Annotated in this window: 54 protein-coding genes, 1 pseudogene and 1 riboswitch (2 of these 56 only partly in view); of the genes and pseudogenes, 27 read left to right on the top strand and 28 right to left on the bottom strand. The window is 60.9% G+C overall.

What is annotated here, in order from left to right; genetic code table 11:
• From KVH01_RS07110 to KVH01_RS07100, 3 genes are all read right to left on the bottom strand, one after another.
• Positions 1-240, bottom strand: the 5' portion of a protein-coding gene (locus KVH01_RS07110; protein ID WP_217880886.1) for a formate/nitrite transporter family protein. 648 nt of this gene lie to the left of the window's left edge; only the first 240 of its 888 coding nucleotides appear in the window; the start codon lies at positions 238-240; its stop codon lies off the left edge, out of view.
• A gap of 71 nt (positions 241-311) precedes the next feature.
• A complete protein-coding gene (locus KVH01_RS07105) occupies positions 312-2,231 on the bottom strand; it encodes a patatin-like phospholipase family protein (RefSeq protein WP_217880885.1) in 1,920 nt (639 codons plus the stop codon).
• 100 nt (positions 2,232-2,331) lie between these two features.
• Complete coding sequence (locus KVH01_RS07100) at positions 2,332-2,736, bottom strand: acyl-CoA thioesterase (protein ID WP_043046224.1); 405 nt, start codon at positions 2,734-2,736, stop codon at positions 2,332-2,334.
• 198 nt (positions 2,737-2,934) lie between these two features.
• Positions 2,935-3,041, top strand: a riboswitch (S-adenosyl-L-homocysteine riboswitch).
• Between the two features lie 21 nt (positions 3,042-3,062).
• On the opposite strand from KVH01_RS07100, the gene ahcY reads away from it, so the two are divergent.
• From ahcY to KVH01_RS07075, 5 genes are all read left to right on the top strand, one after another.
• Complete coding sequence (gene ahcY, locus KVH01_RS07095; RefSeq protein ID WP_217880884.1) at positions 3,063-4,472, top strand: adenosylhomocysteinase; 1,410 nt, start codon at positions 3,063-3,065, stop codon at positions 4,470-4,472.
• A 179-nt stretch (positions 4,473-4,651) separates the two neighbouring features.
• Positions 4,652-5,497: a methylenetetrahydrofolate reductase [NAD(P)H] gene (metF, locus tag KVH01_RS07090; RefSeq protein ID WP_217880883.1), complete on the top strand. Its 846-nt coding sequence runs from the start codon at positions 4,652-4,654 to the stop codon at positions 5,495-5,497.
• Between the two features lie 79 nt (positions 5,498-5,576).
• The gene (locus KVH01_RS07085; protein ID WP_217880882.1) at positions 5,577-6,659 is read left to right on the top strand and encodes a hypothetical protein; all 1,083 of its coding nucleotides are present in this window, start codon (positions 5,577-5,579) and stop codon (positions 6,657-6,659) included.
• A gap of 63 nt (positions 6,660-6,722) precedes the next feature.
• Complete coding sequence (locus tag KVH01_RS07080; RefSeq protein ID WP_217880881.1) at positions 6,723-7,526, top strand: substrate-binding periplasmic protein; 804 nt, start codon at positions 6,723-6,725, stop codon at positions 7,524-7,526.
• Between the two features lie 222 nt (positions 7,527-7,748).
• On the top strand, positions 7,749-9,638 hold the full coding sequence (locus KVH01_RS07075; protein ID WP_124402182.1) for a DEAD/DEAH box helicase: 1,890 nt from the start codon (positions 7,749-7,751) through the stop codon (positions 9,636-9,638).
• A gap of 146 nt (positions 9,639-9,784) precedes the next feature.
• On the opposite strand, the gene KVH01_RS07070 is transcribed toward KVH01_RS07075, so the two are convergent.
• Complete coding sequence (locus KVH01_RS07070; protein WP_057022864.1) at positions 9,785-10,384, bottom strand: YceI family protein; 600 nt, start codon at positions 10,382-10,384, stop codon at positions 9,785-9,787.
• Positions 10,385-10,416: 32 nt separating this feature from the next.
• A complete protein-coding gene (locus KVH01_RS07065) occupies positions 10,417-10,968 on the bottom strand; it encodes a cytochrome b (RefSeq protein ID WP_217880880.1) in 552 nt (183 codons plus the stop codon).
• 271 nt (positions 10,969-11,239) lie between these two features.
• On the opposite strand from KVH01_RS07065, the gene KVH01_RS07060 reads away from it, so the two are divergent.
• Positions 11,240-12,646: an adenosylmethionine--8-amino-7-oxononanoate transaminase gene (locus KVH01_RS07060; protein ID WP_217880879.1), complete on the top strand. Its 1,407-nt coding sequence runs from the start codon at positions 11,240-11,242 to the stop codon at positions 12,644-12,646.
• Positions 12,647-12,677: 31 nt separating this feature from the next.
• Positions 12,678-13,397, top strand: a complete 720-nt coding sequence (locus KVH01_RS07055; protein ID WP_217880878.1) for a 16S rRNA (uracil(1498)-N(3))-methyltransferase — start codon at positions 12,678-12,680, stop codon at positions 13,395-13,397.
• Positions 13,398-13,411: 14 nt separating this feature from the next.
• Here KVH01_RS07055 and KVH01_RS07050 read toward each other — a convergent pair whose 3' ends face one another.
• The gene (locus tag KVH01_RS07050) at positions 13,412-14,329 is read right to left on the bottom strand and encodes a transporter substrate-binding domain-containing protein (RefSeq protein ID WP_217880877.1); all 918 of its coding nucleotides are present in this window, start codon (positions 14,327-14,329) and stop codon (positions 13,412-13,414) included.
• 93 nt (positions 14,330-14,422) lie between these two features.
• Positions 14,423-15,664, bottom strand: coding sequence for a D-amino acid dehydrogenase (locus tag KVH01_RS07045; protein WP_217880876.1), 1,242 nt, complete (start codon positions 15,662-15,664; stop codon positions 14,423-14,425).
• A gap of 106 nt (positions 15,665-15,770) precedes the next feature.
• Here KVH01_RS07045 and KVH01_RS07040 point away from each other — a divergent pair, with 106 nt between their 5' ends.
• Positions 15,771-16,673 carry a LysR family transcriptional regulator gene (locus KVH01_RS07040; protein ID WP_124402188.1) on the top strand — a complete coding sequence of 301 codons (903 nt, stop codon included), beginning with the start codon at positions 15,771-15,773 and terminating at the stop codon, positions 16,671-16,673.
• Positions 16,674-16,688: 15 nt separating this feature from the next.
• On the opposite strand, the gene trhA is transcribed toward KVH01_RS07040, so the two are convergent.
• Positions 16,689-17,306, bottom strand: a complete 618-nt coding sequence (trhA, locus tag KVH01_RS07035; RefSeq protein WP_124402189.1) for a PAQR family membrane homeostasis protein TrhA — start codon at positions 17,304-17,306, stop codon at positions 16,689-16,691.
• A 146-nt stretch (positions 17,307-17,452) separates the two neighbouring features.
• Between trhA and KVH01_RS07030 the strand changes: the two genes are divergently transcribed.
• Positions 17,453-18,367, top strand: coding sequence for a LysR family transcriptional regulator (locus KVH01_RS07030; protein WP_217880875.1), 915 nt, complete (start codon positions 17,453-17,455; stop codon positions 18,365-18,367).
• A 57-nt stretch (positions 18,368-18,424) separates the two neighbouring features.
• Here the strand turns inward: KVH01_RS07030 and madM are convergent, their stop codons facing one another.
• The 11 genes and pseudogenes from madM to KVH01_RS06980 all read right to left on the bottom strand — a co-directional run.
• On the bottom strand, positions 18,425-19,189 hold the full coding sequence (gene madM / locus KVH01_RS07025; RefSeq protein WP_217880874.1) for a malonate transporter subunit MadM: 765 nt from the start codon (positions 19,187-19,189) through the stop codon (positions 18,425-18,427).
• Positions 19,190-19,194: 5 nt separating this feature from the next.
• Positions 19,195-19,587 (bottom strand): malonate transporter subunit MadL, encoded by a 393-nt coding sequence (madL, locus tag KVH01_RS07020; RefSeq protein ID WP_043046248.1) that lies wholly within the window; start codon positions 19,585-19,587, stop codon positions 19,195-19,197.
• A gap of 67 nt (positions 19,588-19,654) precedes the next feature.
• Positions 19,655-20,554, bottom strand: a complete 900-nt coding sequence (gene mdcH, locus KVH01_RS07015; RefSeq protein WP_217880873.1) for a malonate decarboxylase subunit epsilon — start codon at positions 20,552-20,554, stop codon at positions 19,655-19,657.
• Positions 20,551-21,147 carry a malonate decarboxylase holo-ACP synthase gene (locus KVH01_RS07010; RefSeq protein ID WP_217880872.1) on the bottom strand — a complete coding sequence of 199 codons (597 nt, stop codon included), beginning with the start codon at positions 21,145-21,147 and terminating at the stop codon, positions 20,551-20,553. Before KVH01_RS07010 ends, mdcH begins: the two co-directional genes overlap by 4 nt.
• Positions 21,141-21,911 (bottom strand): biotin-independent malonate decarboxylase subunit gamma, encoded by a 771-nt coding sequence (gene mdcE / locus KVH01_RS07005; protein WP_217880871.1) that lies wholly within the window; start codon positions 21,909-21,911, stop codon positions 21,141-21,143. Before mdcE ends, KVH01_RS07010 begins: the two co-directional genes overlap by 7 nt.
• The gene (locus KVH01_RS07000; RefSeq protein ID WP_217880870.1) at positions 21,908-22,750 is read right to left on the bottom strand and encodes a biotin-independent malonate decarboxylase subunit beta; all 843 of its coding nucleotides are present in this window, start codon (positions 22,748-22,750) and stop codon (positions 21,908-21,910) included. The genes mdcE and KVH01_RS07000 overlap by 4 nt, the downstream gene beginning before the upstream one ends.
• Complete coding sequence (locus tag KVH01_RS06995; protein ID WP_217880869.1) at positions 22,743-23,042, bottom strand: malonate decarboxylase subunit delta; 300 nt, start codon at positions 23,040-23,042, stop codon at positions 22,743-22,745. Before KVH01_RS06995 ends, KVH01_RS07000 begins: the two co-directional genes overlap by 8 nt.
• A complete protein-coding gene (locus KVH01_RS06990; protein WP_217880868.1) occupies positions 23,042-23,875 on the bottom strand; it encodes a triphosphoribosyl-dephospho-CoA synthase in 834 nt (277 codons plus the stop codon). Before KVH01_RS06990 ends, KVH01_RS06995 begins: the two co-directional genes overlap by 1 nt.
• Positions 23,876-25,546, bottom strand: coding sequence for a malonate decarboxylase subunit alpha (gene mdcA / locus KVH01_RS06985; protein WP_217880867.1), 1,671 nt, complete (start codon positions 25,544-25,546; stop codon positions 23,876-23,878).
• Between the two features lie 279 nt (positions 25,547-25,825).
• A complete protein-coding gene (locus KVH01_RS29745; protein ID WP_318836567.1) occupies positions 25,826-26,038 on the bottom strand; it encodes a DUF6124 family protein in 213 nt (70 codons plus the stop codon).
• A gap of 328 nt (positions 26,039-26,366) precedes the next feature.
• A pseudogene (locus KVH01_RS06980) lies at positions 26,367-26,762 on the bottom strand (Na+/H+ antiporter NhaA); the annotation flags it as partial.
• A 240-nt stretch (positions 26,763-27,002) separates the two neighbouring features.
• Here KVH01_RS06980 and KVH01_RS06975 point away from each other — a divergent pair.
• Positions 27,003-28,883, top strand: a complete 1,881-nt coding sequence (locus KVH01_RS06975; protein WP_217880866.1) for a DUF294 nucleotidyltransferase-like domain-containing protein — start codon at positions 27,003-27,005, stop codon at positions 28,881-28,883.
• Positions 28,880-29,602 (top strand): 3'-5' exonuclease, encoded by a 723-nt coding sequence (locus KVH01_RS06970; RefSeq protein ID WP_217880865.1) that lies wholly within the window; start codon positions 28,880-28,882, stop codon positions 29,600-29,602. Before KVH01_RS06975 ends, KVH01_RS06970 begins: the two co-directional genes overlap by 4 nt.
• A gap of 164 nt (positions 29,603-29,766) precedes the next feature.
• On the opposite strand, the gene KVH01_RS06965 is transcribed toward KVH01_RS06970, so the two are convergent.
• From KVH01_RS06965 to pilG, 7 genes are all read right to left on the bottom strand, one after another.
• Positions 29,767-31,437: a BCCT family transporter gene (locus KVH01_RS06965; RefSeq protein WP_404822010.1), complete on the bottom strand. Its 1,671-nt coding sequence runs from the start codon at positions 31,435-31,437 to the stop codon at positions 29,767-29,769.
• A gap of 138 nt (positions 31,438-31,575) precedes the next feature.
• Complete coding sequence (locus KVH01_RS06960) at positions 31,576-32,031, bottom strand: chemotaxis protein CheW (RefSeq protein WP_217880864.1); 456 nt, start codon at positions 32,029-32,031, stop codon at positions 31,576-31,578.
• Complete coding sequence (locus tag KVH01_RS06955) at positions 32,024-37,837, bottom strand: Hpt domain-containing protein (RefSeq protein WP_217880863.1); 5,814 nt, start codon at positions 37,835-37,837, stop codon at positions 32,024-32,026. The genes KVH01_RS06960 and KVH01_RS06955 overlap by 8 nt, the downstream gene beginning before the upstream one ends.
• 160 nt (positions 37,838-37,997) lie before the next feature.
• Positions 37,998-40,049 (bottom strand): methyl-accepting chemotaxis protein, encoded by a 2,052-nt coding sequence (locus KVH01_RS06950; protein WP_217880862.1) that lies wholly within the window; start codon positions 40,047-40,049, stop codon positions 37,998-38,000.
• Positions 40,046-40,570, bottom strand: coding sequence for a chemotaxis protein CheW (locus tag KVH01_RS06945; protein WP_124402204.1), 525 nt, complete (start codon positions 40,568-40,570; stop codon positions 40,046-40,048). Before KVH01_RS06945 ends, KVH01_RS06950 begins: the two co-directional genes overlap by 4 nt.
• Before the next feature lie 11 nt (positions 40,571-40,581).
• Complete coding sequence (pilH, locus tag KVH01_RS06940; RefSeq protein WP_014720320.1) at positions 40,582-40,947, bottom strand: twitching motility response regulator PilH; 366 nt, start codon at positions 40,945-40,947, stop codon at positions 40,582-40,584.
• 46 nt (positions 40,948-40,993) lie between these two features.
• Positions 40,994-41,401, bottom strand: a complete 408-nt coding sequence (gene pilG / locus KVH01_RS06935) for a twitching motility response regulator PilG (RefSeq protein WP_043046275.1) — start codon at positions 41,399-41,401, stop codon at positions 40,994-40,996.
• A 239-nt stretch (positions 41,402-41,640) separates the two neighbouring features.
• On the opposite strand from pilG, the gene gshB reads away from it, so the two are divergent.
• From gshB to KVH01_RS06900, 7 genes are all read left to right on the top strand, one after another.
• The gene (gshB, locus tag KVH01_RS06930; protein ID WP_043046278.1) at positions 41,641-42,594 is read left to right on the top strand and encodes a glutathione synthase; all 954 of its coding nucleotides are present in this window, start codon (positions 41,641-41,643) and stop codon (positions 42,592-42,594) included.
• A gap of 77 nt (positions 42,595-42,671) precedes the next feature.
• The gene (locus tag KVH01_RS06925) at positions 42,672-43,577 is read left to right on the top strand and encodes an energy transducer TonB (RefSeq protein WP_043046280.1); all 906 of its coding nucleotides are present in this window, start codon (positions 42,672-42,674) and stop codon (positions 43,575-43,577) included.
• 151 nt (positions 43,578-43,728) lie between these two features.
• Positions 43,729-44,298: a YqgE/AlgH family protein gene (locus KVH01_RS06920; protein WP_017139445.1), complete on the top strand. Its 570-nt coding sequence runs from the start codon at positions 43,729-43,731 to the stop codon at positions 44,296-44,298.
• A complete protein-coding gene (gene ruvX, locus KVH01_RS06915) occupies positions 44,298-44,735 on the top strand; it encodes a Holliday junction resolvase RuvX (RefSeq protein WP_003195067.1) in 438 nt (145 codons plus the stop codon). The genes KVH01_RS06920 and ruvX overlap by 1 nt, the downstream gene beginning before the upstream one ends.
• Positions 44,736-44,883: 148 nt before the next feature.
• Positions 44,884-45,390 (top strand): bifunctional pyr operon transcriptional regulator/uracil phosphoribosyltransferase PyrR, encoded by a 507-nt coding sequence (gene pyrR, locus KVH01_RS06910; RefSeq protein WP_043046285.1) that lies wholly within the window; start codon positions 44,884-44,886, stop codon positions 45,388-45,390.
• Positions 45,391-45,414: 24 nt separating this feature from the next.
• Positions 45,415-46,419, top strand: a complete 1,005-nt coding sequence (locus tag KVH01_RS06905; RefSeq protein ID WP_034116232.1) for an aspartate carbamoyltransferase catalytic subunit — start codon at positions 45,415-45,417, stop codon at positions 46,417-46,419.
• Positions 46,416-47,687 carry a dihydroorotase gene (locus KVH01_RS06900; RefSeq protein WP_217880861.1) on the top strand — a complete coding sequence of 424 codons (1,272 nt, stop codon included), beginning with the start codon at positions 46,416-46,418 and terminating at the stop codon, positions 47,685-47,687. The genes KVH01_RS06905 and KVH01_RS06900 overlap by 4 nt, the downstream gene beginning before the upstream one ends.
• Before the next feature lie 170 nt (positions 47,688-47,857).
• On the opposite strand, the gene KVH01_RS06895 is transcribed toward KVH01_RS06900, so the two are convergent.
• Positions 47,858-48,286 (bottom strand): TM2 domain-containing protein, encoded by a 429-nt coding sequence (locus tag KVH01_RS06895; protein WP_124379799.1) that lies wholly within the window; start codon positions 48,284-48,286, stop codon positions 47,858-47,860.
• A 249-nt stretch (positions 48,287-48,535) separates the two neighbouring features.
• Here KVH01_RS06895 and KVH01_RS06890 point away from each other — a divergent pair, with 249 nt between their 5' ends.
• On the top strand, positions 48,536-49,174 hold the full coding sequence (locus KVH01_RS06890; protein WP_043046291.1) for a C40 family peptidase: 639 nt from the start codon (positions 48,536-48,538) through the stop codon (positions 49,172-49,174).
• A 139-nt stretch (positions 49,175-49,313) separates the two neighbouring features.
• Here the strand turns inward: KVH01_RS06890 and KVH01_RS06885 are convergent, their stop codons facing one another.
• On the bottom strand, positions 49,314-50,348 hold the full coding sequence (locus KVH01_RS06885; RefSeq protein ID WP_217880860.1) for a type IV pilus twitching motility protein PilT: 1,035 nt from the start codon (positions 50,346-50,348) through the stop codon (positions 49,314-49,316).
• A gap of 57 nt (positions 50,349-50,405) precedes the next feature.
• Here KVH01_RS06885 and KVH01_RS06880 point away from each other — a divergent pair, with 57 nt between their 5' ends.
• From KVH01_RS06880 to hemW, 8 genes are all read left to right on the top strand, one after another.
• Entirely contained in the window at positions 50,406-51,092 is a 687-nt protein-coding gene (locus tag KVH01_RS06880; RefSeq protein ID WP_217880859.1) for a YggS family pyridoxal phosphate-dependent enzyme, read from the top strand.
• A gap of 33 nt (positions 51,093-51,125) precedes the next feature.
• On the top strand, positions 51,126-51,944 hold the full coding sequence (gene proC / locus KVH01_RS06875) for a pyrroline-5-carboxylate reductase (RefSeq protein ID WP_217880858.1): 819 nt from the start codon (positions 51,126-51,128) through the stop codon (positions 51,942-51,944).
• A gap of 25 nt (positions 51,945-51,969) precedes the next feature.
• Positions 51,970-52,557, top strand: coding sequence for a YggT family protein (locus KVH01_RS06870; RefSeq protein ID WP_003195087.1), 588 nt, complete (start codon positions 51,970-51,972; stop codon positions 52,555-52,557).
• A gap of 192 nt (positions 52,558-52,749) precedes the next feature.
• Entirely contained in the window at positions 52,750-53,892 is a 1,143-nt protein-coding gene (gene metX, locus KVH01_RS06865; RefSeq protein ID WP_217880857.1) for a homoserine O-succinyltransferase MetX, read from the top strand.
• Positions 53,893-53,917: 25 nt separating this feature from the next.
• Complete coding sequence (gene metW, locus KVH01_RS06860; RefSeq protein ID WP_217880856.1) at positions 53,918-54,538, top strand: methionine biosynthesis protein MetW; 621 nt, start codon at positions 53,918-53,920, stop codon at positions 54,536-54,538.
• Positions 54,539-54,559: 21 nt separating this feature from the next.
• Positions 54,560-54,997, top strand: coding sequence for a DUF4426 domain-containing protein (locus tag KVH01_RS06855; RefSeq protein ID WP_043046296.1), 438 nt, complete (start codon positions 54,560-54,562; stop codon positions 54,995-54,997).
• Entirely contained in the window at positions 54,994-55,587 is a 594-nt protein-coding gene (gene rdgB / locus KVH01_RS06850; RefSeq protein WP_217880855.1) for an RdgB/HAM1 family non-canonical purine NTP pyrophosphatase, read from the top strand. Before KVH01_RS06855 ends, rdgB begins: the two co-directional genes overlap by 4 nt.
• Positions 55,584-56,669: the 5' portion of a radical SAM family heme chaperone HemW gene (hemW, locus tag KVH01_RS06845; protein ID WP_225924066.1), read on the top strand. The gene runs 117 nt beyond the window's last position; only the first 1,086 of its 1,203 coding nucleotides appear in the window; its start codon is at positions 55,584-55,586; its stop codon lies beyond the right edge, outside the window. The genes rdgB and hemW overlap by 4 nt, the downstream gene beginning before the upstream one ends.

The raw sequence follows: 56,669 nt of genomic DNA, 5'->3' as shown, positions 1-56,669 counted from the left end.
GCCCTCACTGTCCGGCAGCCGCGAATTGAGCAACCCCATGGCCATCAATGACAGCCCCATGGTGAGCCCGGCCGCCAGTGCCGACCACCACAAGGCGGCGACACTGCGTTCCAGTTCCTGGTCGCCCTGGGTGCGGATGATTTCGTGCAGAACCGCCGCTCGCGGCGGCTGGTTCTTGTCGACGTCCTGTTGCTCTTCCTGCGACAGGTTGGGGGTCTTGCCGTCTGCTTGAGTGGCCATGATGTTCCAGAGTCCGAGAGGTGCCTGAAACTACGACCTGCCGCAACGATGGCTGTTCAATGGCTCGGCAGCTAAACCGGAATAAGCCAGGCCTTTGCCTGGTCTACCGCAGGGGAACTGACCAGAATGTTCCAGGGCTTATCGTGGGGTTGATAGTATTTGATGATGCCGTTGAGCACGCTGTTGAAGTCAGCCGGTGTGGTTGCGTCGCGCAGATCTCGCGCCGCGCGCTGCAACAACTCAACGTTGGCGGGCGGCTGGCCGGGAAGGTACAACGACGGGTAAATGACCTCCCTGGTAAAATTCTCGCCCTTCACCCCGACATCCCGTCTTTGCATTTCAGTAACGGCGCTGCTCAACACCTTCGACAGGCTCGAAGGATTGCTCGACGCCAGTTTGGCACCCACCTGCAACAACTGCTGGAAATTACGATGGCCCGGCGCATTCAAGCGTTTGCCCAGCCACTCGATATGCTCGGGCCTGCCAGCCAGGGCATCCAGATTGCGTAGCGCCGAGGCGAGCATCGGTGTAATCACCAGCGATGTGCTGGACTGATTGGCTTCGCTGATCGCGGCGTCCAACGCTTGCAGCGCCTGTTGTGCCTGCTGGCGAAACCGCAACGCGTCTGCGCCAGCCGGATCCTTCTGCAGCTCATCCTGCACGCCGGCGAGCATTTGATCATCCATCGCCATCACAGCATCGTCCAGAGAGGCGAACTCATGACGCTCACGCACCAGCTCGCGCTTTTCCAGGTGCCCTGACACTGCCTGGTGAGCCTTGGCCTGCAGGTGCTGCTTCTGCTCAGGGGTCATGGTGAAGTTGACAGTGCCATTAAGCAGGCCGCGAAAATCACCTTTTTCCGAATTCAGCGGCAAGGTTATCGATTGATCCTCGAACGCTTTGAGCCTGTCGTCCTGGTAGGCTTCTGCAGCAGTATGCGATGCCCCCGTGAAGGTGTCGCCCAGAAAACTGAAAAAGCTGCCGCTGTTGGACGAGTCAGCGGTTTTTTCAGACTCGAATTTTACGATCAGCGTTTCGTCCTTGCTCAGGGGACTCTCCGGGAAAGAACGTTCGATAACCCCGGAAGCCGGCGTATTGAGCAACAGTCCACCATCCTGAAAAGCCGTGATTTCAGCTTCGGCCTGGAACCCATGGCCTTGCTCGGATGGACTACTGAACAGGCCCGGCAGCGCACTGGAAATATGGGCCGCACGAGCAATATCCATATCCGGCGTCAAGCTGGCATTGAACACCACCAATTGCGGGCGGCCATCGAACATGCCAGTGCCCGTGATGTTGAGCTGCTTGATCGCCGGGATATGGCGACTCAACACCTCCAGATCGCGAAAGGTAGGCCCTGCTCCCGCGCTGAGCCGGTTGGCGATTTCCGTGACTTCAGTCGGTCGTTTGGCCTCGGGTATGTCCGCGATATGGGCGAGTATCGATTGACGCGACTGGTCGCGGATCAATTCCTCCAGTGGCTGTGCCTCGCTTTGCAGGCGCGGCAACATGGTCAGCAACAGTTGAGAAATATTACCCGCCGGGCCAGGCAGCTTGCCGGCGAGCTTGCCAAGCTGGGAACTGACACCCTGCAGCCAGGCCAGGACCGGGTTTTTGCTGTTGAGCAAGCTGGGCAGATCGAGGTTGTTCGACAACTCGGTGAATGCCTTGGCGTCCATGCCACTGGCGAGCATCGCTGCAGAGATCGCACCGGCAGATGAGCCGGAAACCACCTTGATGTCTTTCAGTTTGTCGGCCTCTTCAAGGGCCTGCACCATCCCCGGGAAGGCGATGCCCTTGGCACCACCACCACTGAGCACCAGGTGTGCCGGGGGCGGCGGAGACAGTGCGACCTCCACACGCCCGTCGCCGTGGCGAAAAACGCTGACCTTGCTTGCGCCCGCGCCTTTGACCAACGGCGTCTTCACCTCTTGATCGAGGTTTTGAGGTAATAGTGGCTGATTCTGTACAACGGAATTGGAGACATTCATACACGAGGCTCTCTCTACAGGGTGTAGGCCTGAGTGATGAGAGAGTCTCGGAAAGATCCATGCGGAAGAATCCGGTAACGCAAATCATGCCGTGCAGTTGTTACTCAGAGAGACCGTCATCCTTGAACTGGTCCTTCACGTACTTGATTTCGGTACGGCCGTGAGGCGCTGGCAAACCGTCTTCGCCGAGATTGACGAAGACCATTTTTTCCACGGTCAGGATGCTTTTGCGGGTGATCTTGTTACGCACTTCGCAGGTCAGGGTGATCGAGGTGCGGCCAAACTCGGTAGCGGTGATGCCCAGTTCGATGATGTCGCCCTGACGCGAGGCGCTGACAAAGTTGATTTCGGAGATGTACTTGGTCACCACGCGCTGGTTGCCGAGCTGGACAATCGCGTAGATGGCCGCTTCTTCGTCGATCCAGCGCAACAGACTGCCGCCGAACAGGGTGCCGTTGGGGTTGAGGTCTTCGGGTTTTACCCATTTGCGGGTGTGGAAGTTCATGGTCACTCCAAAGCGTCTTGCCAAATGATGGGCAACATCATGGCAGAGCGCGGTCCCAAGCTCTATGAACCATTGCCTATCACACCCATGAGCGATCTTCATGCGGCCGACAGAAAGGCTTGGGAAGTGCGCCGTACACGGCTATAATCGCTCCCGCTTCAAAACGGTCATCTTCAGTTGATACCGTTCTCCCGCCACCTGTCCGAGGGGCGCTGCAGCAGGTTCAACCTGTCAGGCTCGGATGGGGCGTTGTCCGGCCTGGTTGCCCTGGCCTGATACTAAACGCACAACGGCGCCCATTCGCACACTACGAATGGAGGCTCTTCATGAGCGCTGTCATCACGCCTGCAGATTTCACCGACTACAAAGTCGCCGACATGTCCCTCGCTGCCTGGGGCCGTCGCGAAACCTTTATCGCCGAATCCGAAATGCCTGCCCTGATGGGCCTGCGTCGCAAGTACGCCGCCGAGCAACCGCTCAAGGGCGCGAAGATCCTCGGCTGCATCCACATGACCATCCAGACCGCCGTGCTGATCGAGACTCTGGTTGCACTGGGTGCCGAAGTGCGTTGGTCGTCCTGCAACATCTTCTCGACCCAGGACCAGGCCGCTGCCGCCATCGCTGCCGCCGGTATCCCGGTATTTGCCTGGAAGGGCGAGACCGAAGAAGAATACGAGTGGTGCCTGGAGCAAACCATTCTCAAGGATGGCGCGCCATGGGATGCCAACATGATCCTCGACGACGGCGGTGACCTGACCGAGCTGCTGCACAAGAAGTACCCGCAGATCCTCGACCGCGTCCACGGCGTGACCGAAGAAACCACCACCGGCGTGCACCGCCTGCTGGACATGCTGGCCAAGGGCGAGTTGAAAATCCCGGCCATCAACGTCAACGACTCGGTGACCAAGAGCAAGAACGACAACAAGTACGGCTGCCGTCACAGCCTGAACGACGCGATCAAGCGCGGCACCGACCACCTGTTGTCGGGCAAGCAAGCCCTGGTGATCGGCTACGGTGACGTGGGCAAGGGTTCCTCCCAGTCCCTGCGCCAGGAAGGCATGATCGTCAAGGTTTCCGAAGTCGACCCGATCTGCGCCATGCAAGCCTGCATGGACGGTTTCGAGGTGGTTTCTCCGTTCATCGACGGCATCAACGACGGCACCGAAGCAAGCATCGACAAAGCCCTGCTGGGCAAGATCGATCTGATCGTCACCACCACCGGTAACGTGAACGTGTGCGATGCGAACATGCTCAAGGCCCTGAAAAAGCGCGCCGTGGTGTGCAACATCGGTCACTTCGACAACGAGATCGACACCGCCTTCATGCGCAAGAACTGGGCATGGGAAGAAGTGAAGCCGCAGGTTCACAAGGTTCACCGTACCGGTTCCGGTCAGTTCGACCCGCAAAACGATGACTACCTGATCCTGCTGGCCGAAGGTCGCCTGGTTAACCTGGGCAACGCCACCGGCCACCCAAGCCGCATCATGGACGGCTCGTTTGCCAACCAGGTACTGGCGCAGATCTTCCTGTTCCAACAGAAGTACGCCGACCTGTCGCCAGCCCAGAAAGCCGAGCGCCTGACCGTGGAAGTACTGCCGAAGAAACTCGACGAAGAAGTGGCCCTGGAAATGGTCCGCGGCTTCGGCGGCGTGGTGACTCAACTGACCAAGACCCAGGCCGACTACATCGGCGTGACGGTTGAAGGTCCGTTCAAGCCGCACGCTTACCGCTACTGATACACCTGTTGCCCACTCTCCCTTTGGGGGAGCGGGCTTTAATGTGGGAGGGGGCTTGCTCCCGATGGCGGTGGGCCAGTCAATATATTTATTAACTGACACTCCGCCATCGGGAGCAAGCCCCCTCCCACATCGACGGTGTACACACTCCGCAATTCTGGGTTTCAAAGGGTATGACCATGTCCCAAGACCGTCGCTACAGCTTCGAGTTCTTCCCGACCAAGACCGATGCTGGGCATGAAAAACTGATGGCGACTGCCAAGCAGTTGGCCAGCTACCACCCCGACTTCTTCTCTTGCACCTACGGTGCCGGTGGTTCGACCCGCGACCGCACGATCAACACCGTGCTGCAGCTGGAAAGCCAAGTCAAAGTTCCCGCCGCTCCGCACTTGTCGTGCGTGGGCGACAGCAAGCACGATCTGCGCGGCCTGCTGACCCATTACCAGCAAGCCGGCATCCAGCGTATTGTTGCCCTGCGTGGCGATCTGCCCTCCGGCATGGGCATGGCCAGCGGCGAGCTGCGCTACGCCAACGAGCTGGTGAGTTTTATCCGTGAAGAAAGCGGCGATCACTTCCATATCGAAGTGGCCGCTTATCCGGAAATGCACCCCCAGGCGCGCAATTTCGAAGACGATTTGCAAAATTTCGTGCGCAAGGCCAATGCCGGCGCCAATAGCGCAATCACTCAGTATTTCTTTAACGCCGACAGCTACTTCTACTTCGTTGAGCGTGTACGGGCGATGGGTGTAGACATCCCGATCGTGCCGGGCATCATGCCAATCACCAACTACAGCAAGCTGGCGCGCTTTTCCGACGCCTGCGGCGCCGAGATCCCACGCTGGGTGCGCAAACAACTGGAAGCCTATGGCGACGATGTCAAAAGCATCCAGGCGTTCGGCGAGCAGGTCATTACCGAGATGTGTGAGCAATTGTTGCAGGGTGGCGCGCCAGGGTTGCACTTCTATACCCTGAATCAGGCTGAACCCAGCCTTGCCATTTGGAACAACCTCAAGCTGCCACGCTAAAGCTTGTACGGTTGTGCCAAGGCCCTCGTCGAGACGAGGGCCTTTGTCGTTTTACGTTACCCACGGAACCCCGTAGTCCATGAATACAGTGTCCTCGCCTTCCCGTCCGCAACTGGTCTACCTGGTCTTCGGTGCCGAGACCTACCATCAGGAGGCGGTATTCAGCATTGCCAGCGCACTTGCGTTCCTGCAGGAAACTCCGGACGCAAACGTAGACATCCAGGTATTCAGCGACAATCCCGAACCTTATCGCCTGCTGCCGGTGCGCGTGCGCCCTCTTGACGAGGCCACCCGCAAACGCTGGAGCGAGCCCCACGGCTATCACTTCCGCACCAAACACGTGGTGCTGCGCCAAGTGTTGCAAGAGTCCCCGGTGGCTCTGCTGATCGACACCGACACCTTCTTCCACCACTCGCCCATGGCACTGTTCGAGCGTGTCCAGCCCGGCACCCTGCTGTGCAATGCCTTCTACACCAAGTACGGCGATAATCACGAAAGCATCCTCTACACGGCTCTGCGCCAGCGCCTGCTGGATATGGGCGTGGCCGACGATGACATGATGACCCTCAATTCCGGCGTCATGGGCCTGACCCAGCAGGATGCGCACATCCTCGATCGCTCCATTGAGTTGATGGATGAGCTGTTCCCCCATGCTCAGGGCGCGTACACCCTGGAAGAGTTCTGCCTGTCCATCGCCGCCTATCGCACCGTCAACGTGCGCGAGTGCCCGGACCTGATCCATCATTACTGGAGCCGTAAGCAGTTGTTCCGGGCCAAGGTCAAGGCGTGGATCGCCAAGCACGCCAGCGCCCCTACCAGTGCCCAAGCCCTGGCCGACACGCGCCAGGTATCCTCGCATCTGCCGCGTCCACCACGCTTGCAGCGCTTGATGTATAAGCTCATCACCCTGTTGCTGCCCAAGCACCAGCAGCAGTTCATCCGCGAAATTCTTTACGGTTGCTACGAACACGAAAACGAGTTCGACCAGGCCTGCGGTCCGGTTTGGTGGGATAAGGCCCGACAAAACCAGGAGGAACGCCAGAAGCGCCCGATCGATGCCCACCAGTTGGAGCACTGGTTCGCCAACCCCTTGGTGCGCCTGATCCTGGGTGAGCGCCGCGCCGCGATCCACGAACACCTGCTCGACGTTCCGGCGAAATAAGTCCGTCCGCCAATGCGCGTGCCAGAGCTTCTCTTTCACCCAGGAGCGTCGTAACCTGAGGGTATGCCCGTCATTTTCAAGCTGTTGACCGCTGCGCTTTTTGCTTGCCTGAGCCTGGCCGCTAATGGCGAGAAATTGCGCATTGTTACCGAGCCCTGGGCCCCCTACGTCTACGATGACCACGGCCGCATGGCTGGCCTGGACTATGAAACCACCGTGATCGTGTTCCAGCGTCTTGGCGTCGAGGTGCAATGGCAGTTCCTGCCCTGGAAGCGCTGCCTGGCGATGCTCGACCAGGGCCACGCCGACGGCGCGCTGGATATTTTCCACAGCCGCGACCGTGACGCCCTGTTGCTCTACCCCGGTGAGCCATTGTCGCAAGTCGAGTTCGTGCTGTTCTACGCCAACGACCGCCCGCATCCCGCCGAAACCCTCGATGACCTGCGTGGCCTGACCGTCGGTACTTCCCCCGGCTACCTCTATGGCGAGGCATTCAGCGAGTCCAGCGCCTTTGAGCGTGAACCCGCACCCAGCCATGAAGCCAATTTCGGCAAGCTCATGCTCGGGCGCATCGATCTGGTAGTAACTGACCGGCGGGTCGGGCAACACGTGATCAAGGCGCTGGACCTTGAGGGCAAGGTCAGCCAGGCGCCGGTGGTGGTCAGCCGCCAGCCGCAATTTCTCGCGGTGCGGCGTGGCGCGGGCATGGACCTGCTGGTACAACGCTTTGCCGCCGAGCTCAAGCGCTTCAAGCAAGAGCCGGCCTATGCCGCCTTGAGCGCCAAATATGGTGGAATGCACACACAAAAGGCGCCTATATCAGCCTCAGGACGCGCCGTTGAGCAGCAGGAAAGCAGCGCGCCGTGATTGCTCTGTTATACTCCGGCCTTTCCGCCAGGCTTACGCCCGGCCGCTCGGGTCTTGAAAAAGGCACCCAACCCAGCTACTGCGCAGCTTTGCAGCCCGCGCGAGCCGGTGGCGTGCCCACCAGACGCAGCAGGACCGGACGAGATTGCGCTCCCCTAAGCGCCATTCACGCCCGGCAAGATTATCCCTTTGGGCCAAGCCCTAACTAAAACAGGATTACTCATGTCCTTTGCTTCCCTCGGTCTCTCCGAGGCTTTAGTCCGCGCCATCGAGGCAGCGGGCTATACCGAGCCTACTCCGGTGCAACAGCGGGCCATTCCCGCCGTGTTGCAAGGTCGCGACCTGATGGTTGCGGCTCAGACAGGTACTGGTAAAACCGGCGGTTTCGCCCTCCCGATCCTGGAGCGGTTGTTTCCCAACGGTCACCCGGACAAATCCCAGCGTCACGGCCCGCGCCAACCGCGTGTACTGGTCCTGACCCCAACCCGCGAACTTGCAGCCCAAGTGCATGACAGCTTCAAGCTGTATGCCCGCGACTTGAAGTTCGTCAGCGCCTGCATCTTCGGCGGCGTCGGTATGAACCCACAGGTTCAGGCCATGTCCCGTGGCGTCGATGTGCTGGTGGCTTGCCCCGGCCGTTTGCTCGACCTGTGCGGCCAGGGCAGCGTCGATTTGTCCCACGTGGAAATCCTCGTGCTGGACGAAGCCGACCGCATGCTCGACATGGGCTTTGTCCATGACGTGAAGAAGGTCCTCGCCCGCCTCCCGGCCAAACGTCAGAACCTGCTGTTCTCGGCAACTTTCTCCCAGGACATCACCGCCCTGGCCGGCAAGCTGCTGCACAACCCGGAACGCATCGAAGTCACGCCGCCGAACACCACGGTCGAGCGTATCGAGCAACGCGTATTCCGCCTGGCCGCCAGCCACAAGCGCTCGCTGTTGGCGCACCTGATCACCCACGGCGCGTGGGAACAGGTGCTGGTGTTCACCCGCACCAAGCACGGCGCCAACCGCCTGGCCGAGTACCTGGACAAACACGGCCTCACCGCCGTCGCCATCCACGGCAACAAGAGCCAGAACGCGCGTACCAAGGCCCTTGCCGATTTCAAGGCTGGCTCCGTACGTATCCTGGTAGCCACCGATATTGCCGCACGCGGCCTGGATATCGACCAGTTGCCACACGTGGTCAACTTCGAGCTGCCCAACGTCGATGAAGACTATGTGCACCGTATCGGCCGTACTGGCCGTGCCGGTCGTTCGGGCGAGGCCATTTCCCTGGTCGCGCCGGACGAAGAAAAACTGCTGAAAAGCATCGAACGCATGACCAAGCAGAAAATCGCCGACGGCGACCTGATGGGCTTCGATGCCAGCGCCGTGGAGGCCGAGAAGCCTGAAGCCCGCGAGCGTCCGGATGTGCGCAACCCACGTAACCCACGCGGTCCGAAGGGCGATGGCCCGAACGGTGGCGGTGGTGGCGGTGGTCGTCGCGACAAGGGCAAGGACAAGGGCAAGGAAAAGTCCGCAACCAGCAGCCGTGGCGAACGCCCGGCCCGCGAGCAGAAGCCACGTGAAGGCACCCCGGCCCGCGAACAGCGTCAGCCGAGCCAGCCACCACGCGCCGCTGCCGACCGCGCCCCGGATGAGTTCCTCGACGATGATGTGGATAACTTCGGTAACCGCGTCGACTACGTGCCCCAGGCCAAGCCCGCCCAGGGCCGTGGTCGTCGTCCAGGCGCCCCGGCACAAGGTGCGGGTGCGGGTGCTCCCCGTAGCGGCCAGCCACAGGGCGGTCGCCAGAACGGTCCGCGCAACAGCAGCGGCGGCACCACCGGTACTCCGCCTGCCAAGCGCAGCGGCCCGCGCAATGGTGCACCACGTGACGGCCAGGCACGTCGTGAAGATTCGCGCAGCAACAATCGCCGCCCGGCCCGTGATGACCAGCCACGCCTGTCTGAGCCAGCGGTGCAAAACCCGCGTGGTGGCCCGGCGCCGAAGATCATCCACAAGGAGTCGAAAGCCGATCGCTTCCCGACACCCGAGCAGTTGGATCAACTGCCAGGCCGTCCTCGGGGTGAGAAACCAGCGCTATTGACCCGCAACCGCGAGGCATAAAAAAAACCCGTATCTCGCGATACGGGTTTTTTTTGCCTGTAGGAACGGGCTTGCTTGCTAAGGTCGTCAACGATAACGCGGGCAGCCTGGTTTAACGCGGTGTCCTTGCGGCCTTCGCGAGCAAGCTCGCTCCTACATACAAAGCATTACTTCGCTTTCACACCTTCAAAGGTGATGTACAGCTGAACCACGTCGGACTGTGGACCTACGTCCATGCCCTTCGGAACGAACTCTTTACGGCTGATCGAGGTGGTGCCTTCAAAGCCTGCACGGTAACCGCCCCATGGATCCTTGCCTTCGCCCAGGAACGTAGCCTTGACCACGATAGGCTTGGTTACGCCATGGAAGGTCAGGTCGCCAGTGACATCAGCAGTCTGCTTGCCATCAGCGTTCTTGCCGGTTGGCTTGACGCTGGTGGAGACGAACTTGGCGTCAGGGAATTTGCCCGATTCCAGGAAGTCTGCGCTGTTGACGTGCTTGTCGCGCTCGGCGTGGTTGGAGAACACGCTGGCGGTGCGGACATTCATTTCAATCTTGGCGTCTTCTGGCTTGGCAGCGTCAAAGCTGAACTTGCCGTCCAGGTCCTTGAAGGTACCGGTGATGTAGCTGTAGCCCAGGTGGCTGATCTTGAAATCAACGAAGGCGTGCTGGCCTTCCTTGTCGATCACGTAATCAGCGGCCATCGCCGAGCCAGCGGACAACAGAGCAGAACCGATTGCCAGAGCAGCGAGTGTTTTTTTCAACATGCTTTCTATTCCTTGTGAGTCGAGGTTGAACATCAGGCTTTGCGCCCCAGCATTCGTGTCAGGGTCGCATCACGATCGATAAAGTGGTGTTTCAACGCAGCCACGCCATGCAAGCCGGCGAAGACCACCAACACCCAGGCCAGGTACAGATGCACCCAACCGGCGGTATCTGCCTGGTCCGGTAGACCGGAAACCAGGGCAGGAATTTCAAACAGGCCAAACACCGGGATACCGACACCGTCGGCGGTGGAAATCAGGTAACCGGCAATCATCACGGCAAACAGCCCCAGATACAGGAATGCGTGCCCAAATGCAGCACCGATCCGCGTCATACGGCTATAGCTCGCCAGCGGCGATGGCGGCGGGCTGATCAGGCGCCAGACGATACGTACCAGCATGATGGCGAATAGCGTGATGCCAATGCTCTTGTGCAAGTCAGGTGCATCTTTGCGCCAGGCGCTGTAATAGTCGAGGCCGACCATCCACAGGCCCAATGCGAATAAACCGAACACCACCAAGGCAACTCCCCAGTGGAGAACCATGCTGACCCAACCGTAGCGGGCGGGCGAATTGCGTAGCTGCATGTACTTAATCCCGTAAGAACTGTGCCCAAGACTAGCGTTTTACCTATCGAATTAAAGCGGAAAATTTCGCTTTGAAATATCGAGAAATACGATGAAGAGGCTAGGTATCATAAATTAACAAGGGATTAAGACTATTCCCAAGAAACGTGACAGACCGTCCTGCATTTACCGCGAATTTGCCCGTAATGGCTTGTGACCCAAGCCACCATTGCATAGGCTTGCCCGATTGTTTCACCTGCGCAGGCGCAGGACCGCTTCGAGGAGATCACCGATGGGCTTGAATAACCAGTGGATGCAACGCGACCTCGCGGTGCTGTGGCATCCCTGCACCCAGATGAAAGACCACCAGCAACTGCCGCTGATCCCCATCAAGCGCGGTGAAGGCGTATGGCTGGAGGACTTCGAAGGCAAGCGCTACCTCGATGCTGTCAGTTCCTGGTGGGTCAATGTGTTCGGCCACGCCAACCCGCGTATCAACCAGCGCATCAAGGATCAGGTCGATCAGCTGGAACACGTGATCCTCGCCGGCTTCAGTCACCAGCCGGTGATCGAGCTGTCTGAACGCCTGGTGCAGATGACGCCTGAGGGCCTGACGCGCTGCTTCTATGCCGATAACGGTTCATCCTGTATCGAAGTCGCCTTGAAGATGAGCTTTCACTACTGGCTCAACCGCGGCCTGCCAAACAAGAAGCGCTTCGTCACCCTGACCAACAGCTACCATGGCGAAACCATCGCCGCGATGTCGGTGGGCGACGTGCCGCTGTTTACCGAAACCTACAAGGCGCTGCTGCTCGACACCATCAAGGTGCCGAGCCCGGACTGCTACCTGCGCCCCGACGGCATGAGCTGGGAAGAACATTCGCGCAACATGTTCCTGGCCATGGAGCAGACCCTGGCCGACAACCATGACACCGTCGCGGCGGTCATCGTCGAGCCACTGATCCAGGGCGCCGGCGGCATGCGCATGTACCACCCGGTATACCTCAAGCTGCTGCGCGAAGCCTGCGACCGCTATGGCGTACACCTGATCCACGATGAAATCGCCGTGGGCTTCGGTCGCACCGGCAGCATGTTCGCCTGTGAACAGGCCGGCATCCGCCCTGACTTCCTGTGTCTCTCCAAGGCCCTCACTGGCGGTTACCTGCCACTGGCCGCCGTGGTCACCACCGACGATGTCTACGACGCGTTCTACGACGACTACCCGACCCTGCGCGCCTTCCTGCACTCCCACAGTTACACCGGCAATCCCTTGGCATGCGCGGCGGCCTTGGCAACCCTGGATATTTTCGAAGAAGACAACATCATCGAAAACAACAAAGCCCTGGCCCAGCGCATGGCCACCGCCACCGCGCACCTGGTCGACCATCCCCATGTCGCGGAAGTCCGCCAGACCGGCATGGTGCTGGCCATCGAGATGGTGCAGGACAAAGCCACCAAGACCGCTTACCCATGGCAGGAACGCCGTGGCCTGAAGGTCTTCGAGCATGCCCTGGAACGCGGCGCGCTGTTGCGGCCATTGGGCAGCGTAGTGTACTTCCTGCCGCCCTATGTGATTACACCTGAGCAGATCGACTTCCTGGCCGAGGTGGCCAGCGAGGGGATTGATATCGCCACTAACAACAAAGTCAGTGTGGCAGTGCCGAAAGATTTTCACCCAGGCTTCCGTGATCCGGGTTGATTGCCTACATACACCTTTTCAGAGAACAGAAATGAGACTGTCCCGCTTTTTCACCGACGCCCCGCTGAGCCTCGGCGACCATGAACTGCCCGAAGCCCAGGCACATTACATCAGCCGTGTATTGCGCATGAGCGAAGGTGATGCCGTGCAACTGTTCGACGGTTCTGGCCAGGAGTTCCGAGGCATGTTGCTGGAAGTCGGTAAAAAACGCGTCACCGTACAACTGACGGAGTGCTTTGCCGGCCAAGCCGAATCACCGTTGCACGTTCACCTCGGTCAGGGCCTGTCTCGGGGCGAACGCATGGATTGGGCTATCCAAAAAGCCACGGAACTGGGCGTCAACGCGATTACGCCGATCTTCAGCGAGCGTTGCGAAGTGCGCCTTAAGGACGAGCGCGCCGACAAGCGTCTGCTGCACTGGCGCCAGGTGGCAATCAGCGCGTGCGAGCAATGTGGGCGTTCGACGGTGCCGGTGATTCATGCGCCATTGCTGCTGGCGGACTGGCTCAAGCAGGTCGAGGCCGACCTGAAACTGGTGCTGCACCCTGTAGCCGAGCCGATGATCAGCCATGCCAAGCCATCGCGCCTGGCGTTCCTGATCGGGCCAGAAGGTGGCTTGACGGATGGAGAAGTCGAAACTGCCCAGGGCGTTGGCTTCCATGCTGCGCGGTTGGGGCCGCGAGTATTACGTACCGAAACCGCGCCGGTGGTGGCGCTGGCCGTTGCCCAGCAACTCTGGGGCGACTTCTAAAGGTGATGGGGTGATCACTCCACCGGATCACTGACCGGGCTGGCGATGATCGCCTTTAACTCGCTGGTCATCGGAAACTCCAGGTTCAAGCCGTTCGGTGGAATCGGCTGCTCGAACCAGCGCTGGTAAATCCCGTTGATTTCCCCCGAGCGGTAAAGGTCGCCCAGGGCCTGGTTAACCACCGCGAGAAACTGTGGGTCATTCTTGCGCACCATGCAGCTGTAGATCTCCCGCGATTGCTCCTTGCCTACGACCACCCAATGGTGCGGGTCCCTGGCCTTGGCACGTTCACCGTAGAGCAGGGCATCGTCCATATAGAACGCCACCGCACGACCGGTCTCCAGCATCTTGAACGCTTCGCCGTGGTCCTTGGCGCTGATCACGAACATATTGCTCTGATGCTCGGCGTTGTAGCGTTTGAGGAAGCGCTCGTTGGTGGTGCCGGCGGTGGTCACCACGTTCTTGCCCTTGAGGTCGGAAAGCCCGCGGATACCGCTGCTCCTGGCCGTCAACAACTGCCCCTTCACATAGATAAACCCATAGGAAAACGCCACCTGCTTCTGCCGTTCGGCGGTCACTCCGGTGGAGCCACACTCCAGGTCAACGGTGCCGTTCTGTACCAATGGGATTCGGGTCTGGGACGTCACCAGGCGATAATTCACACGCAGGTTTTTCAGGCCGGCCTGTTCCCGGACGCGCTCGACGATCCTGTGGGTGAGGTCCACCGAATACCCCATCGGCCTGCCGCTCTGATCGCCTATATATGAGAACGGCACTGACGCATCACGATAGCCAACGGAAATTTGCTGGCTGACAGTGATTTTCTTCAAGGTTGCGCTGGATTCGCTCGCTGACGCCAGGGGTAGTCCCAGCGTCAGCGAAGCGAAAATGCAGGCCTTGAAAATGCAACGGTTTACCGCTGTTTTTTGCATAGGGTAGTCTCGCTGGCTATAGCTATAGTTCGAGCCGGCAGCCGGCCTATCCAGGCATCGCTATTCATCTCTTTACACTCCAATAACCAAAGGTCAGGCCGCCGTGGGAAGAAACACATGCGCGTCAATCGAAGTCGACCGCTCTGCGATCATTTCGGCCAGCAACTGGCCGCTGGCACACGCGAGCGTGAAGCCAAGAGTGCCATGCCCGAGGTTGAGCCACAGATTGCGATAGGAACTGGCACCAATCAGTGGCAGGCCGGTGGGCGTCGCTGGCCGCATCCCTGCCCATTCAACTGCAGCGTCATAGTTGCCGCCCATCGGAAACGTCTGGCGAGCCAAGCGTTTTATCACCGCCAGGCGCTTGGGCTCCGGGGCGCTGTTGAAACCCACCATGTCGACCATGGCGGCGACACGTAACTGTTCGCCGATCCGGGCATAAACAGTCCTGCGGTCGTAATCGGTCACATTGACCGTCGGGGCATTGTGCTGCTCGCCGATGGGCACACTGAGGCTGTAGCCCTTGAGGGGGTAAAGCGGTAGACGCATGCCTGGCAGACCCAGGCTTGAACTGTTGTAACCTGCTGCCAGGATCAAGTTCTCCACCGGTATGACTTCGTCCTCAAGCTCCACGGCCACAGCCGTATTAAACGCCTCATGGACACGCAGTACTTTGCGCCCGTAGACAATGCGGCAGCGTCCCGATGCCTCCAAATGCCCGCCAAGCTGCTGGCAAAATGCATGGCAATCGGCAACCTCTTCATTGGGGTTGTAAATACCGCCGACAAAGGTCCCCTCCATCAGGGACGGTTCAAGCTTGCGACAGTCCTCAGCCGATAGCACCTCCTGCTGGAGGGGGTCCGTCATTTTGCGCCGCCCCTGCGCGAAGCTGTCAGCGGAGCGGAAGGTCAGCAGTTTTCCATTGCGCTTCCAATTGAACCCCTCCAGATGGTCCTCTACCCGCCAGCGGTTCAAGACGTCCTGGCTCATCGCTGCCAGGCGAAGCAAGTGTGCGGAGTTTGTACGGTTGACTGAGGAGCGGCAGGCGCCGATGAAAGAAGCGAGCCAGCGCCATTGTGAAAGGTCCAGCCGGGGCCTGAGTTTCAGGGGCGACTCCGAGCGCAGCAGAAAACCAAGCGCCTTGAGCGGCACACCAGCATCGGCAAGTGGGGTGACATAGCGATAGGACAGTTGGCCACCATTCGCAAAACTGGTGACGGTTCCCAACTTCTTTTGCGCTTCGACCAAGGTGACTTCCATGCCTGCACGCACACATGCATAGGCACTCGCCAACCCGATGACACCGCCGCCGATAATACATACTCGCCTTGCCATATTGAAACCTCACATGGATTGAAACGAAATCCAGAGTAGGTTCAAGTGACAAAAGTTGAACAATGAATAAAGGTAAGCCACCTATAAGTTAAGGTTATGAAGTCCTATGCGTTTGCGACATATCGAAATCTTCCAGGCCATCCGCCAGACCGGCTCCGTCAGCGCCGCCGCGCAGTTGCTGCACGTCTCGCAACCAGCGGTGACCAAGGTGCTGCAGCACGCCGAACTGCAGCTGGGCTTCCCGTTGTTTCTAAGGGTGCGCGGCAAATTACAGCCCACACCGGAAGCCCTGGCCCTGGAAACCGAAGTCGAGAAAGTCACGACGAGCCTGCAAGGGGTGCAACGGCTTGCCAAAAGCTTGCGCCATACGCCTGAGCAAAGCGTGCGCATCGGCGCCATTCCCGCGCTGGCGCAGTCGCTGCTGCCGCCGTCGATCCTTGAGTGGAAGCGCAGCTACCCGGACATGGTGTGCGAGCTGTCCAGCGACCATAGCCGTGAGCTGGTTCAACAGTTATTGATGCGCGAGATCGACCTGGCATTGACCCTCAATTTCTCCGGCCACCCGGGGCTCACCAGCCAGATACTGGCGAACGGGGCGCTGGTAGCGTTGGCCTCCAAGGCGTACTGGCCTGAGGCTGAATCAAGCAAGCCATTGCCTTTGGCCGAACTGGCGAATACGTCGCTGATTGGTCTTTCCAGCGCTGATCCATTGGCGGCAAAGCTCGACAGTTACCTGGAAAATATTGACCCACCGCCACAAATAAGCATTTCCGTACAAACCTATTCCCTGGCCCGGGCCATGGTTGAGTCCGGTGCGGGAATAACGGTGATTGATCCCTTCACGGCCCTCGGTGCGTCCACGACGACGATGTGCATTCGCACGCTTGTCCCGCAGTTGCCGATCACTCTGTACGCCCTGACGCGCGCCAACGAACCGCCTCCGCATATGTTGGCCGACCTGTTGCAGATCTTTGGCAACCGGGCACGCGAGTTGCTCGATCGCCTTTAAGAATGTCTCCTTCATTCAGAGCACATAATGCATGATCGCCACGAAATGCAGCAGGCTGCCGCCGATGACAAACAGATGCCAGATCCCATGGGAATGGCGCAGGCGATCCTCGAGGGCAAAAAAGATAATGCCGACGGTGTACAACACACCGCCCGACGCTAACCAGATGAATCCCGCCGTACCCAGCGCCGCCATCAGCGGCTTGACCGCCACCAGCACGATCCAGCCCATCACCGCGTAAATGATGATGGAGAGAATCCGCGCCTCCGAGCGCGGCTTGATCTCTTGCAGGATGCCGATCACCGCCAGCCCCCAAACGATGCCGAACAGCGTCCAGCCCCACGGCCCGCGCAGGGTCACCAGGCAAAACGGCGTGTAGCTGCCGGCGATCAACAGGTAGATGGAAAAGTGATCGACCTTCTGCATAATCGCTTTTCGCCGCCCCTGCACGCTGTGGTACACCGTCGACGCGCTGTACAGCACCATCAGGGTAAAGCCATAGATCGCCACGCTGACGATCTTCCAGGGGCTGCCGTCCAGGCTTGCCACCACCAACATCCACACGGCGCCAATACACGCCGCGACTGCACCGAGCAAATGGCTCCAGGCGTTGAATCGTTCCCCGTGGTACATCTGTCACCGACCTCCCCATAACCTTCAAGTACAGGCTGGCAAGCGTCCAGCCTTGCGCATAAGAGTGCAAGCAGCTTGTGACGTTCCGAGGACGGCGCGCGCGTTTGCGGGCACAATCGCAGGCAATCGAACAAGAGCCCACGGCCATGCTGATCGACGAAGAATTCACCCTCAAGAAACTGGAAATCTTCCTGGCGTTCATGCGCACCGGCAACCTGGCCCGCGCCGCCGCCGAGTTGCAAACCAGCAACGTCAGTGTGCACCGCGCTATCCACTCCCTGGAAAATGCCCTGCGCTGCCCGCTGTTCAAGCACGAAGGCCGCAACCTCACACCACTGGAAAGTGCCTATGTGCTCGAAGAACGCGCGCAGAAACTGGTGGCCGATGTGGTCGACAGCGTGCGCCTGACCCGCGAAGCCGCCGGGTTCTCAGCCGAACGCTTCAAGCTCGGCTCGCTGTATTCGCTGACGGTAAAAACCGTACCGCAACTGATCATGGGCCTGAAGATCCGCCGCAGCGAACTCAACATCGACCTGATCCTCGGCTCCAATTTCGACCTGCTCTACAAACTCAAGAACATGGAAGTCGACGCGATCCTCATCTCCCTCGACGAACACGCCAACGACCCCGACTGTGAGCAGATTGCCCTGTTCAGCGATGACATTTTCCTGGCCACGCCGGCCGATTCGCCTCTGGACCGCCATCAGGAAATCGACCTGGCCGATGTGCGCGACGCCACCTTCATTACCCTCACCCAAGGCTTCGCCACCCATCAGGACGGCAACCGGGTGTTCAAGCAGGCCGGGTTCGAACCGAAGGTGGCGATGCAGGTGAACGATATCTTTACCTTGCTGAGCATGGTCAGCTCGGGGGTGGGTTATGCGCTGCTGCCTGGGCGGATTGCGGCGGTGTATGAGAACCGCGTGAAGCTGATACCGCTGCAACCCAGGTATCGGTTGCAGCAGCAGATCGGCGTAGTGTTCTTGAAGGCCAAGGAGCGTGATCCGAACTTGCTGGCGTTGCTGGCGGAGTGTCGGATGTATGCCAATCGCCAGGCTTGAGAACGCCATCGGGGGCCTGCCCCCGATAGTGTCAGACCAAACAGCGAAAATCCCAAGTCAGCCCACCAACCCCCTCATCACCAAAAACAACAACGACGGCCCCAACAAACACCCCAGCGCTGTATAAAACGCCGCGGTCAAACAGCCATAAGGCACCAACTTCGGATCAGTCGCCGCCAACCCGCCCGCCACACCGCTGGAAGTGCCCATCAAACCGCCGAAGATCACCGCACTGCGCGGGTTGTTCAGCCCGATCAGCGGCGCCACGAACGGTGTCATCACCATCACCAGAATCGCCTTGATCAACCCGGCGGCAATCGACAGCGCCATCACCTCGGAACTGGCACCGATCGCCGCGCCGGTCACCGGGCCGACAATATAAGTCACGGCTCCGGCGCCGATGGTGGTGAGGCTCACCGCATCGGTATAACCGAACGCCATCGCCACTCCGACCCCGGCAATAAACGACGAACCCACGCCGACAAACAACGCCAGTACGCCAACATACCCAGCGCGCTTGAGCTCATCGACACTCACGCCAAACGCCGTGGCGACAATGGCAAAGTCCCGCAGCATGGCACCGCCCAACAGGCCGATACCTGACAACAGCGGAATATCCACCACGCCCTTCGAGCCGCCGGTAAAGGCTCCGCCCACATACGACAGCGCCAAGCCCAGCAGAATGGCGATCGCCGAGCCATGCAGGCGGCCTTTGGTAAAGGTGTCGGAAATCCAGTAGGAGACCCACATGGTCAGGCCGATCACAGCAAAACCACTGATCAAGCCGTAGCCGGTGATCACTTTCATCATCGATTCGTACATGGCGGTCACCCGGCTTCTTTGGTGGGAACAACCGCAGCGGGCTCGCGGTTGCCGATGCGTACCAGCACCGGCACCAAGGCAAAGCCCAGCACCACCGCAACGGTCCCGGCCAGAATCGCCATGGGCCCGCCGCTGATGGCGCCATATACGTTTTGCTGGGCCGCCATCGCCACCACAATCGGGATATAGATCGCGGCCCAGAAGCTCACGCCCTGCTCCGACTTGCCGGTAAACAAGCCGCGCTTACCGAGGTAACTGCCCAGCCCGATCAACAGCAACATGGCGATACCTACCCCGCCGACGTTGGCCGGGATACCCATCCATTTGCCCAGCAGCTCACCGACAAACAGGCCAGCCAAGGTACACAGCGCCAGAAACGCCACACCGTAGATAATCATTATTGTTGTCCTCAAAGTGCTCGTTCGAAATTGTTGTTGTTGTGCTTCGAAAGCTTTGGGTACTGCTTTATCGGTGGCGGCGTTCCTCCTCTTGCAGCAGGGCCTGCAAGGTGTCCAGGCGTGCGCCTTCGCAGGCGATCACCGTGCCTTGTTCGAAAACGGGGCGTGACAGACCGGTGAGCACCGCGCCCGGGGGCAGTTCGATTTGCAGGCGTACGCCACGCTCGTAGGCGCTTTGCACGGTGCCGCGCCAGTCGACGACGCGGCACATGTTGAAGGCCAGGTCGTCGCGCAGTTGCTCGGGGTTGTGGATGGGTCGTGCGCGGGTGCTGCTCAGATAGGTGATGCACGGCGCCTTGAGTGGGACGAACGCTTGGGCAAGCACCTTGGCCGGCGCTTCCAGCAGCGCACAGTGGGACGGCACGCTCACTGCCAGACGCTTGGCGATGCCGTTGCCTTTGATGCGCTCGGCGACACGCTGCATCGCTTCATTGCTGCCGGCGATCACGGACTGGTTGTCGGCGTTGATATTGGCCAGATACACCGGAGTTGCGTCGCTATGGATATCTGCCAGCAAGGCTTCAACCGTGGATAAGTCGGGTCCGATCAGGGCGGTCATGCCGTAGCCCTGTGGATAAGCCTGCTGCATCAGCTCGCCACGCAAGCTCACCAGCTTTACCGCGTCGGCGAAGTCCAGGGCACCGGCGATGACAGCGGCTGGGTAGGCGCCGATGGACAGGCCCGCCACGTAGTCAGGCGTAGGGTGCAACTGGCGGGCATGGGCGACGCCGACGATCAGCAGGCACAGTTGTACCGCACGCGTGCTCGCCAAGGCTTGCGCCGAATCGAGCTGACGAACATCTTCACCCAAGGCATCACTGGCTTCTTCCAGAACCTCGGCCGACAGCGCCTGAAGCATACCCACGCGTTGTGCGCCCTGCCCCGGAAACACCAAGAGGCTGCTCATGCCACAGCCTGCCAAGGGTCGGGTACAAGGTGCGCGCCACTGCTGGTTTTGAGCAGCACACGACGAGATCCGCCGGCCCATTCGCGCAAGGCCACGGCGCCAAACGGGGTTTGCAGTTGCAGGTCCACGGCGCACGGTGCGGTGTCGAATTTCGCCAGCAATGCACGCGCCGCGTTGCGATCAAGCGGTTCGGGGGTGCGCAGGATCAAATCCAGGTCACTCATGGCATGCAACGCTTCGACGCCGCTCGCCAATTCAAACCCGGCGCTGCCGCTGACGCCCCAGTGATACTGCGCCAACACTGGCCGCAGTTGATGGAGCGCCCGCAGCGCCGGTAAATCCCGTGGCGAGATCACCTGGCGCAAGTCTTCGGGCACCACGCGCCGTTGCACCGCAGCAACAGGCATCAGCGCTCCATAACGCTGCTCACGTAGACGCCCACGTACGCCAACCGCCACTTGACCCGCTTCGGTAATGGCGCGCCGCACCACTACTGGATGACCGGCGCTCAGCGCGTCCCGCGCCCAGGCCGGAGCGCCAGCCGGGAGATGTGCGGGGGTCATGCCCCAGAGCAAATCGTGGGCGTTCACCATTGTTCCCGCAGCAGTTGGCGTACGTGGCTTGAGGCGGCGCGATTAGTCGCACCAAGACGTCCTTTTAAATCAGGCTGCGCGACATCTTTGATCGCATGCACCAAGCAATCGCTGACCCGTACCACATCGTCCGGCGTCGGCTGTTCAATCTGGCTCACCGACAAGGTCTCCCAGAGCAAACCCAGGCTGGCATAGCTGTCGATGTCATAGGCCATCGGCGGCACGCTGGCGGCCAGGGCTTCGAGCTCTTCGACGCTACGCAGCGTTACCCGTGCGGCCGAAGCCTTGCCCATGGCGTGCACCATCACCCCAGGATCGCGCAGGGCGATCAAGCGATTGGCCTGGTAACCGTGGGCCAGAAACGCACCGGACATGGCCTTGCCCACCAGCAATGCGATCACCGGGTGGCCGGCCAGGCGTGCGCGGGCGTAGCTGTCGGCGGCGGCGGCCAGGGCCTGGTGGATGCCGAGGGCTTCTTCACGACGGCCGTAGGCTTGGCTAGGCACATCGACAATGGCGATCAGCGGGCGTTTGTCCCCCTTTTCGATGGCTTCATCGACGGCCTTGGCCAGCCCCCAACCTTCCAGCAAACCCACTTCGCCATTGCGCGCACGCGGGAAGCGGTTATTGGCATCGGTGACCACGGCGATAAAGCGCACCGCCTGTTCACCCAATACGCCGTCTGCGACTTTCAACGAGTCCGGCAAACCCTCTACGGGTGTCGCGCCAGCGCTCAAAGCGTTGAACCACTGCAACCCTCTCATGGGCATTCTCCCTGATACAGAGCGCGCACCGTAGCCGGCTCGATTTGTACGGTGGCGTCCAATTCAGCCAGGCGCGCCAGATAGAAATCAGCGCGGCGGCTGCGTTGCTCGTGGGGCGCACCTTGCTGTAACAGCGCGCTGACAGTCTGCTGGATCTGCGCCACATCATCCGCCACGTAACGGTCGGCCAAGTTACTGTTAAAACGTTGCTCGCCGCCGGTAAGGCTCCAGATGAAAGGCCGGTCGCGGGAGTCGTATTCTTCCAGGCCGGCCTCCTGTTCGATCACCTGCGGGCCGTTCAAACCCAGGCGTGCTTCGCGGGTGACGACCAGGTAACTGCACAGGCCGGCCGCGATGGACATGCCGCCAAAACAACCGACACTGCCCGCCACCACGCCGACCACCGGCTGGTACTGGCGCAGGTCGACAATCGCCGCGTGAATATCGGCAATCGCCGCAAGACCCAGGTTGGCTTCCTGCAAACGCACGCCGCCGGTTTCCAGCAGCAGCACAGCGCGGGTCGGGATGCCGCTGCGGTTATCTTCGGCCGCCAGTTCCAGGGCGCCTGCTATCTTCGCGCCGCCGACTTCACCGAGGCTGCCACCTTGGAAGTTACCCTCGATAGCCGCGATCACTACGGGCAGGCCGGCGATGCTGCCCTTGGCGATCACCACACCGTCGTCGGCCTGGGGCACCACGCCCTGGCGGCTGAGCCACGGCGACATGACCCGTTGAAACGGGTCGATCAATTCACGGTAAGTGCCGGCATCCAGCAACGCCTTGGCGCGCTGCCGTGCACCGAGTTCGACAAAGCTGTGCTTGTTGAGCAAGTCAGTCATGGCCGACCTCCTCGAAACCTTGCTCCAGGCGCAAGCGCACCACGCCGGGGGTGGCGCCGAAATCGTGGATATCGATATTCAACGCAGGCGGCGCCTGCTCTTGAAAAATGCGTTCGAACAGATGCCGCCAGCGTTGCTCGGCGCCGTTGACCGAGGTCTGCACCTGGATCGTCAGCGTGCCGGGAGTGCCCGGCTCCAGCAACACTTCAAGGTCGCCCGAGCCGACGCAACCCACCAGCGCACGACCTTTGGGCGGCTGCCCGGCAGGGAATTCAAAGGATAAGGTTTCCATCACAACGCTCCGTCGAGGCGGTCGATAAACAGGCAGGCGGCCAACAGATCGGCGGCGCCACCGGGGGAGGCATTCAGGGCCAGGAGTTGCTGGTCCAGGGCGTGCAGTTGGCGACGGCCGGCGAGGGTTGCACTGCCGCCGGCGTCGAGCACGGCCTGGGCGCCTTGCTGCATGGCTTGAAGGCCTTCAGTGCCGGCGCGGTAAAGCACGCAGGTATCGGCCAGCTCGGTCATGATCGCCAGCAAAGCGTCCAGGCGCGCATTCTGTTCACCGGCGTTTTGTCCGCGGCTTTTATGCAATTGCGGCAGGCCGCGTTGCATCACGGCGGGAAAACCCAATTGCGCTTCTTCGCGGGCACCGCGGGCGCCGTAGCGCTGGGCGACCTGGGCGCCGTGGCTCATGGGTTGAGGGGCGTGACGATCATTGAGCAAGGCCAGCTTGGCTGCGTTCAGCGTGACGGCACGGGGTTCCAGGGCCGCTGCGGCGGTGAGCAAACCGAGGGCCCAGATCGCACCGCGGTGGGTGTTCACACCGTTGGTAGTGGCGAGCATCGCTTGTTCACCGTCGCGGCCAATACGGCCAAGGGCTTCACGCAGGGGCAGGCCAACTTCGCCGATTTCAAACGCAGCCTCGGCCATTTCCTTGAACATCGGCCACAGCGACAGCGCCGACGCGTGCATCAGGCCCAGATGCAAATCGCTGTGGGCACCGTTGCCGCGCCGGTCTACCAGAGCGGGTTTGGGCGACAAATCCGCTTCATCGATCAGCGCATCGACGGCCATATCCGCCAGGCGATCAGCGAGACTGATTTCATGCAGTTTGAGGGCACGCATTTACCAGCTCCTGAATTTGGCGGGCGGGTTGTACAAGCCACCGGACCATTCCACCAGGTCGGCTACGCTCTTGGCAGCGAGCAACTCGCGGGTGGCGTCGGTGCGGCGGATACCCAAGTCTTCGGGCAAGGCGATCAAGCCTTCGCGGCGCATACGGGCGGTGTCCTTGGGGTTATGGCGCATACCGATGGCCGTCACCCCGGCGACGGCGGCGATCATTGCCTGACGTTCTTCCAGGGAGCGCGCTTTGTAGAGGTAGGCAATGCCTTCTTCGGTGAGCAAGTGGGTAACGTCGTCGCCGTAGATCATGATCGGCGCCAGCGGCATGCCGCTTTTGCGTGCCACTTCCACCGCGTCAAGGGTGTCGACAAAGGTGGGTTTGCCGCCTTCCTGGAAGGTTTCGACCATTTGCACCACGAGTTTTTTGCCGCGTTCCAGCAGGGCTTCGGGCGCATCGTCGTGGCGCATGTCCAGCCAGGCCGGTGTGCCGTGCCGACGACCACGCGGGTCGTGGCCCATGTTCGGCGCACCACCGAAACCAGCGAGGCGGCCACGGGTCACCGTGCTGGAATGCCCGTCGCCATCCACTTGCAGGGTGGCGCCGATAAACAGGTCTACCGCGTACTGGCCGGCCAATTGGCAGAACATGCGGTTGGAGCGCATCGAGCCATCGCGACCGGTGAAGAACACATCCGGTCGGGCGGCGATGTAGTTTTCCATGCCCAGCTCGGTGCCGAAGCAGTGCACGCTCTCGACCCAACCGCTTTCAATCGCCGGGATCAACGTGGGGTGTGGGTTGAGGGTCCAATTGCGGCAGATCTTGCCCTTCAGACCCAGGGATTCGCCGTAGGTGGGCAGGATCAACTCAATGGCGGCAGTGTTGAAGCCAATGCCATGGTTGAGCGACTGCACATTGTGTTTTTCGTAAATGCCACGGATCGCCATCATCGCCATCAACACATGCACCGGCTTGATATGGCGCGGGTCGCGGGTGAACAGCGGCTCGATGTAGAACGGCTTGTCGGCCACCACCACGAAATCGACCCAGCTTGCGGGGATGTCCACACGAGGCAAGTCGGTGACGTCATCCACCAACTGGTTGACCTGCACAATGACAATGCCATCGCTGAACGCCGCGGGTTCGATCAGCGCCGGGGTGTCTTCGGTGCTGGCGCCGGTGTAGATGTTGCCGGCCCGGTCAGCCATGAAACCGGCCGAGAGCACTACGTTGGGGATCAGGTCCACCACCAGGCGCGCATAGAGCTCGATGTAGGTATGGATCGCGCCGATTTCCAGCAGGCCGTCTTCCAGCAACTGGCTGATACGCAGGGATTGAGTGCCGGCAAAAGAGAAATCCAGCTTGCGGGCGATGCCCTTTTCAAACAGGTCCAGGTGCTCGGCACGCCCGACACTGGGCATGATCATGTGCAAATCGTGGAGCTTGGCCGGGTCGGTCTTGGCCAGGGAGCGCGAGAGGAAGTCGGCCTGCTTCTGGTTGTTGCCTTCCAGCACCACGCGGTCGCCGGGGAGGATCAGCGCTTGCAGGGCCTCGACGATCTTGTCACTGGGCAACACCGCCCCATCTGCAATTTTTTTGACCAGCCCGAGCCGCCGCTGCTTCTCGTCGCGCCGCCGCGTCCAGCGCGAGTCGGGGGTGATGGTTGTTGTCATGGTCGCTCCACGGGGGGTTGCTGTCGTGGGCTGTACCTTAGGAGTGAATCCGGGAGCCATCAATCAAGCTCAGCAACAGACCGTTACGCCTGGAGTAATGAAGATCAAAATGTGGGAGGGGGCTTGCTCCCGATTGCGGTTGGTCAGCAATAAGTTTGTCAACTGACACACCGCAATCGGGAGCAAGCCCCCTCCCACATTTGCTCAGTGTTGTTTGTTAGATATCGGTCCCAAACAAGGACCGATCAGTCCCTATTTGGGACCGTTTGAAAATTCCGGCTAAGGGCTGATTTGCTCAAGTGCCCTATCGACCAACAACTGAGCAAACTCTGCCATTTGCTGAATCCCGAGCATGATGGCGCCCTGGGAAGTGTCCAGGTCAAAGGCCAGGTTGCAGGTGAGTGCGTTGAGGGAGGACAGGGTTTCGCTGGTGTTGACCAGCAGGGTTTCGGTGGATTGGGGGTAGGTTTGATAATGATTTACAGCTCCGATATGTGATGGAAGCTGCCCTCTTCCGCTTGCACGCGAATCAAGGTGGCAGCTGTGCGCAGGTGTGCAAGACCGGGCATATCGGACCCCGGCAGACTCCGAAGAGTCTCCCACGCACAGCCGCCATAACGAGTACAGCAGGCATAAAAAACGCCCGTTGAATGGCTATGGGCGTTGGTGCGCCGACATGTAACCGGACTTGCACGTCCGTGTCACCGTTTTTTGCGATGACGGGACGAAGACTAGGCGTGCGGACCTCTCACCACAAGTTCATGCACGGCCCAAAATCTTGCAGGAAAAATCCGAAGCCTTTTATATCGAAGGGCGTGAGGTAAATGAGGGCCGGTACCACCACGCCCCCCAAGGCCGTGCCCAGCGGCAAGATGGCCATTTTGAAGCTGGCCAAGGCACCGTCGTGGATTTCCTGGCGTATCTCGGCGCCCACCACCAGAAAGAAAATCGTCATCAGACCGTCGTTCACTAAAAAGTGCAGCGACCTGGACACACCCCACTCGCCAAAGCCCAACGTTATCTGGGTATGCCAAAGGTGTTCATAGCTGGCGGCATAAGGGCTGTTGGCCCAGGTAAGGGCGATCAGGGCCGCCACCAGCAGCGCGATGCCGCTGACCGCTTCGATATGGGAAAACCGCTCCAGCGCGGACAGGGCACGCTCGGCTAAGACTTGCGGACGGGGAATAGCGGACGAGAGCGGTGCTTTTCCAGGCACTGGCTGTGACTCCGATGGCGGCCCGACCAACGCTTGAATTTAACCTGCAATGCGCGACACGCGACACAGCACCCGCGGCGATGATATGAAGCCGAGGCAGCGGATGCAAAACCTATGCGGCGACTTTAATCCCCTCTGGCGTCTGCGCCGCTTCATCCACCACGGATCGCAGATGGTAAGGTTGGGCAGCGACGGCCATTGATGGCGGCTTTTTCCCTTACTTTTCATCTCCGAGGTTCCATGCAGATCGAGTTACAGGAGATTCGCGACCACCTTCACCGTTTCCCGCCTTTCGATGCGCTGCCGCTCGAATCGCTTGAGGCTATCGCCCGGCGCATTGAGGTCAGTTACTTCAAGGCGGGTTCCGACATTCTTGAAGCGGGTGCGGTTGTCCAGCATCTGCATTACGTGCGCAGCGGCGCAGTGGAAATTTACCGCCGCAACGGCGAGCTCTATAACCGCCTGGTCGAGGGCGATATCTTCGGCCAGGCCGGTTTGTTGCGCAGCAATAAGGTGCGCTTTCCGGCCAAGGCGCTGGAAGACAGCCTGATCTACTTTATCCCCGCCGAGCTGTTCGCCGAGTTGTGCGCCCAACACGACACCTTTGCCGACTTCGTCGAAGCCGAAGGGCACTCCCGGCTTAAGAGCGCAGTGGAGTCCCAGGGTCGGGCAAGCGAGCTGATCCAGCTGAAAAGTCGTGCGCTGATCTCGCGCTCGCTGGTGTGGGTGAGCGCCGACACGTCCGTGCACGAAGCCGCCAAGGTGATGACCGAACAGAGCGTTTCATGCGTGGTCGTCATGGCACCCAACGACGGGTCGCATGCCAAGATGGTCGGCCTTGTGACCGACCGCGACCTGCGCACCCGCGTGGTCGCAGCGGCGCGCAGCGACACCGCCACCGCGATCAGCGAGATCATGACCGTCGACCCTGCGGCGATACAGGCTGACGACTCGGTGTTCGAAGCCATGCTGGTGATGCTGCGCCGCAATATCCATCACCTGCCGGTGGTGCACAAGGGCCGCACCCTGGGTTTGATCAACTTGTCGGACATCATCCGCTACGAGTCCCAGAGCAGCCTGTACCTGGTCAATCGCATCTCCAACCAAACCTCGGTCGAAGGCCTGCGCGTGCTGCTGCGTGATTTGCGCGGTACGTATATCCGCATGGTGCGCGATGGCGCCACCGCGCACATGATCGGCAGTGCCATTTCCGGTATTGGCCGAGCGTTCACCCAGCGCCTGCTGGAGCTTGCCGAAAAGAAACTGGGCCCGCCGCCGGTGCCCTACTGCTTCATGGTGCTGGGCTCGATGGCACGCGATGAGCAGTTGCTGGTCACCGACCAGGACAACGCCCTGGTACTCGACGACAGCTTCGACCCCGCGTTGCACGACGGGTATTTTCGCAGCCTCGCCGCCTTTGTCAGCGACGGCCTCGCCGCGTGCGGTTACAGCTATTGCAAGGGTGCAATCATGGCGACCAACGATCAGTGGCGCCAGCCGCTGCATGTGTGGCGCGCCTACTTTGAACAATGGATAGAAAAACCCAACCCCGCAACGCTGCTCAACAGCTGCATTTTCTTCGATCTCGATGGCGTGTATGGCCAGCTTGAACTGGTGCAGACGCTCAAAACCCTGTGTGCGCAAAAATCCAGCCGCCACCCGGCCTTCCTGCATGCCATGGCGCGCATCGCTCTGAACCGCACGCCGCCCTTGGGATTTTTCCGCACGTTCGTGGTGGAAACGGATGGGCGGCAAAAACGCATCATCAACCTCAAGGGGCGCGGCACCGCACCGCTTACCGACCTGATTCGCATTCATGCCCTGGCCTGTGCCAGCACCGCACAGAACTCGTTTGACCGGCTTGAGGTGATCAGCGGCACCCAACTGATGCAACCCGAGGCGGTCGAGCATCTCCGTTACGCCCTGGAGTTTCTGTCCATGGTGCGCATCCGCCACCAGGCTGAAGCCATGGAGCAAGGCGAAACGCCCGACAACTACATCGAGCCGGAGCGTTTTTCCACCAGCGAGCGGCATAACCTCAAGGAGGCCTTCCAAGTGTTGAACAATGCGCAGAATTTCCTGCGGTTCCGCTACCCGGCAAAAGGACGGCCAAACCCGTGAAACACTCTTCAAAACCTGAGCCTTGCGCACCGCTGGATTGGGCGGCCCGGTTTCAGGTTCTGGCGCAGGAAGCACGCCACCCGAGCCTGCAAAAGTTCTATCGCGCCGGGACGGTTGCACCGCAGACGCCGATCGAGCAGGTGCAGTTAATGGCCATGGACGTCGAAACCACCGGGCTCAACCCCGGCGCCCACAGTATCGTCAGCATCGGTCTGATCCCGTTTACGCTCAAGCGCATACGCTGTGGCCAGGCGTTTTACTGGGTGATCAAACCGCCGTCGGAGTTGAACGAGCACTCGGTGACGTTCCATCACATTACTCATTCGGACATATTGCATGCGCCGCCCTTGTCCGAGGTGCTGGACGCGTTGCTTGAAGCCATGGCCGGCAATGTGATGGTGGTGCATTACCGGAATATCGAACGCGGTTTTCTGGACCAGGCACTGCGCCGCCAATTAGGCGAAGGCCTGCAATTTCCGGTCATTGACACCATGCAGCTGGAAGCGCGCATGCACCGGGGCAACCGAAGCTGGCTTGACCGGCTGCTGCGCCGTGCGCAACCCTCGATCAGGCTCGCCGATAGCCGCGAACGCTATCACCTGCCGAGCTACCACGCCCACCACGCGCTCACGGATGCGCTGGCCGCGGCGGAATTGTTCCAGGCGCAGATCGCTCATCACTACGTGCCGGGCACGCCGATTCAAGCATTGTGGGATTGATGCACCGAGCGCAAAAAAGTGCGCCCTGGAGCGCTGATGCCGATCAGGTAAAAGCTGGCGCGGACAGCGAGTAACCCGTGGCCAGGGAGCTTGCTCCCTGGCCGCAGTTGAGCGCGTGTTATTGACTGACGGGCATTGGCGCCCTGGGCGCGGCTTTTTTACATTCAGGATCGCGGTTCCGACATCAGCCCCTTGACCAGGGAAATGCACCCCAACATCAGCACGATGGCGAACGGCAAGCCGGTGGAAACCGCCATGGCTTGCAGCGCGACCAGTCCGCCGCCAAGCAACAGGGCAATGGCAATCACGCCTTCGATGACCGCCCAAAACACTCGCTGCGGTACCGGCGCGTCGACCTTGCCGCCGGCCGTGATGGTGTCAATCACCAACGACCCCGAATCCGAAGAGGTAATGAAGAACACGATGACCAGGATAATCCCCAGGAACGAGGTGATTTCCTTGAGCGGCAAATGTCCCAGCATGGCGAACAACTTGAGCTCCAGCACGGCATCCTTGACGCCCATGAATCCTTGCAGCGTGGTCTGGTCGATGGCGGTGCCGCCGAAGGTGGTCATCCACAACACCGAAACCAGCGACGGCACCAGCAGCACCGAGATCAGGAATTCGCGCACGGTGCGGCCACGACTCACGCGGGCGATGAACATGCCGACAAACGGCGACCAACTGATCCACCAGGCCCAGTAGAACGCAGTCCAGCCTTGGGTGAACTGCGCGTCGGTGCGGCCGAAGGGGTTGGACAGCGCGGGCAAGTACTCGACGTAGGTCACCAGGTTCTTAAAGAACCCGGTGAAGATAGCCAGGGTGGGGCCCACGACAATGATAAACAGCAACAGCAGCAAGGCCAGCCCCATGTTGATCTGGGACAGCATCTTGACGCCCTTGTCGAGGCCGGACAGCACCGACCACAGGGCGATCAGCGTGATGACGACAATCAGCACCACCTTGCTCAGGTTCGTCGACTGAATGCCGAACAGGTATTCGATACCCGCAGCCGCCTGTTCCGCGCCGATCCCCAAGGAGGTCGCAAGGCCGAACAAGGTGGCGAACACCGCCAGGATATCGATGATATGCCCCGGCCAGCCCCACACACGTTCACCCAGCAATGGGTAGAAAATCGAGCGTATCGACAGCGGCAGACCTTTGTTATACGAAAACAGCGCCAGGGACAGCGCGACGATCGCATAAATCGCCCACGGGTGCAGGCCCCAGTGGAAAATGGTCGCGGCCATCGCCAGGTCGGCGGACGTTTTCATATCGCCGGCGGCACCGCCCAGCGGCGCCCAATCGGTGCGCACGCCATTGGGATCAAGGGTCACACCACCCATGGACGCCGCATAGTGCGACATGGGTTCAGCGACCCCGTAGAACATCAAGCCAATGCCCATGCCGGCGGCAAACAGCATTGAAAACCAGCCGATGTACGAATGGTCCGGTTTGGCATCGCGGCCGCCGAGGCGAACCTTACCCAGTGGTGAAACGATCAGCACAAGGCACAGCACCACGAAAACGTTGGCCACACTCATGAAGAACCAGGCCAGGTGGCCGGTCAGCCAATTGCGTATCGCGCTGAACAGGGGCTCGACTTCGTTCTGCAAGGCCAGCGTCAGAATGACGAACAGCACGATAGTCGCCGCCGAAATAATGAAGACCTTACCGTGGATATCCAGCGAAAAAGAAAACTCGCCTTTGATGTTGTCTTGTCCGATTACATAATCGGTATCAATCAGGTTGGCGGCCCCGCTTGGAGCAGGAATGCCTTCCTCGCCCGAGGGTTGAGGGGTGGCTGGTAAATCAGCCATAGGTTTTTCAGCCATACAGGCCTCCTTGGAAATGACGTGCGTTCGCGCGCACTGTTATCTGCTCCGCTGTTCCTATGGTTAACGAGAGACGTTAGGCGCACATCCTACAAGTTTGATGGCATCTGTGTGCGAAAACACTGCCCCGCGCGCAGTTCAAGCCAGGCCGGACTCCACCAACAACGCTTCGAGCCCCATCAAATCCGGCACCTTCGCCACCTGCTCCCCCACCTGCACCGCCGCCAGTTCCAGTGAGCACAACGGCACATCCACATAGCTCAATTCGCTGTCGAGCTTGTACGAGCGGGGAATGCCCTGAATCACCAGTGCAATGAATTTCAACGTAGGCCTGCCGCCCAACGCATTCAACACCACGATCCGCGAGCGTTCGCCGGTCACGCTGGCTTCGCCGCACACGGCTTCAAAGCTGATCAAGGGGATTTGCCGATCCCGCCAGGTCACTTGCCGCAGATACCAGGGCGGTGCATCGCTGGCCGGTTCGCCGCGCTGGAAGTCGATCAGCTCGGCGATGGCGACGTTGGGCAGCACCAGGTGGCGGTCGGCCAGGGGCAGCAGCAGGCCGGTGAGTTGGCTGGCGCGATGGTCAAGCATGGGACTTGCTCCAATAGGCGATGCTTTCCAGCAGCACCGACTCCTGGTAGGGCTTGCCGAGGTAGTCGTTGACGCCGATGGCCATGGCGCGGTCGCGGTGTTTCTGGCCGGTGCGCGAGGTGATCATGATAATCGGCAGGCGCATCAGGCGTGGGTCATTGCGTACCTGGATGGCGACTTCGAAGCCGTCCATGCGCGGCATCTCGATGTCGAGCAGCATCAGGTCCGGGGTGTGTTCTTCAAGCACCGCGAGGGCATCAATGCCGTCCTTGGCGGTGAGCACGTTCATGCCGTTGCGCTCGAGCAGGCGGCTGGTGACTTTGCGCACGGTGACCGAGTCGTCCACCACCAACACCAGTAGCGGGCGCTTTTTCAAGGGATCGTTGAGTATCAGCGGCACATCCACCGCCTGGGCCGGCAGGGCCGGTTGGCGGGCGCGGATATGCGCGAGCAGATCGATGATCAACACCACGCGGCCATCGCCAAGAATGGTCGCGCCGGACAAACCTTGCACTCCGGCGAACTGCGGGCCCAACCCCTTGACCACGATCTCCCGAGTTCCGGCCATGGCGTCCACATGCACCGCCACGCGCCGTTCATTGCAGTGCACCAGCAGCACCGGCACCGGCAGGTACTGACCGAGCAGTTTCGGGCGGCTGACGGTGTGCAGCAGATCACCCAGGTAGAACAACTCGTAGCGCTGGCCGGCATATTCATAGTGCGGTGGGTCTTGCTGGTAGTGCCCGGCCAGTTCATGGGGCAACACGCGCACCAGGCCCTCAATGGTGTTGAGCGGAATCGCATATTGGTCGTCCGCGCATTGCACCATCAGCGCACGATTGACCGACACGGTAAACGGCAGGCGAATGCGAAAGTGCACGCCCGCCCCCGGGGTCGAATCGATCACCATCGAGCCGCCGAGTTGGCGCACTTCTTCATGTACCACGTCCATGCCCACGCCGCGCCCGGAGATCTGGGTGATTTTTTCTGCCGTGGAAAAGCCCGGTTGCAGGATGAACTGCAGCACGTCGCGGTCGCTGATGGTTTGATCCGGGCCGAGCAAGCCGCGCTTGATCGCCTTGCGCCGCACCGCCTCAAGGGGCACGCCGGCACCGTCATCGCGCATGTCGAAGACGATGTCGCCGCCTTCATGGGTCAGGTCCAGGGTAATGCGCCCCTTTTCCGGCTTGCCCGCCTGCAACCGCACCTCGCGCGATTCCAGGCCGTGGTCGACGGCATTGCGCAGCATATGTTCCAGTGGCGCCGCCATGCGTTCGAGCACGTTGCGGTCCATCTCGCCTTCGGCGTTGCCGACGATGAACTCCACATCCTTGCCCAGCTCCTGCGCCACTTGGCGCACGATGCGCTTGAGGCGTGGCAGCATCCGCTCGAAAGGCACCATACGCGTGCGCATCAGGCCCTCCTGCAATTCGGTGTTGATGCGCGCCTGTTGCTGGAGCAGTTCATGGGCATCCTGATGGCGCTGCTCCAAGGTGTCCTTGAGGTCGAGCAGGTCGGAGGCCGATTCGGACAGCGCTCGGGACAATTGCTGCAACTGCGAGTGACGATCCATTTCCAGTGGGTCAAACTCTTCGTAGCCCAGACGCTCCGCCTCGGCCTGCTGGCGACTGAGCAGGCGGCCCTGGGTCTCGCTGTCGAGACGGCGCAGTTGGTCGCGCATGCGTTCGATGGTGGTTTGCACTTCATTCAGGGCGGTGCGCGCATCGTTGACTTGTTGCTCGATGCGGCCGCGGAAGATCGAGGTTTCGCCGGCCAGGTTGACCAGATCGTCGAGCAAATCGGCAGAGATTTTCACCATGTCGGCAGCGGGATCGATCGCCGCCTCACCCTTGCCCGCCGGCAACGCCACCGGCATGACCGGCTCATCACTGGGGTGCACCAGGCTCTTGATGCGTTCGATCAGCTTGTCCACCGAGCCGACGGGCAATCCATCCGCTACGGCGTCGATCATCTGCGCCAGGCGGTCATGGCAACCTTGCAACAGCGTAAACAGCTCAGGGGTCGGGGCGAGCAAACCGGCGGACAGCCCTTCGTAGAGGAATTCCAGCTCATGGGCCAAGTCGCCAATCGGCCCGATCTCGACCATACGTGCGCCGCCCTTGAGGGTATGCAGGTCACGCAGCAGGGTTTCGACTTCCTGGCGGCTGCCCGGCTCGGCCTGCCAACGCAGCAGCGCACTGCCTGAGCTGTCGAGGATATCGGCGGCCTCCTCGAGGAAGATATCCAGTAACTCATGGTCGGCACCCGAGGCCGGCGGCGCCGTAACCGGGGCCGCTGGCGTACTGCTCTGGCGCAGCTCGCGCAGCTTGCCGATCAGTTCGGCTGCGTCGCTCAAGGGCTGTTGATGCTGCAGTTCCTCCAGTTGCAATGCCAGCCGTTCATGGCTGGCCATCAGCACCAGGGACAACTCGGCGGAGTAACTGTAACGGCGGTCCACCAAGCCCTCGTACAGGCATTCCAACTCATAGGCCAAATCGCCCACCGAGTCGATTTCGGCCATGCGCGCACCGCCCTTGAGGGTATGCAGGTCCCGTTGCAACGAGGACAACGGCGCCGCACTGTCGGGCTCCAGTAGCCAGCGCTTGAGGGACTGCCCGGCACTGTCGAGGATATCCACGGCTTCTTCGAGGAAGATATCGACAATCTCATCGTCCATCGCTATTTGCTGATCCAATTGCGCAGTGGCGACACCCAGTTCGGAAATACTCAACGCACGGCTGCCGTCACTTTTGATCAAGCCGGTGGCAGACGGGTCCAGTGCGTCATCCAGCAGTTCGCGCAGGGCCAGCACCCGGGCCGGCGCCGGGCTGATTTCCTGGCCGGCAGCCAACTGGTCAAGCATGTTGATCAGCGCTTCATGGGCCAGTTCGGCTTCCTGGAAAAACCGCTCGCTGACCGCCAGGCTGCTTTCTTCCACGGCGCCATACAGGTCGAGCAAGGCTTCGCACAGCGCATCGATGGGGTGCAGGTCGGCGATGTGCGCGCCCTCCCCCAAGGTGGTCAGCTCATCCAGCAATGCGGTGAGTTCCTGGCGTTCGCCGGGGTGTTGCTGCCAACGGCGCAGCAGGCTTTCAGCGTCGAGCAGGATATCCATGCCCTGGGCCAGGAAGTTGGTGATCAGTTGTGGATCGCGCTTGATGCGCAGGCCGGTGCCGGGAGCCTCCAGCAGTGCTGCAAGCTGTTGGTCCAACAGGCTTTGGGTACGACTGATCAGCTCACTCGCACCCTGGATCGGTGCCAGGGGATCGCTGCCAAGGTCGCGTAACCCGCGTTGGAGCAGCTCTTGGGCTTCAAGCAGCAACTCCACTTCGTCCAGGTCCAGCGGCAGACGCTGGGCCTTATATTCGCGGGTCAGGTGATCCAGCGGGCGGGCCAGCTCAGCCATGGGAGACACGCCGGCCATGTAGGCACTGCCCTTGAGGGTGTGCAAGGCGCGTTGCAGTTCATCACTGACCTGCAGCGGCATATGCTCGGCGGCTTGCTGCAGGAAGTGCTCGAGGCTGTCCAGATGGCTCTGGGCTTCGTTGCGAAAGATCTCCAGCAGCATCGGGTCATGGGGTTCGGCTACCGACGCCCGGGCGCCACTGGCCAAGGCATGGGCACGGGCAGCCAAGGCGTCGACTTCATCACGCTGGCGTTGGTTGTGGGTGGCAAAGTCGGCGATCAATTCCGGCAGCAGGGCCACGGCTTCATCCAGCACATGCTGTACCTCTGGGCCGAGGGTCACGCTGCGTTCCAGCACACGGTTGAGCAGGTTTTCCACGGCCCAGGCCAACTCGGCCAGCACCAGGGCACGCACCATGCGGCCACTGCCTTTGAGAGTGTGGAAGGCCCGGCGCATTTCACCCTGGGCGCTTTTGTCCGTGGTGTTGGGCAGGTTGCGATGCAGCACCTCAAGAACTTCTTCGGTTTCCTCGAGGAAGACTTCGCGCAGCTCATCGTCAACCGGCGCTTCATCGGCCGGCGGCGGCAACAAGCTGCCCGGACGTTGCAGGGCCGGAGGGTTGAGGCGTGAAGTGGGGCTGGCCAGTGCATCAAATTGGGACTGACTCGGTGCGATCTCGGTGGGCAGTGCGCCGTCGGGCGCGGCCAGGGCCTGACGCCAGGGTTTTTCCGCCGGCAGGTAACCCAGCGCGCTCAAACCCTGGGTCGCCAGTTCCAGCACTTTCTCACCGGTCGCGTCAGGGTCCTGGAGCATGCGTTCGAGGTAGTATTCCAGGCTGCTGATCACCTCGGCGAAATGCGCCAGTTGCGCCTCGCAAGGCGCAGCGTCATTGACCATCAACTGCTCATCGACGTAGTCGGTGCAACCGCGCATCAGGCTCGCCGCCCGCGGCAGGGGAATCATCGCCAGGGCGCCGCGCACTTGGCTCAACAGCTGCGGCAGGGATTCCAGGCGCTGGCGGTCCCAGTGGGCCTCGATGCAGTCGATCACCAGCTCCTTGGCCTGCTTCAAGCATTGGCAGGACTCACGAATAACCAGTTGGTGAATCTGGGTCAGGTCGGTGGTGGGCAGGCGACTCTCTTCGCGGCTTTGCGGCTCGACCGTGCCGATCATCCCGGCCAACGTCGCTTCGACGTAGAGCAACGCACCGGCCACATCCATCAACACCGAGTCACTGGGTTCGCGCTGGCCCTGGACCAGGCTCAACACCACCGCGAGTTGATCAATGATCACTTTACGCGGCTGACCGAACCCCAGAACCGCAAGGGTATCGGCGATCTGCCGCAGCGGCGCCAGCAGCGCGTCGAGGTCATTGGTGTGTTGGCGGTCACTGCGTACGAACAGGTCGAGGCGCTCCTTGACCCGCACCAGTTCCTCGCACAAGGCGCCAAGCACCGAGCCCATGGCATTGCGATCCGGCCCGGCCAGTCGCGCACGCTCGGCATCGACCACGGCACTGTCGGGCAAGGCTTCGTCCAGCCCATAGCGTTCTTTCAGGCTTTGCATGCGCGGCGTCGGCCGGGTGACTTTGGCGACGTAGAACAACAGGCTCTTGAGCAACTCATCCGGCGCCGGCTGGTTGATTCCGCCGATGCCCTGGGCCAGCAGGCGCTTGAGTTGCTTGTCGCTGGCCTTGAGCAGGCTGCGCAACGCCGGGCTGTTGGCGATCACGCCGGTGAGCATGCCCTCGACCAGCGCCGAGGTGACCTGCCACAACGGCAACAACGGCGCACCCTGGCACAACGCTTCGAGGCGTGCGAACACCCGCGCCATGTCTTCCAGGTTGCTCGGGCCGTGGTCTTCGCGCAATAGCCCGGCGAGGGCTTGTTGCAGCATTTGGTGCCATTGGCGCAATTGCTCATGCAAGTCCGGTGCTGCACGCGGGGCCAGTGCCTCATCAGGCAACGGCGTGATCGACAGCAGTTGCGGGCTGAACAGGCTGGTTTCCGACAACAGGCTTTCACCACGGGCGCTGCGCAGGTCGTTGAGCAGCGGTAGCACCACCAGTGGCAAGTCGCGGCGGGCGCTGTGTACGCGGTCCAGGTACAGCGGCAATTGGCCGAGGGCTTGTTGCAGCAGGCGGATGCTCTCTTCGCGCTGGCTGACAAGACCGGCCTGGAGGGCCAGGGCCAGTTCCTCAATCTCTTCGGCCAGCAGCGCCGCACCGTAGAACTCGACCATTTGCAGCGCACCATGCACCTGGTGGATACCAGCCAGGCATGCGTCGAGGGCTTCTCCGGTTTCAACGTATGTATCCAGCGCCGAACGGGCCTGCTTCAGGGTTTCGGCAATGTCGCCCTTGACCCATTCGAGGGCCACGTAGTCGTGCCGATCAACCATAACTGCTCCGCTTTGAATTCGTGGGTTGCTGGTATCTCACAAACAATGGAGATCCAATGTGGGAGGGGGCTTGCTCCCGATAGCGGTGGTTCAGTAAATACAGCTGCCGGCTGATCCACCGCTATCGGGAGCAAGCCCCCTCCCACAGTTTGATCGTATTTCAATCATCGACCTGTTTGGGTGGCGGCAAGGTGAACCCCGACACCGACCTGCGCAACTGACTGGCCATCTTCGCCAGGTTACCAATGCTTTCGGCGGTGGCGGTGGAACCCGACGACGTCTGGGTGGTGATCTGCTGGATCACGTTCATGGTCAGGGAAATCTGCCCCGCAGACGAGGTCTGTTGCTGCGCCGCGTTGGAGATACTCTGGATCAGCGCCGCGAGGGTTTTCGACACGCCTTCGATCTCTTCCAGCGCCACCCCCGCATCCTGGGCCAGGCGGGCGCCACGCACCACTTCGGTGGTGGTCTGCTCCATGGAGATGACGGCTTCGTTGGTGTCGGCCTGGATCGCCCGCACCAGGGTTTCGATCTGCCGCGTGGCCGCCGACGAGCGTTCGGCCAGGCGCTGCACTTCATCGGCCACCACGGCAAAACCGCGCCCGGCATCCCCGGCCATGCTTGCCTGGATTGCCGCGTTAAGGGCGAGGATGTTGGTCTGCTCGGCGATGTCGTCGATCAGGCTGACGATATCGCCGATTTCCTGGGACGACTCGCCCAGGCGCTTGATGCGCTTGGCGGTGTCCTGGATCTGCTCGCGAATATTGTCCATGCCGTGGATGGTGTTGTGCACCACCTCGTTGCCTTTGTTGGCGATCTCCACCGAGCGCTCTGCCACCGCCGAGGATTCGGCGGCGTTGGCCGATACCTGGTCGATGGACTGGGCCATCTGCTCAATCGCCGTCGAGGCCTCGGCAATCTGCTGGGCCTGATGCTCCGACGCCTGGGCCAGGTGCATGGCGGTGGCCTGGGTGTCCTGCACCGCCCCGGCGACTTGCCCGGCGGTGAGGTTGATGGTGGCGACTAGGTCGCGCAATTGGTCCACGGAGTAGTTGATGGAGTCAGCGATGGTACCGGTGAAATCTTCGGTGACCGAGGCGGTGACGGTGAGGTCACCGTCGGCCAGGTCTTCGATTTCATCCAGCAGGCGCATGATCGCATTCTGGTTGCGCTCATTCTTCTGCGCGGTTTCACGCAGTTGGCGGTTGGTCTCGCGCACCATGACCAGGCCGATCAGGATGATCGAGGTCAGCGCCAGCAAGCCCAGCACATAACCGCCGATGGTGTCGAAACTGCGCCCGCCGGCAAGGTTTTCAAAACCGGTGGCCAGGTGCGAGGCTTCATCGAGCAGGGTTTGTGACAAGTTGAAAATATGGCTCGCCGAGGCCCGCACCTGGAACAACTGCGGCGAAGTCTCGAGGATTTCATCCACGGAGCCGGAGACGAACTCGAACAGTTCGGCGATTTCCGTCAGTCGCGCACGGGCGTCCTGGTCTTCGACCTGGGTGATGCGCAGCCCCGGGTTGCCGTTGAGCATACCGTTAAGCACTACGCCGAAACGGTTGGCGTCACGACCAAAGGCGTCGGCGGCCTGCACCGCGGTTTCGTCTCCCGCGAGCACAGTATTGACCGCCCCCAGGATACGTTCGGCCAGCAGTGATTGGCGTTGGGCCAAAGCTACCTGGCTCGCCGGGGCGCCGCGTTGCAACAGGATATCGACGACTTTTTCCGATTCCATCTGCAATTGCGGCACGGTTTCAGCCAGGGTTGCGGCCACTTGGTGCAGGGACAGTACGGTCTGTTCGCTGGCAAGGATCGCGTCGGTGTTTTTCAGCAGCGCTTCCCAGTCGGTCTGCACCGCACGCATTTCGGCGCGTACCGCGCTGGGTGCGGCGGGCAAGCCGGTTTGCGGATCGCCCTTTTTCAGGTAACCCCAGCGCTGGGCAAAATCATTGCGTGCATCGCCCAGCAGTTTGAACGCGGCGGCCTTGCCGGCGGCCGCTTCGGTAGCGTTCTTGGCGATGCGCTGGGATAGCACGCGCAATTCACCGGCGTGGCCGATGTACTGTTTATCGTAGGTGGACTGGGTGTTGAGGTATGCGAAGTTGGCGAACAACAGCATGATGAACACGATCAAGGCGATAAACAGCACGATGATCTGTGAACGGCTGCGCGACGCCGCCTGGGGTTTGGGCGTGGTAGCGGTGCTCATGCGGCGACATCCATGAAGCCAGGGGCCTGGGCCAGGGCGAAGGGGCTGAAGACTTGCCACTGCGGGTCGCCGTCGAACTGGCCCTGGATAAACGGGGCACCGGAGGCGGTGCTGGCCATCCAGGCGTCTAATGGGAAATGCTGCATGCCCACCACCTCGTCTACCAGCAGCCCGACGAACAGGTCGTTGAACTCCACCACCAATACACGCCGTTGCTTGCGCGCCTTGGACAACTCAAGGCCAAGGAAACCGCCCAGGTCCATCACCGGCAGCAAGCGCCCGCGCAGGTTGGCCACGCCTTTGACCCAGGGCTTGACCCCGGGCATCAGGGTGCAACGCGGCTCATGCAAGACTTCGGCGACTTCGCCCATGGGCGCCACGTACCAGTGTGCGCCCAGGCGAAAACCAATCCCGCTCCAGCGTTGCAGGCGGGTTTCCTGGGAGGGCAGGTCAGCGGCCAGCAGGCGGCAGCGGCGGTCGATGTCCAGCAGCAGTTCGAAGGCAGTTTGCGACTCGGTCATGATCGCGAGCCTTAGCCGGCCAGTACCTTGTTCAGGGTGGCGATCAGGGTTTCTTCGTCCACCGGTTTGGTCAGGTAGTCCTTGGCGCCCTGGCGTGCGCCCCAGATCTTGTCGGTTTCCTGGTCCTTGGTGGTGATGATGATGATCGGGATGCCGTTGGTTTCCGGCTCCTTGGACAATTGGCGCGTGGCCTGGAAGCCGTTGAGACCCGGCATGACGATATCCATCAGCACGGCGTCGGGTTTTTCCTGGCGGGCCAGGGCCACGCCGTCTGCGCCATTTTCGGCTTTCAGGACCTGGTGACCGTGCTTTTCCAGCATGCCGGTGAGTTTGTACATTTCGGTCGGCGAATCGTCGACGATCAGAACACGTGCCATGGTTTTCCCCACTACATTGGTCGGCGCCAGCCCTTGTGGGGTGGCGTCAGTGTGCTTGTTCTACTGTGGCGAAAGCAGGCACATAGGCCTTGATCGCACCCAGCAGTTCTTCCTTGCTGAAAGGCTTGGTCAAAAACTGATCGACACCCACGATACGCCCTTTGGCCTTGTCGAACAGGCCATCCTTGGAGGACAGCATGATCACCGGGATCGTCTTGAACGTAGGGTTGTTCTTCACCAGGGCGCAGGTCTGGTAGCCATCCAGGCGCGGCATCATGATGTCGACAAAAATAATGTGCGGGTGATGATCCACTATCCGCGCCAGGGCATCAAAACCGTCGATGGCCGTGATGACCTCGCACCCCATGTTCTTCAACAGGGTCTCAGCGGTGCGGCGGATCGTCTTCGAATCGTCGATCACCATTACCCTCAGGGCGCTGGAATGCTGTTCCATATCTGCTCTACCATCGCCAAAGCGAATCGGTTTTCGGTGCGTACTGCCTGATGTTGCACAGGATGAACGCCGCAAGCCTTGGAATTCAAGGGCTGCTGCGTTGTGGCAGTCTTTTTAGCACAGTCTCCGGGCGCAATCTATCGAGGCACCCGCCCAGTGGTTTTTCCTTGACCCACAACAGCCGCAGCGCCACTCTGACGCCACTTTTATGCGCCCTAATTTGCTAGAGGAAATCCCCCATGAGCGTTCGCGTCGGCATTGTCATGGACCCTATCGCCAGCATCTCCTATAAAAAGGACAGTTCGCTGGCCATGCTCCTGGCTGCCCAGGCCCGCGGCTGGACATTGTTCTATATGGAACAGCGCGACCTGTACCAGGGTGACGGCGAGGCCCGTGCACGCATGCGGCCGCTGCAAGTGTTCGCCAACCCTGAGAAGTGGTTCGAGCTTTCGGACGAGATCGACAGCCCCCTGAGCGACCTTGACGTAATCCTGATGCGCAAGGACCCGCCATTCGACATGGAATTTGTATATTCCACCTACCTGCTGGAGCAGGCCGAACGCGCTGGCGTGTTGATCGTCAACAAGCCGCAGAGCCTGCGCGACTGCAATGAAAAGCTGTTCGCCACCCTGTTCCCGCAGTGCACGCCACCGACCGTGGTCAGCCGCCGCGCCGATGTACTGCGTGAATTCGCCGCCAAGCATGGCGATGTCATTCTTAAGCCACTGGACGGCATGGGCGGCACCTCGATCTTCCGTCACCGCGCCGGCGACCCGAACCTGTCGGTGATCCTCGAGACCCTGACGGTGCTGGGCACCCAGCAGATCATGGGCCAGGCCTACCTGCCGGCGATCAAGGATGGCGACAAGCGCATCCTGATGATCGACGGTGAGCCGGTAGATTACTGCCTGGCGCGCATCCCCGCTGCGGGCGAGACCCGTGGCAACCTGGCGGCCGGGGGTCGCGGTGAAGCGCGTCCGTTATCGGACAAGGACCGCTGGATCGCCGCCCAAGTCGGCCCAACCCTGCGGGAAAAAGGCCTGCTGTTTGTCGGACTAGACGTAATTGGTGAGAATCTCACTGAAATCAACGTCACCAGTCCAACGTGTATTCGCGAGATTGACAATGCATTTGGCACGAACATCGGCGAAATGCTGATGGCTGCCATTGAGCGCAAGCTACAAGCCAAGTGACATAGAACAGCCGGACACACACCAACATTGCGTTATCATGCGCCACCTGTGAAACGCGCGATGTTGGTTTTCTTGTCATGACGCTCCCGTCCGATCTGCCCCCAGAACTCACCCAGAGAGGCGTGCGCCCGGCTGATCGGCTCGGATTTACCCTGTTTCTTGCCGCATTGATTCACCTGGCCTTGCTTCTGGGCGTTGGCTTCACCATGGTCGAGCCCAAGCAGATCACCAAGACTCTGGAAATCACCCTCGCGACATTCAAAAGCGAAAAGAAGCCCGAGAAGGCCGACTTTCTCGCCCAGGACAACCAGCAGGGCAGCGGCACCCTCGACAAGAAAGCGGTGCCCAAGACCACCGAAGTCGCGCCCTTCCACGACAACAAAGTCAATAAGGTCACCCCGCCGCCCGCGCCCAAGCCCGAGGTCAAGCAGGCTGCGCCCAAGGCCGCCGTAACGACCGTCGCACCCAAGCCGCAAAAAGCTCCGACCCAGCGCGAAAAGACCAAGACCGAACCCAAGCCCGAACCGGTGAAACCCGCGCCAACCTTCGACAGCTCGACGCTGTCCGATGAAATTTCCAGCCTGGAAGCCGAACTGGCCCATGAACAACAGCTGTACGCCAAGCGTCCGCGCATCTACCGCCTGAACGCCGCCTCGACCATGCGCGATAAAGGTGCCTGGTATAAGGACGAGTGGCGCAAGAAGGTCGAGCGCATCGGCAACCTCAACTACCCGGAAGAAGCCCGGCGCCAACAGATCTATGGCAATTTGCGCTTGCTGGTGTCGATCAACCGTGACGGTTCGCTCTATGAAGTGCAGGTACTGGAATCCTCCGGCCAACCGTTGCTGGACCAGGCCGCCCAGCGCATCGTGCGCCTGGCCGCGCCCTTTGCGCCGTTCAGCGGCGATTTGAACGACGTGGACCGTCTGGAAATCATCCGCACCTGGAAGTTTGCCAAGGGCGACCGGTTGTCCAGCAACTGATGCCGCCTCCATCATGTAGGAGCGAGCTTGCTCGCGAAAAACGCCAGGCCGACGCATCCATTCAGGATGCCCGCGTAATCGTTGACGATCTTCGCGAGCAAGCTCGCTCCTGCACTTGTCAGTTCGCCCCTCCAACGCCACACTAGCGGACATGAAAAACGTCAGCCCGACCTACCTCAAGCACCAATTCCTGATCGCCATGCCCCATATGGCCGACCCGAACTTTGCGCAGACCTTGACCTATATCGTCGAGCACACGGCCAATGGTGCCATGGGGCTGGTGGTCAACCGCCCGCAGGAGCTGAACCTGGCCGATATCCTCGAGCAATTGCGCCCGGAGATCGATCCGCCGGCCCGTTGCCAGGGCGTACCGATCTACATCGGCGGGCCGGTGCAGACTGATCGCGGCTTTGTGCTGCACCCCACCGGGCCGAAGTTCCAGGCCACGGTCGACCTTGAAGGCGTGTCACTGTCCACTTCCCAGGATGTGCTGTTCGCCATCGCCGACGGTGTTGGCCCTGAGCAAAGCGTGATCACCCTAGGCTACGCCGGTTGGGAAGCCGGGCAACTGGAGGCCGAACTGGCCAGCAATGCCTGGCTGACCTGCCCGTTCGACGCCGACATCCTGTTCAACACCGCCAGCGAACTGCGCCTGGAAGCGGCCGCGGCCAAGCTACGGGTCAACCTCAGCCTGTTGACCAGCCAGGCGGGACACGCCTGATGGCCTTGCGTCTGATCCTCGGTTTTGACTACGGCACCAAACAGATCGGCGTAGCGGTCGGCCAGGTGATTACCGGCCAGGCCCGCGAACTGTGCACCCTCAAGGCCCAGAACGGCGTGCCGGACTGGAATCAGGTCGAAGCCCTCATTAAAGAGTGGAAGCCAGATGCGGTGGTGGTCGGCCTGCCCTTGAACATGGACGGCACGCCCAGCGACATGTGCCTGCGCGCCGAAAAGTTCGCCCGCCGCCTCAATGGCCGCTACAACCTGCCCTTCTATACCCACGACGAGCGCCTGACCACCTTTGAAGCCAAAGGCGAGCGCCGCGACCGTGGCGGGCAGAAGGGCAGCTACCGCGACAACCCCGTGGACGCCATCGCCGCCGCCTTGCTGTTGCAGGGTTGGCTGGATGAAAACACGGCTTTATTTGAATCCTGACTGACGCGGCTTGCTGCTATGCCGTTTTTGTAGGAGCGAGCTTGCTCGCGAAGAACTCACAGGCACCGCGCACTTCCAGGTTTTCACGCGTTATCGTTGACGTTTTTCGCGAGCACGCTCGCTCCTACACACTTAACAAGGAGCCACCATGAGCTTGCCCAACCCCGCCGAACTGATCAGCCAGATGGCAATACGCCTCAAGGCGCATCTGGAACACCGCGCCGTCAGCGAACCGCGCTTTATCGGTATCCGCACCGGCGGTGTGTGGGTGGCCCAGGCGCTGCTGGAAGAGATGGGCAGCGATTCGCCCCTGGGTACGCTGGATGTATCCTTCTACCGCGACGACTTCAGCCAGAACGGCCTGCACCCGCAAGTGCGTCCTTCGGCCCTGCCGTTCGAGATCGAAGGCCAGCACCTGGTATTGATCGACGACGTGCTGATGAGCGGCCGCACCATCCGCGCCGCCCTGAACGAGCTATTCGACTACGGCCGCCCGGCCAGCGTGACCTTGGTGTGCCTGCTGGACCTGGACGCCGGCGAATTGCCGATCAGCCCGGACGTGGTCGGCGCGACCCTGTCGCTTTGCGCCCAGCAGCGGGTAAAATTGTCCGGTCCCACGCCGCTCGAACTCGAACTGCAAGACCTTGCCCTTTAAACCGCCTTGTACAGAGTCCCCGCGATGACGCCTCTAGATGCCAAGCGCCCGCTGCAGCTCAATGCTCAGGGCCAGTTGCAACATTTCTTGTCCCTCGACGGTTTGCCCCGCGAACTGCTCACCGAAATCCTCGACACCGCTGACTCGTTCCTTGAGGTCGGTGGCCGGGCGGTGAAGAAGGTCCCGCTGCTGCGCGGCAAAACCATCTGCAATGTGTTCTTCGAGAACTCCACCCGTACCCGTACCACCTTTGAGCTGGCAGCCCAGCGGCTGTCGGCCGACGTGATCACGCTGAACGTGTCGACCTCGTCGGCGAGCAAGGGCGAGACCCTGCTCGACACCCTGCGCAACCTGGAAGCCATGGCAGCCGACATGTTCGTGGTACGCCATGGTGACTCCGGCGCCGCACACTTCATTGCCGAGCACGTGTGCCCGAACGTCGCGATCATCAACGGCGGCGACGGCCGTCACGCCCACCCGACCCAGGGCATGCTCGACATGCTCACCATCCGTCGGCACAAGGGCAGCTTTGAAAACCTCTCGGTGGCCATCGTCGGCGACATCCTGCATTCGCGGGTGGCGCGCTCGAACATGCTGGCCCTGAAGGCCCTGGGTTGCCCGGATATCCGCGTGATCGCACCCAAGACCCTGTTGCCCATCGGTATCGAACAATACGGCGTGAAGGTCTACACCGATATGACCGAGGGCCTCAAGGATGTGGACGTGGTGATCATGCTGCGCCTGCAACGCGAGCGCATGGCCGGTGGCCTGTTGCCGAGCGAAGGCGAGTTCTACCGCCTGTTCGGCCTGACCACTGCACGCCTGGCGGGCGCCAAGCCGGACGCTATCGTGATGCACCCGGGGCCGATCAACCGCGGTGTGGAAATCGAGTCGGCGGTGGCCGACGGCCCGCAGTCGGTGATCTTGAACCAAGTGACCTACGGCATCGCCGTGCGCATGGCTGTGTTGTCCATGGCCATGAGCGGGCAAACCGCGCAACGTCAATTCGAGCAGGAGCAGGCCCAGTGAAGCTCAGCATTCTCGGCGCCCGAGTCATCGACCCGGCCAGCGGCCTGGACCAAGTTACCGATCTACATCTGGATGCCGGCAAGATCATCGCCATCGGCGCTGCGCCCGATGGCTTCGGCGCCGTCGAGAGCATCGACGCCAAGGGCCTGGTGGCCGCACCAGGGCTGGTGGACCTGAACGTCGCTCTGCGCGAGCCGGGCTACAGCCGCAAAGGCAATATCATCAGCGAAACCCAGGCCGCCGCAGCCGGTGGCGTGACCAGCCTGTGCTGCCCGCCCAATACCAAGCCGGTGCTCGATACTTCGGCGGTGACCGAACTGATCCTCGATCGCGCCCGCGAAGCCGGCAATTGCAAGGTGTTCCCTATCGGCGCCCTGAGCAAAGGCCTGGATGGCGAACAACTGGCCGAACTGATCGCACTGCGGGACGCCGGTTGCGTGGCTTTCGGCAATGGCTTGGACAACTTCCGCAGCACGCGCACCCTGTGTCGCGCCCTGGAATATGCAGCCACCTTCGATTTGACAGTGATCTTCCACTCCCAGGACCGCGACCTGGCCGAGGGCGGCTTGGCTCATGAAGGCGCAGTCGCCAGTTTCCTCGGTTTGCCGGGCATTCCGGAAACCGCCGAAACCGTGGCCCTGGCCCGTGACCTGCTGCTGGTAGAGCAGAGTGGTGTACGCGCGCATTTCAGCCAACTGACCAGCGCCCGGGGCGTGGCCCTGATTGCCCAGGCCCAGGCCCGAGGTTTGCCGGTGACGGCAGATGTCGCCTTGTACCAGCTGATCCTGACGGATGAAGCGCTGATCGACTTCTCCAGCCTCTATCACGTGCAGCCGCCCCTGCGAACCAAGGCCGACCGTGATGGTTTGCGGGCTGCGGTGAAGTCGGGGGTGGTATCGGCGATTTCCAGCCATCATCAGCCCCATGAGCGCGACGCCAAGCTGGCACCGTTTGGTGCGACCGAGCCGGGCATCAGCAGCGTGGAGTTGTTGCTGCCGCTGGCGATGACGTTGGTGGAGGACGGCTTGCTCGACCTGCCAACGCTGCTGGCACGCTTGAGCGCCGGCCCGGCTCAGGCCCTGCGCCTGCCGGCGGGCAAGCTTGAAGTCGGTTCGCCAGCGGACCTGGTGCTGTTTGACCTGGGCAGCTCGACGGTGGCCGGGGAGCACTGGCTGTCCAAGGGCGAAAACTGCCCGTTCATCGGCCACAGCCTGCCGGCGACGGTGCGGTACACCTTCATGGATGGGCGTATCAGCTACCAGGCTTAAAACAAATATCAAGTAAGCACAGTAAATGTGGGAGGGGCGGTGCGACGATTCGACTTGCTCCCGATTGCAGTGGGTCAGCTAAAGATGAGCTGGCTGATCCACCGCTATCGGGAGCAAGTCGAATCGTCGCACCGCCCCTCCCACATTCTGTTCTCTATATGGCCGAGAGATCAGCGCCCGTTATTACGCTCTGCATTACGAACCGAAATCTGCGTATTCAACGTCCAGAAGTCATACAGCACCCCCAGCAGGAACAAACCGCCGGTCAGCAGGTAGATCAGGCCGGTGATCCATTTGCCCTGGTACATACGGTGCACACCGAACACACCCAGGAACGCCAACAGAATCCACGCGACGTTGTATTCGATCGGCCCGGCGGTAAAACGCAGGTCGGCTTCACGGTCCATGGCCGGGATCAGGAACAAGTCGATCAGCCAGCCAATGCCCAGCAGGCCGAAGGTGAAAAACCAGATCGTGCCGGTCACGGGCTTGCCGTAATAAAAGCGATGCGCCCCGGTAAAACCGAAAATCCAAAGCAGGTAACCGATCACCTTGCTATGGGTATCTTGCTGCTGACCAACCTGTTGATAGGTGTTCATGAGGTACCTCTTTTGCTTCGATAGATAAATTTTTTCATTTTCTTTGTGACTTTTTTACGAGCGCCCGACGTACGGCAAATGGTATCTTCCTGCCCTCAAAGCCTTATGCCACCTGACTTGTGTAGGACAATTGCGGCAATTCGTCGCGTTTTTCCTGAATTTGACCCCAAGGTTCAGTCGACAAACGGCCTGAGAACGACACAAAAAGCTGTTATAAAGTTGCGCGCAAACCCATAAGAGCCACGCCTAATGCGACCATTTTTCAAGACATGGCTGACCATCTGCCTATTAATGCCACTGGCCGCCCACGCCACCAATCGTGAGCAACGACTTCCGAACGTCAATGGTTTCACCCCTAAAGTCCACAGCACAACCAGCACGGCCAAATCGGCAAAGCTGACCGTCAACCGCCCGACTCAAGTGAGCAAGGCCCACGGTAAAGCAACTCCCGGCCTGATGGCGGTGAACACCAAGCAAAGCAGCAACGTGCTCAGCCGCGCCGTCAACGTGCTCGGTACTCCCTATCGTTGGGGCGGCAGCAGCCCAAGTAAAGGGTTCGACTGCAGCGGTTTGGTGAAATATGCCTTTAACGATGTAAAAGCGGTGGATTTGCCACGCACTTCCAACGCCATGGCGGCCGGCCACGGCTTGAAGGTTGATCGCAAAGACCTGAAGCCAGGCGATCTGTTGTTCTTCAAGTTGAAGAGCCGCCAGGTCAACCACGTTGCCATCTACCTGGGCAACGACCGCTTTATCCACGCGCCGCGCCGTGGCAAGTCGGTAAGCATCGACACGCTGAAAAAGCCGTTTTGGAACAAGAACTACGTGATTGCCAAGCGGGTGCTGCCGAAAGAGCAGAACAGCAACCTGCGGATCGTGCAGCGCTGATCTTCAGCTGGAATACAGTAAACAATGTGGGAGGGGGCTTGCTCCCGATTGCAGTGGGTCAGCTAAAGATAAGCTGACTGATCCGCCGCTATCGGGGCAAGCCCCCTCCCACATTTGGATCTCCTTATATCTCCCGATTTTATATATCCCCAGGCACCCTCGCCTTCTCTCGCGCATCGTCTCGACTGACCACGCCTCGCGCAACCAACGCCTTCAAACTCATATCCAGCGTCTTCATCCCCAACGCCCCACCGGTCTGGATCGCCGAGACCATCTGCGCCACCTTGTCTTCGCGGATCAGATTGCGAATCGCCGGCGTGCCCAACATGATTTCATGGGCGGCCACGCGACCGCCACCGACCTTCTTCACCAGTACCTGGGACGCCACCGCCTGCAGCGACTCTGACAACATCGCGCGGACCATGGCCTTTTCCCCGGCCGGGAAGACATCCACCAGCCTGTCCACGGTCTTTGCTGCCGATGAAGTGTGCAGGGTGCCAAATACCAGGTGTCCGGTCTCAGCCGCCGTCAGCGCCAGGCGAATGGTTTCCAGGTCGCGTAGCTCACCCACCAGTATCACATCCGGGTCTTCCCGCAGGGCCGAGCGCAGGGCGACCGAAAAGCTGTGGCTATCGCGGTGCACTTGGCGCTGGGTGACCAGGGCCATTTTCGGCCTGTGGATAAATTCGATGGGGTCTTCCAGGGTGAGGATATGCTGGCGTCGGTGCTGGTTAAGGTGATCGATCATCGCCGCCAAGGTGGTGGACTTACCCGAACCGGTGGGCCCAGTGACCAGGACCAGGCCGCGTGGAAGCTGGGCGATACGCTGGAAAACCTCGCCCAACCCCAAGTCTTCCAGGCTCTGGACCTCGGTCGGGATAGTGCGAAATACCGCACCCACGCCGCGATCCTGGCGGAACACGTTTGCCCGGAAACGCGCCACTCCAGGCAACTCGAAGGCAAAATCCGTTTCAAGAGATGTTTCGAAATCCTTTTGTTGGTGTTTACTCAGTAAAGGGCACACCAGGTCGACCATTTGCGATGCCTCAAGCCTCGGCCAATCCATGGGCCAGACTTCGCCATCGATGCGCAGCATCGGCGCCAGGCCGGCCGACAGATGCAGGTCGGAGGCGCCTCGGCTTACGCTGGCCGTCAGCAATTGCGTGATATCCATAGGGCTTTCCATTTCCAGTAGAATGCCGCGGACTCCATATCCACGGGTGCAACTTGAATGTCGACGATAGCAGACAACATCGGCCTGGTTAGCCAGCGCATCCGCGCCGCAGCCGAGGCCGCGCAACGTGACGCAAGCAGCATCCACCTGCTGGCCGTGAGCAAGACCAAGCCCGCGCAGGCAGTGCGCGAAGCCTATGCCGCCGGCATGCACGACTTTGGCGAGAACTACCTGCAGGAAGCGTTGGGCAAACAGGTCCAATTGTCCGACTTGCCCTTGAGTTGGCACTTCATCGGCCCCATTCAATCGAACAAGACTCGCGCCATCGCCGAGAACTTCGCCTGGGTGCATTCCGTGGACCGCCTGAAAATCGCACAACGCCTGTCCGAACAACGCCCGGCCGACCTGCCGCCGTTGAATATCTGCATCCAGGTCAATGTTAGCGGCGAAGCCAGCAAGTCCGGCTGCACACCTGCCGACCTGCCGGCCCTGGCCAATGCCATCAGTGCTTTACCGCGCTTGAAACTGCGTGGCCTGATGGCGATCCCCGAGCCGACTGAAGACCGGATGGCGCAGGATGCGGCATTTGCCACGGTGCGCGACCTGCAAGCCAGCCTGGACCTGTCGCTCGACACACTTTCCATGGGCATGAGCCATGACCTTGAGTCGGCCATCGCCCAAGGTGCCACCTGGGTGCGCATCGGTACCGCCCTGTTTGGCGCCCGCGATTACGGCCAGGCGTGAAATGGCTGACTTCCCTCGAAATAAGGACCTGTCATGAGCAACACGCGTATTGCCTTTATCGGCGCCGGTAACATGGCGGCCAGCCTGATCGGCGGCCTGCGGGCCAAGGGCCTGGACGCCGAACAGATCCGCGCCAGCGACCCGGGCACCGAAACCCGCGAGCGCGTCAGCGCCGAACACGGTATCGAAACATTTGCCGACAACGCCGAGGCCATCCATGGCGTCGACGTGATCGTACTGGCGGTCAAGCCCCAGGCCATGAAGGCCGTGTGCGAAAGCCTGCGCCCTAGCCTGCAGCCCCATCAACTGGTGGTGTCCATCGCTGCCGGGATCACCTGCGCCAGCATGAACAACTGGCTGGGTGCCCAGCCCATCGTGCGCTGCATGCCCAATACCCCGGCGCTGCTGCGCCAAGGCGTCAGCGGCCTGTATGCCACCCACGAAGTCACGGCGCAACAACGCGACCAGGCCGAGGAGTTGCTGTCTGCGGTGGGCATCGCCGTGTGGCTGGAGCAGGAACAACAACTGGATGCGGTCACTGCTGTTTCCGGCAGCGGCCCGGCCTACTTCTTCCTGTTGATCGAAGCCATGACCACAGCCGGCGTCAAGCTGGGCCTGCCCCATGATGTCGCCGAGCAACTGGCCGAACAAACAGCCCTGGGCGCCGCGAAAATGGCCGTGGGCAGCGATGTCGATGCCGCCGAGCTGCGCCGTCGTGTAACGTCCCCGGGCGGCACTACGCAAGCCGCCATCGAATCGTTTCAAGCCGGAGGCTTTGAGGCCCTGGTGGAAACTGCACTGGGTGCCGCGGCACATCGTTCAGCCGAGATGGCTGAGCAACTGGGCAAATAGTCGTCCCTTACCAAGGTAATCAAACATGCTCGGAATCAATGACGCTGCCATTTTCATCATCCAGACCCTGGGCAGCCTGTACCTGCTGATCGTGCTGATGCGCTTTATCCTGCAACTGGTGCGGGCCAACTTCTACAACCCGCTGTGCCAGTTCGTGGTCAAGGCCACCCAGCCGCTGCTCAAGCCATTGCGCCGGGTGATCCCGAGCCTGTTCGGCCTGGACATGTCCTCGCTGGTGCTGGCGCTGCTGCTGCAGATCCTGCTGTTCGTGGTGATCCTGATGCTCAACGGCTACCAGGCGTTCACCGTGCTGCTGTTGCCATGGGGCCTGATCGGTATTTTCTCGCTGTTCCTGAAGATCATTTTCTGGTCGATGATCATCAGCGTGATCCTGTCGTGGGTCGCACCGGGCAGCCGTAGTCCGGGCGCCGAATTGGTAGCCCAGATCACCGAACCGGTGCTGGCGCCGTTCCGCCGCCTGATCCCTAACCTGGGTGGCCTGGATATCTCGCCGATCTTTGCGTTTATCGTGATCCAGCTGTTGCAAAGCTGGGTGATTCCACGCCTGGCCTACTTTGCCTACATGCCAAAAGAGTTGTTTGGCCTGATCTGACCTGTAGGAGCGAGCTTGCTCGCGAAGAACGTGAACGATAACGCGGGAAACCTGATACCCAACTGCGTTCTCAGGTTTTTCGCGAGCAAGCTCGCTCCTACACAAAGCAATGCGCTTACCCCCCCGACCTTTGCTTGCCGCTAGGGTCCCCGCTCTTTAGACTTACGCCTCATTTAAGCGAGAGCAGGGTCGATGCCAGCCGCCTTTCCCCCCGATTCCGTTGGACTGGTCGTGCCGCAAGTGGCGCATTTCAGCGAGCCGCTGGCCCTGGCCTGCGGCCGTTCGCTGCCAGCCTACGACCTGATCTACGAAACCTACGGCCAACTGAACGCCACGGCGAGCAACGCCGTGCTGATCTGCCACGCCTTGTCCGGCCATCATCACGCTGCCGGCTTCCACTCTGTGGACGAGCGCAAGCCCGGCTGGTGGGACAGTTGCATCGGCCCCGGCAAGCCCATCGACACCAAAAAGTTCTTCGTGGTCAGCCTCAACAACCTTGGTGGCTGCAATGGTTCCACCGGCCCCAGCAGCCTCAACCCGGAAACCGGCAAGCCGTTCGGCGCGGACTTCCCGGTGTTGACCGTGGAAGATTGGGTGCACAGCCAGGCACGCCTGGCGGACCTGCTGGGCATCGGCCAATGGGCCGCGGTGATTGGCGGCAGCCTGGGCGGCATGCAGGCGCTGCAATGGACCATCAGCTACCCGGACCGTGTGCGCCATTGCCTGGCCATCGCCTCGGCGCCCAAGCTGTCGGCGCAGAACATCGCCTTCAACGAAGTGGCGCGCCAGGCCATCCTCACCGACCCCGAGTTCCACGGCGGTTCGTTCCAGGAAGCCGGCGTGATCCCCAAGCGTGGCCTGATGCTGGCGCGGATGGTGGGGCATATCACCTATCTGTCCGACGATTCCATGGGCGAAAAATTCGGCCGTGGCCTCAAGAGCGAGAAGCTCAACTACGACTTCCACAGCGTCGAGTTCCAGGTGGAAAGCTACCTGCGTTATCAGGGCGAAGAGTTTTCCGGGCGTTTCGACGCCAACACCTACCTGCTGATGACCAAGGCCCTGGACTATTTCGACCCGGCCGCCAATCACGGCGACGACCTGGCGAAAACCTTCGAGAACGTCACGGCCAAGTTCTGCGTCATGTCATTCACCACCGACTGGCGCTTCTCGCCGGCCCGCTCCCGTGAGCTTGTGGACGCCCTGATGGCCGCCAAGAAAGACGTCTGCTACCTGGAGATCGATGCTCCGCAAGGCCACGACGCCTTTCTGATCCCGATCCCGCGTTACCTGCAGGCGTTTCGCAACTACATGAACCGAATCACGCTTATATGAATTGCTTACGCTTTGGGAGAACGCCATGAGAGCCGACCTGGAAATCATCCAAGACTGGATCCCCGCCGGCAGCCGCGTGCTCGACCTGGGCTGTGGCGATGGCGAACTGCTGAGCTGGCTGCGCGACAACAAGCAAGTTACCGGCTACGGTCTGGAAAACGACCCGGACAACATCGCCCAGTGCGTGGCCAAGGGCATCAATGTAATCGAGCAGGACCTGGACAAAGGCCTGGGCAACTTTGCCAGCAACAGCTTCGATATCGTGGTGATGACCCAGGCCCTGCAAGCGGTGCACTACCCGGACCGCATCCTTGACGAAATGCTGCGCGTTGGCCGCCAATGCATCATCACCTTCCCCAATTTCGGTCACTGGCGCTGCCGCTGGTACCTGGCCACCAAGGGCCGCATGCCGGTTTCGGATTTCCTCCCGTACACCTGGTACAACACGCCGAATATTCACTTCTGCACCTTCGAAGACTTCGAAGCCTTGTGTGGCGAGCGTGAAGCCAAGGTGATCAACCGCCTTGCCGTCGATCAACAGCACCGCCACGGCTGGGCGAGTAAGCTATGGCCCAATCTGTTGGGCGAAATCGGTATCTACCGGGTCAGGAGCCCTGGCCTGACCGACCACAAAGTTGCCGTCTAATCATTTTCAAGAGGGACGTTCATGAGTCGTTTGGCTGTTTTTCTATTGACTGCATGCCTGGGCGCCAGCGCCATGGCCGCCGATACCATCGATGCTAACCGCAAGAAAGATTTTGGCGATATCACCGTCCACTACAACACCTTCACCTCCAGCTTCCTGCCACCGGAGACCGCCCAGAAAGTCGGCGTGGTGCGCAGCAAGGAGAAGGGCTTGATCAATGTGACTGTGATCAAGGGCGTGGCCCCGGTCGCGGCCCAAGTGACCGGCACCATCAAGGATCTGGGCGGCAAGAGCGAGATCCTGACGTTCAAGCAAATCGAAGAGAAAGGCGGGATCAGCTATCTCGCGCCCTATTCGGTGACGCAGCGCGAATACAAGACGTTTACCATCAACGTTGAAACCGGCGGCAAAGCCCATGGTTTCCAATTCAATCAAGAACTGTTTCCGGCCGACCGATGAATCTCTCCCAACTGGTATTGGCCAGCCATAACGCTGGCAAACTCAAAGAACTGCAGGCCATGCTCGGCGAATCCGTGCAACTGCGCTCGATTGGCGAGTTCAGCCAGGTCGAGCCGGAAGAGACCGGCCTGTCGTTCGTCGAAAACGCCATCCTCAAGGCACGCAATGCCGCGCGTATCTCCGGCCTGCCGGCGTTGGCGGATGATTCGGGTCTGGCGGTGGACTTTCTCGGCGGCGCCCCGGGCATCTATTCGGCCCGTTATGCCGACGGCAAGGGTGACGCAGCCAACAATGCCAAACTGCTCGACGCCCTCAAGGACGTGCCGGACGCCGAACGCGGCGCACAGTTCGTCTGCGTACTGGCCCTGGTGCGACATGCCGATGACCCGTTGCCGATCCTGTGCGAAGGCTTGTGGCAGGGGCGCATCCTGCACGCCGCCAGCGGCGAACATGGCTTTGGCTACGACCCATTGTTCTGGGTGCCGGAGCGCAATGTTTCCAGCGCCGAATTGAGCCCGGCCGACAAGAACCAGATCAGCCACCGCGCCCGCGCCATGGCCTTGCTGCGCCAGCGCCTGGGCTTGAAATGACCCAGAACACCTCTGCGCAGCCGCTGATCCACGGTGGCGCGCAAACACCACGGGCGGCCCTGCCCCACCTGCCGCCCTTGGCGCTGTACATCCACATCCCTTGGTGCGTGCGCAAATGCCCCTATTGCGACTTCAACTCCCACACCGCCAGCAAGGTGCTGCCGGAAGAAGAGTATGTAGATGCATTGTTGGCGGATCTGGATCAAGACCTGCACGCCGCTTATGGCCGGGAACTGAGCTCGATTTTCTTCGGTGGCGGCACCCCTAGCCTGTTCAGCGCCACCGCGTTGGGGCGCTTGCTCAGGGGTGTGCAAGCGCGCATCCCGTTTGCCGCGGATATCGAGATCACCCTGGAAGCCAACCCCGGGACCTTCGAGCAAGAGAAGTTCGTGGCCTACCGCAAGTTGGGGATCAATCGCCTGTCCATCGGCATCCAGAGTTTCCAGCAGGAAAAACTTGAGGCCCTGGGTCGCATCCATAACGGCGAAGAAGCTGTGCGCGCCGCCGACATGGCGCGTCAGGCCGGGTTCGATAACTTCAACCTGGACTTAATGCACGGCCTGCCCAACCAATCCCTGGACGACGCCTTGGGCGACTTGCGCCAAGCCATTGCGCTCAAGCCGACACACCTGTCCTGGTATCAGCTGACTCTGGAACCCAACACCGTCTTCTGGAACCAGCCGCCCGCGCTGCCGGAAGACGACACGTTGTGGGATATCCAGGAAGCCGGCCAGGCACTGCTCGCCGAGCACGGTTACGCACAATATGAAGTGTCGGCCTACGCCCAACCCGACCGTGCGGCGCGGCATAACCTGAATTACTGGAGCTTTGGCGACTTCATCGGCATTGGCGCCGGCGCCCACGGCAAGCTCAGCCACCCGGACGGGCGCATCGTGCGCACCTGGAAAACCCGTGCGCCCAAGGACTACCTCAACCCGGCCAAAAGCTTCCAGGCCGGGGCGAAAGAACTGACCAACGAGGAGTTGCCGTTCGAATTCCTGATGAACGCCCTGCGCCTGACCGAAGGCGTCGATGCCAGACTCTACGCCGAACGCACCGGGCTCGAGCTGGCCAGCCTCGAC

The organism is Pseudomonas khavaziana (genome assembly GCF_019145205.1).
GTDB classification, from domain to species: Bacteria; Pseudomonadota; Gammaproteobacteria; order Pseudomonadales; family Pseudomonadaceae; genus Aquipseudomonas; species Aquipseudomonas khavaziana.
Note: the sequence above shows the minus strand (reverse complement) of the source record. Positions and strands in the feature narration are given on the sequence as shown.

What these genes read in the sequence shown, in the direction of transcription:
- KVH01_RS06960 (WP_217880864.1), bottom strand. Translation starts at nt 32,031, where the DNA reads ATGCTTGACCATCGCGCCAGCCAACTCACCGGCCTGCTGCTGCCCCTG.
- KVH01_RS07085 (WP_217880882.1), top strand. Translation starts at nt 5,577, where the DNA reads ATGAATACAGTGTCCTCGCCTTCCCGTCCGCAACTGGTCTACCTGGTC.
- KVH01_RS07055 (WP_217880878.1), top strand. Translation starts at nt 12,678, where the DNA reads ATGAGACTGTCCCGCTTTTTCACCGACGCCCCGCTGAGCCTCGGCGAC.
- metF (WP_217880883.1), top strand. Translation starts at nt 4,652, where the DNA reads ATGTCCCAAGACCGTCGCTACAGCTTCGAGTTCTTCCCGACCAAGACC.
- KVH01_RS07075 (WP_124402182.1), top strand. Translation starts at nt 7,749, where the DNA reads ATGTCCTTTGCTTCCCTCGGTCTCTCCGAGGCTTTAGTCCGCGCCATC.
- madM (WP_217880874.1), bottom strand. Translation starts at nt 19,189, where the DNA reads ATGTACGAATCGATGATGAAAGTGATCACCGGCTACGGCTTGATCAGT.
- KVH01_RS06920 (WP_017139445.1), top strand. Translation starts at nt 43,729, where the DNA reads ATGAAAAACGTCAGCCCGACCTACCTCAAGCACCAATTCCTGATCGCC.
- KVH01_RS06995 (WP_217880869.1), bottom strand. Translation starts at nt 23,042, where the DNA reads ATGGAAACCTTATCCTTTGAATTCCCTGCCGGGCAGCCGCCCAAAGGT.
- KVH01_RS07045 (WP_217880876.1), bottom strand. Translation starts at nt 15,664, where the DNA reads ATGGCAAGGCGAGTATGTATTATCGGCGGCGGTGTCATCGGGTTGGCG.
- pilH (WP_014720320.1), bottom strand. Translation starts at nt 40,947, where the DNA reads ATGGCACGTGTTCTGATCGTCGACGATTCGCCGACCGAAATGTACAAA.
- madL (WP_043046248.1), bottom strand. Translation starts at nt 19,587, where the DNA reads ATGATTATCTACGGTGTGGCGTTTCTGGCGCTGTGTACCTTGGCTGGC.
- KVH01_RS07060 (WP_217880879.1), top strand. Translation starts at nt 11,240, where the DNA reads ATGGGCTTGAATAACCAGTGGATGCAACGCGACCTCGCGGTGCTGTGG.
- KVH01_RS06925 (WP_043046280.1), top strand. Translation starts at nt 42,672, where the DNA reads ATGACGCTCCCGTCCGATCTGCCCCCAGAACTCACCCAGAGAGGCGTG.
- KVH01_RS07100 (WP_043046224.1), bottom strand. Translation starts at nt 2,736, where the DNA reads ATGAACTTCCACACCCGCAAATGGGTAAAACCCGAAGACCTCAACCCC.
- mdcE (WP_217880871.1), bottom strand. Translation starts at nt 21,911, where the DNA reads ATGAGAGGGTTGCAGTGGTTCAACGCTTTGAGCGCTGGCGCGACACCC.
- metW (WP_217880856.1), top strand. Translation starts at nt 53,918, where the DNA reads ATGAGAGCCGACCTGGAAATCATCCAAGACTGGATCCCCGCCGGCAGC.
- KVH01_RS07000 (WP_217880870.1), bottom strand. Translation starts at nt 22,750, where the DNA reads ATGACTGACTTGCTCAACAAGCACAGCTTTGTCGAACTCGGTGCACGG.
- KVH01_RS07050 (WP_217880877.1), bottom strand. Translation starts at nt 14,329, where the DNA reads ATGCAAAAAACAGCGGTAAACCGTTGCATTTTCAAGGCCTGCATTTTC.
- KVH01_RS07040 (WP_124402188.1), top strand. Translation starts at nt 15,771, where the DNA reads ATGCGTTTGCGACATATCGAAATCTTCCAGGCCATCCGCCAGACCGGC.
- KVH01_RS06855 (WP_043046296.1), top strand. Translation starts at nt 54,560, where the DNA reads ATGAGTCGTTTGGCTGTTTTTCTATTGACTGCATGCCTGGGCGCCAGC.
- KVH01_RS07010 (WP_217880872.1), bottom strand. Translation starts at nt 21,147, where the DNA reads ATGGTGAACGCCCACGATTTGCTCTGGGGCATGACCCCCGCACATCTC.
- KVH01_RS07070 (WP_057022864.1), bottom strand. Translation starts at nt 10,384, where the DNA reads ATGTTGAAAAAAACACTCGCTGCTCTGGCAATCGGTTCTGCTCTGTTG.
- KVH01_RS07080 (WP_217880881.1), top strand. Translation starts at nt 6,723, where the DNA reads ATGCCCGTCATTTTCAAGCTGTTGACCGCTGCGCTTTTTGCTTGCCTG.
- mdcH (WP_217880873.1), bottom strand. Translation starts at nt 20,554, where the DNA reads ATGAGCAGCCTCTTGGTGTTTCCGGGGCAGGGCGCACAACGCGTGGGT.
- pilG (WP_043046275.1), bottom strand. Translation starts at nt 41,401, where the DNA reads ATGGAACAGCATTCCAGCGCCCTGAGGGTAATGGTGATCGACGATTCG.
- KVH01_RS06885 (WP_217880860.1), bottom strand. Translation starts at nt 50,348, where the DNA reads ATGGATATCACGCAATTGCTGACGGCCAGCGTAAGCCGAGGCGCCTCC.
- pyrR (WP_043046285.1), top strand. Translation starts at nt 44,884, where the DNA reads ATGAGCTTGCCCAACCCCGCCGAACTGATCAGCCAGATGGCAATACGC.
- trhA (WP_124402189.1), bottom strand. Translation starts at nt 17,306, where the DNA reads ATGTACCACGGGGAACGATTCAACGCCTGGAGCCATTTGCTCGGTGCA.
- KVH01_RS06975 (WP_217880866.1), top strand. Translation starts at nt 27,003, where the DNA reads ATGCAGATCGAGTTACAGGAGATTCGCGACCACCTTCACCGTTTCCCG.
- KVH01_RS07030 (WP_217880875.1), top strand. Translation starts at nt 17,453, where the DNA reads ATGCTGATCGACGAAGAATTCACCCTCAAGAAACTGGAAATCTTCCTG.
- KVH01_RS07105 (WP_217880885.1), bottom strand. Translation starts at nt 2,231, where the DNA reads ATGAATGTCTCCAATTCCGTTGTACAGAATCAGCCACTATTACCTCAA.
- KVH01_RS06965 (WP_404822010.1), bottom strand. Translation starts at nt 31,437, where the DNA reads ATGGCTGAAAAACCTATGGCTGATTTACCAGCCACCCCTCAACCCTCG.
- proC (WP_217880858.1), top strand. Translation starts at nt 51,126, where the DNA reads ATGAGCAACACGCGTATTGCCTTTATCGGCGCCGGTAACATGGCGGCC.
- rdgB (WP_217880855.1), top strand. Translation starts at nt 54,994, where the DNA reads ATGAATCTCTCCCAACTGGTATTGGCCAGCCATAACGCTGGCAAACTC.
- ahcY (WP_217880884.1), top strand. Translation starts at nt 3,063, where the DNA reads ATGAGCGCTGTCATCACGCCTGCAGATTTCACCGACTACAAAGTCGCC.
- KVH01_RS06890 (WP_043046291.1), top strand. Translation starts at nt 48,536, where the DNA reads ATGCGACCATTTTTCAAGACATGGCTGACCATCTGCCTATTAATGCCA.
- KVH01_RS06895 (WP_124379799.1), bottom strand. Translation starts at nt 48,286, where the DNA reads ATGAACACCTATCAACAGGTTGGTCAGCAGCAAGATACCCATAGCAAG.
- KVH01_RS06880 (WP_217880859.1), top strand. Translation starts at nt 50,406, where the DNA reads ATGTCGACGATAGCAGACAACATCGGCCTGGTTAGCCAGCGCATCCGC.
- KVH01_RS06905 (WP_034116232.1), top strand. Translation starts at nt 45,415, where the DNA reads ATGACGCCTCTAGATGCCAAGCGCCCGCTGCAGCTCAATGCTCAGGGC.
- KVH01_RS06870 (WP_003195087.1), top strand. Translation starts at nt 51,970, where the DNA reads ATGCTCGGAATCAATGACGCTGCCATTTTCATCATCCAGACCCTGGGC.
- mdcA (WP_217880867.1), bottom strand. Translation starts at nt 25,546, where the DNA reads ATGACAACAACCATCACCCCCGACTCGCGCTGGACGCGGCGGCGCGAC.
- ruvX (WP_003195067.1), top strand. Translation starts at nt 44,298, where the DNA reads ATGGCCTTGCGTCTGATCCTCGGTTTTGACTACGGCACCAAACAGATC.
- metX (WP_217880857.1), top strand. Translation starts at nt 52,750, where the DNA reads ATGCCAGCCGCCTTTCCCCCCGATTCCGTTGGACTGGTCGTGCCGCAA.
- KVH01_RS07065 (WP_217880880.1), bottom strand. Translation starts at nt 10,968, where the DNA reads ATGCAGCTACGCAATTCGCCCGCCCGCTACGGTTGGGTCAGCATGGTT.
- KVH01_RS06945 (WP_124402204.1), bottom strand. Translation starts at nt 40,570, where the DNA reads ATGACCGAGTCGCAAACTGCCTTCGAACTGCTGCTGGACATCGACCGC.
- KVH01_RS06990 (WP_217880868.1), bottom strand. Translation starts at nt 23,875, where the DNA reads ATGCGTGCCCTCAAACTGCATGAAATCAGTCTCGCTGATCGCCTGGCG.
- KVH01_RS06950 (WP_217880862.1), bottom strand. Translation starts at nt 40,049, where the DNA reads ATGAGCACCGCTACCACGCCCAAACCCCAGGCGGCGTCGCGCAGCCGT.
- gshB (WP_043046278.1), top strand. Translation starts at nt 41,641, where the DNA reads ATGAGCGTTCGCGTCGGCATTGTCATGGACCCTATCGCCAGCATCTCC.
- KVH01_RS06955 (WP_217880863.1), bottom strand. Translation starts at nt 37,837, where the DNA reads ATGGTTGATCGGCACGACTACGTGGCCCTCGAATGGGTCAAGGGCGAC.